The sequence below is a fragment of the Pseudomonas protegens genome, assembly GCF_003363755.1.
GTDB lineage: Bacteria > Pseudomonadota > Gammaproteobacteria > Pseudomonadales > Pseudomonadaceae > Aquipseudomonas > Aquipseudomonas danubii.
Genome location: NZ_CP031396.1, coordinates 6,593,992 through 6,651,662, shown reverse-complemented (window position 1 = coordinate 6,651,662; position 57,671 = coordinate 6,593,992). Strand labels below are relative to the sequence as shown.

General features: G+C 63.1%; 44 protein-coding genes (2 of these 44 only partly in view). 25 read left to right on the top strand and 19 right to left on the bottom strand.

Features of this window, described 5'->3' with window-relative positions:
- On the bottom strand, positions 1–1,038 hold the beginning of the coding sequence (locus DWF74_RS30210) for a TonB-dependent siderophore receptor (RefSeq protein ID WP_115582384.1). Its footprint begins 1,089 nt before the window's first position; the window shows 1,038 of its 2,127 coding nt (coding positions 1–1,038); the start codon lies at positions 1,036–1,038; the stop codon falls past the left edge of the window.
- A 302-nt stretch (positions 1,039–1,340) separates the two neighbouring features.
- On the opposite strand from DWF74_RS30210, the gene DWF74_RS30205 reads away from it, so the two are divergent.
- From DWF74_RS30205 to DWF74_RS30195, 3 genes are all read left to right on the top strand, one after another.
- Complete coding sequence (locus DWF74_RS30205) at positions 1,341–2,231, top strand: amidohydrolase family protein (protein ID WP_115582383.1); 891 nt, start codon at positions 1,341–1,343, stop codon at positions 2,229–2,231.
- Positions 2,232–2,278: 47 nt separating this feature from the next.
- Positions 2,279–3,508, top strand: a complete 1,230-nt coding sequence (locus tag DWF74_RS30200) for an MFS transporter (protein WP_047304692.1) — start codon at positions 2,279–2,281, stop codon at positions 3,506–3,508.
- A 98-nt stretch (positions 3,509–3,606) separates the two neighbouring features.
- Positions 3,607–5,217 (top strand): amidohydrolase family protein, encoded by a 1,611-nt coding sequence (locus DWF74_RS30195; RefSeq protein ID WP_115582382.1) that lies wholly within the window; start codon positions 3,607–3,609, stop codon positions 5,215–5,217.
- 103 nt (positions 5,218–5,320) lie between these two features.
- Here the strand turns inward: DWF74_RS30195 and ydiJ are convergent, their stop codons facing one another.
- On the bottom strand, positions 5,321–8,380 hold the full coding sequence (gene ydiJ, locus DWF74_RS30190; RefSeq protein ID WP_115582381.1) for a D-2-hydroxyglutarate dehydrogenase YdiJ: 3,060 nt from the start codon (positions 8,378–8,380) through the stop codon (positions 5,321–5,323).
- 159 nt (positions 8,381–8,539) lie between these two features.
- Here ydiJ and DWF74_RS30185 point away from each other — a divergent pair, with 159 nt between their 5' ends.
- Positions 8,540–9,433 carry a LysR substrate-binding domain-containing protein gene (locus DWF74_RS30185; RefSeq protein WP_115582380.1) on the top strand — a complete coding sequence of 298 codons (894 nt, stop codon included), beginning with the start codon at positions 8,540–8,542 and terminating at the stop codon, positions 9,431–9,433.
- Positions 9,434–9,636: 203 nt separating this feature from the next.
- On the opposite strand, the gene DWF74_RS30180 is transcribed toward DWF74_RS30185, so the two are convergent.
- The 4 genes from DWF74_RS30180 to DWF74_RS30165 all read right to left on the bottom strand — a co-directional run bounded on the left by DWF74_RS30180 (position 9,637) and on the right by DWF74_RS30165 (position 14,103).
- Positions 9,637–9,906, bottom strand: a complete 270-nt coding sequence (locus DWF74_RS30180; protein WP_205413471.1) for a DUF4156 domain-containing protein — start codon at positions 9,904–9,906, stop codon at positions 9,637–9,639.
- A 318-nt stretch (positions 9,907–10,224) separates the two neighbouring features.
- Positions 10,225–11,223, bottom strand: coding sequence for a LacI family DNA-binding transcriptional regulator (locus tag DWF74_RS30175; protein WP_115582378.1), 999 nt, complete (start codon positions 11,221–11,223; stop codon positions 10,225–10,227).
- A gap of 101 nt (positions 11,224–11,324) precedes the next feature.
- Positions 11,325–12,800 carry a glycoside hydrolase family 32 protein gene (locus DWF74_RS30170; RefSeq protein WP_115582377.1) on the bottom strand — a complete coding sequence of 492 codons (1,476 nt, stop codon included), beginning with the start codon at positions 12,798–12,800 and terminating at the stop codon, positions 11,325–11,327.
- A gap of 13 nt (positions 12,801–12,813) precedes the next feature.
- On the bottom strand, positions 12,814–14,103 hold the full coding sequence (locus DWF74_RS30165) for an MFS transporter (protein WP_102865176.1): 1,290 nt from the start codon (positions 14,101–14,103) through the stop codon (positions 12,814–12,816).
- 428 nt (positions 14,104–14,531) lie between these two features.
- Here DWF74_RS30165 and mexE point away from each other — a divergent pair, with 428 nt between their 5' ends.
- The 7 genes from mexE (at position 14,532) to DWF74_RS30125 (ending at position 26,538) form a co-directional block, all read left to right on the top strand.
- Positions 14,532–15,779 (top strand): multidrug efflux RND transporter periplasmic adaptor subunit MexE, encoded by a 1,248-nt coding sequence (gene mexE / locus DWF74_RS30160; RefSeq protein ID WP_115582376.1) that lies wholly within the window; start codon positions 14,532–14,534, stop codon positions 15,777–15,779.
- A gap of 15 nt (positions 15,780–15,794) precedes the next feature.
- Positions 15,795–18,974 (top strand): efflux RND transporter permease subunit, encoded by a 3,180-nt coding sequence (locus DWF74_RS30155; protein ID WP_102865178.1) that lies wholly within the window; start codon positions 15,795–15,797, stop codon positions 18,972–18,974.
- Positions 18,971–20,392, top strand: coding sequence for an efflux transporter outer membrane subunit (locus DWF74_RS30150; RefSeq protein WP_102865179.1), 1,422 nt, complete (start codon positions 18,971–18,973; stop codon positions 20,390–20,392). The genes DWF74_RS30155 and DWF74_RS30150 overlap by 4 nt, the downstream gene beginning before the upstream one ends.
- Positions 20,393–20,748: 356 nt before the next feature.
- Complete coding sequence (locus tag DWF74_RS30145) at positions 20,749–21,648, top strand: bestrophin family protein (protein ID WP_102865180.1); 900 nt, start codon at positions 20,749–20,751, stop codon at positions 21,646–21,648.
- 74 nt (positions 21,649–21,722) lie between these two features.
- Positions 21,723–22,778: a HEAT repeat domain-containing protein gene (locus DWF74_RS30140; protein ID WP_102865181.1), complete on the top strand. Its 1,056-nt coding sequence runs from the start codon at positions 21,723–21,725 to the stop codon at positions 22,776–22,778.
- 590 nt (positions 22,779–23,368) lie between these two features.
- Positions 23,369–24,871 (top strand): ATPase domain-containing protein, encoded by a 1,503-nt coding sequence (locus tag DWF74_RS30130; RefSeq protein ID WP_115582375.1) that lies wholly within the window; start codon positions 23,369–23,371, stop codon positions 24,869–24,871.
- On the top strand, positions 24,868–26,538 hold the full coding sequence (locus DWF74_RS30125; RefSeq protein WP_115582374.1) for a response regulator: 1,671 nt from the start codon (positions 24,868–24,870) through the stop codon (positions 26,536–26,538). The genes DWF74_RS30130 and DWF74_RS30125 overlap by 4 nt, the downstream gene beginning before the upstream one ends.
- Before the next feature lie 8 nt (positions 26,539–26,546).
- Here the strand turns inward: DWF74_RS30125 and DWF74_RS30120 are convergent, their stop codons facing one another.
- The 5 genes from DWF74_RS30120 to DWF74_RS30100 all read right to left on the bottom strand — a co-directional run bounded on the left by DWF74_RS30120 (position 26,547) and on the right by DWF74_RS30100 (position 33,104).
- On the bottom strand, positions 26,547–26,924 hold the full coding sequence (locus tag DWF74_RS30120) for a response regulator (protein ID WP_011061530.1): 378 nt from the start codon (positions 26,922–26,924) through the stop codon (positions 26,547–26,549).
- Between the two features lie 78 nt (positions 26,925–27,002).
- Positions 27,003–28,199: a hybrid sensor histidine kinase/response regulator gene (locus DWF74_RS30115; protein ID WP_102865184.1), complete on the bottom strand. Its 1,197-nt coding sequence runs from the start codon at positions 28,197–28,199 to the stop codon at positions 27,003–27,005.
- A complete protein-coding gene (locus DWF74_RS30110) occupies positions 28,193–28,798 on the bottom strand; it encodes a chemotaxis protein CheB (protein WP_115582373.1) in 606 nt (201 codons plus the stop codon). Before DWF74_RS30110 ends, DWF74_RS30115 begins: the two co-directional genes overlap by 7 nt.
- Positions 28,795–29,610, bottom strand: coding sequence for a CheR family methyltransferase (locus DWF74_RS30105; RefSeq protein ID WP_016964143.1), 816 nt, complete (start codon positions 29,608–29,610; stop codon positions 28,795–28,797). Before DWF74_RS30105 ends, DWF74_RS30110 begins: the two co-directional genes overlap by 4 nt.
- On the bottom strand, positions 29,610–33,104 hold the full coding sequence (locus DWF74_RS30100) for a response regulator (RefSeq protein ID WP_102865253.1): 3,495 nt from the start codon (positions 33,102–33,104) through the stop codon (positions 29,610–29,612). Before DWF74_RS30100 ends, DWF74_RS30105 begins: the two co-directional genes overlap by 1 nt.
- Positions 33,105–33,357: 253 nt before the next feature.
- On the opposite strand from DWF74_RS30100, the gene DWF74_RS30095 reads away from it, so the two are divergent.
- The 8 genes from DWF74_RS30095 to DWF74_RS30060 all read left to right on the top strand — a co-directional run bounded on the left by DWF74_RS30095 (position 33,358) and on the right by DWF74_RS30060 (position 42,087).
- Positions 33,358–33,717 carry a response regulator gene (locus DWF74_RS30095; protein WP_102865187.1) on the top strand — a complete coding sequence of 120 codons (360 nt, stop codon included), beginning with the start codon at positions 33,358–33,360 and terminating at the stop codon, positions 33,715–33,717.
- 85 nt (positions 33,718–33,802) lie between these two features.
- Complete coding sequence (locus tag DWF74_RS30090) at positions 33,803–35,101, top strand: glycosyltransferase (RefSeq protein ID WP_115582372.1); 1,299 nt, start codon at positions 33,803–33,805, stop codon at positions 35,099–35,101.
- 177 nt (positions 35,102–35,278) lie between these two features.
- The gene (locus tag DWF74_RS30085; protein ID WP_102865190.1) at positions 35,279–36,184 is read left to right on the top strand and encodes an AraC family transcriptional regulator; all 906 of its coding nucleotides are present in this window, start codon (positions 35,279–35,281) and stop codon (positions 36,182–36,184) included.
- A gap of 220 nt (positions 36,185–36,404) precedes the next feature.
- On the top strand, positions 36,405–37,253 hold the full coding sequence (gene efeU, locus DWF74_RS30080) for an iron uptake transporter permease EfeU (protein WP_115582371.1): 849 nt from the start codon (positions 36,405–36,407) through the stop codon (positions 37,251–37,253).
- A 10-nt stretch (positions 37,254–37,263) separates the two neighbouring features.
- Positions 37,264–38,463: an iron uptake system protein EfeO gene (gene efeO / locus DWF74_RS30075; RefSeq protein ID WP_115582370.1), complete on the top strand. Its 1,200-nt coding sequence runs from the start codon at positions 37,264–37,266 to the stop codon at positions 38,461–38,463.
- A 15-nt stretch (positions 38,464–38,478) separates the two neighbouring features.
- Positions 38,479–39,792, top strand: a complete 1,314-nt coding sequence (efeB, locus tag DWF74_RS30070) for an iron uptake transporter deferrochelatase/peroxidase subunit (protein WP_115582369.1) — start codon at positions 38,479–38,481, stop codon at positions 39,790–39,792.
- 35 nt (positions 39,793–39,827) lie between these two features.
- Positions 39,828–40,652 (top strand): iron uptake system protein EfeO, encoded by an 825-nt coding sequence (gene efeO, locus DWF74_RS30065; protein ID WP_102865194.1) that lies wholly within the window; start codon positions 39,828–39,830, stop codon positions 40,650–40,652.
- Positions 40,653–40,887: 235 nt separating this feature from the next.
- On the top strand, positions 40,888–42,087 hold the full coding sequence (locus tag DWF74_RS30060; RefSeq protein ID WP_102865195.1) for an MFS transporter: 1,200 nt from the start codon (positions 40,888–40,890) through the stop codon (positions 42,085–42,087).
- Positions 42,088–42,321: 234 nt separating this feature from the next.
- On the opposite strand, the gene pssA is transcribed toward DWF74_RS30060, so the two are convergent.
- Positions 42,322–43,665: a CDP-diacylglycerol--serine O-phosphatidyltransferase gene (gene pssA / locus DWF74_RS30055; protein WP_102865196.1), complete on the bottom strand. Its 1,344-nt coding sequence runs from the start codon at positions 43,663–43,665 to the stop codon at positions 42,322–42,324.
- A gap of 235 nt (positions 43,666–43,900) precedes the next feature.
- Here pssA and DWF74_RS30050 point away from each other — a divergent pair, with 235 nt between their 5' ends.
- Both DWF74_RS30050 and DWF74_RS30045 read left to right on the top strand, forming a co-directional pair.
- Positions 43,901–44,464, top strand: coding sequence for a TetR/AcrR family transcriptional regulator (locus DWF74_RS30050; protein ID WP_102865197.1), 564 nt, complete (start codon positions 43,901–43,903; stop codon positions 44,462–44,464).
- A 58-nt stretch (positions 44,465–44,522) separates the two neighbouring features.
- Entirely contained in the window at positions 44,523–45,002 is a 480-nt protein-coding gene (locus DWF74_RS30045) for a DUF1348 family protein (RefSeq protein ID WP_016965720.1), read from the top strand.
- Between the two features lie 96 nt (positions 45,003–45,098).
- On the opposite strand, the gene sfnG is transcribed toward DWF74_RS30045, so the two are convergent.
- Positions 45,099–46,193: a dimethylsulfone monooxygenase SfnG gene (sfnG, locus tag DWF74_RS30040; RefSeq protein ID WP_102865199.1), complete on the bottom strand. Its 1,095-nt coding sequence runs from the start codon at positions 46,191–46,193 to the stop codon at positions 45,099–45,101.
- Between the two features lie 377 nt (positions 46,194–46,570).
- On the opposite strand from sfnG, the gene DWF74_RS30035 reads away from it, so the two are divergent.
- Positions 46,571–47,806 (top strand): acyl-CoA dehydrogenase family protein, encoded by a 1,236-nt coding sequence (locus DWF74_RS30035; RefSeq protein ID WP_115582368.1) that lies wholly within the window; start codon positions 46,571–46,573, stop codon positions 47,804–47,806.
- A gap of 321 nt (positions 47,807–48,127) precedes the next feature.
- A complete protein-coding gene (locus tag DWF74_RS30030; RefSeq protein WP_011061548.1) occupies positions 48,128–48,907 on the top strand; it encodes a TSUP family transporter in 780 nt (259 codons plus the stop codon).
- Here DWF74_RS30030 and nudC read toward each other — a convergent pair.
- The 4 genes from nudC to DWF74_RS30010 form a co-directional block, all read right to left on the bottom strand.
- Entirely contained in the window at positions 48,875–49,705 is an 831-nt protein-coding gene (gene nudC / locus DWF74_RS30025; RefSeq protein ID WP_102865201.1) for an NAD(+) diphosphatase, read from the bottom strand. The genes DWF74_RS30030 and nudC overlap by 33 nt on opposite strands.
- A gap of 6 nt (positions 49,706–49,711) precedes the next feature.
- Positions 49,712–50,524 (bottom strand): crotonase/enoyl-CoA hydratase family protein, encoded by an 813-nt coding sequence (locus DWF74_RS30020; protein WP_102865202.1) that lies wholly within the window; start codon positions 50,522–50,524, stop codon positions 49,712–49,714.
- Between the two features lie 254 nt (positions 50,525–50,778).
- Positions 50,779–52,083, bottom strand: a complete 1,305-nt coding sequence (locus tag DWF74_RS30015; protein ID WP_102865203.1) for an ATP-binding protein — start codon at positions 52,081–52,083, stop codon at positions 50,779–50,781.
- A gap of 4 nt (positions 52,084–52,087) precedes the next feature.
- Positions 52,088–52,789 (bottom strand): response regulator transcription factor, encoded by a 702-nt coding sequence (locus DWF74_RS30010; protein WP_102865204.1) that lies wholly within the window; start codon positions 52,787–52,789, stop codon positions 52,088–52,090.
- Positions 52,790–52,991: 202 nt separating this feature from the next.
- On the opposite strand from DWF74_RS30010, the gene DWF74_RS30005 reads away from it, so the two are divergent.
- Complete coding sequence (locus tag DWF74_RS30005; RefSeq protein WP_102865205.1) at positions 52,992–54,146, top strand: efflux RND transporter periplasmic adaptor subunit; 1,155 nt, start codon at positions 52,992–52,994, stop codon at positions 54,144–54,146.
- A gap of 10 nt (positions 54,147–54,156) precedes the next feature.
- Positions 54,157–57,255, top strand: a complete 3,099-nt coding sequence (locus tag DWF74_RS30000) for an efflux RND transporter permease subunit (protein ID WP_102865206.1) — start codon at positions 54,157–54,159, stop codon at positions 57,253–57,255.
- Positions 57,256–57,327: 72 nt separating this feature from the next.
- On the opposite strand, the gene DWF74_RS30845 is transcribed toward DWF74_RS30000, so the two are convergent.
- Both DWF74_RS30845 and DWF74_RS29995 read right to left on the bottom strand, forming a co-directional pair.
- Complete coding sequence (locus DWF74_RS30845) at positions 57,328–57,453, bottom strand: hypothetical protein (RefSeq protein WP_016965043.1); 126 nt, start codon at positions 57,451–57,453, stop codon at positions 57,328–57,330.
- Between the two features lie 58 nt (positions 57,454–57,511).
- Positions 57,512–57,671: the 3' portion of a LysR family transcriptional regulator gene (locus tag DWF74_RS29995; RefSeq protein ID WP_102865207.1), read on the bottom strand. 791 nt of this gene lie beyond the right edge of the window; the window shows 160 of its 951 coding nt (coding positions 792–951); its start codon lies off the right edge, out of view — the gene reads right to left on this strand; its stop codon occupies positions 57,512–57,514.

Sequence of the window (57,671 nt, the reverse complement as noted above, 5' to 3'; positions counted from 1 at the left end):
CTTGCGATAGTTGAAATTGCGCCCCAAGGTGCGGCCGTCAGCAGCAATACCGTTGGCCTCGACCGCGTTGCCCTTGAGCGAACCATCGAGCCACTGCACACCACCCCCCAGGGTCCAGTCGTCGTTGAGCAGGTGTTCGAAGCGCAGTTGCGCCATGTTGTTGTCGTTGTGCAGTTTGCCAACGTCTTTTTCACCGAAAAAACTGTCGCGAGAAGCGCTGCCAACCTGCTTCGCGTAACGGGTCATGCCTCGATCCAGAGGCGCGTTGTTACGCATGAAATCGCCTTCGAAAATCAGCCTGGTCGCATCGCTGACCTGCCAGCTGAGCACCGGCGTGACACCGTAGCGCTCGGTCTCGACATGATCGCGGAAGGTGTCGCCACCCTCGCCCACCACGTTCAGTCGATAGGCCAGGCGCCCGTCTTCGTCGAGCGGCCCGGAAGCGTCCAACGTGCCGCGCCTCATGCCCTGGTCGTTCAGTTGACTGCCCAGGGTGACCGTGCGCTCGGGCAACGGCTGTTTGGAAACCACGTTGAAAGTACCGCCGGGATCACCCCGGCCATAAAGCATGGTTGCCGGGCCGCGCAGCACTTCAAGACGTTCAATGGTGTTGGCATCCGGCATGTTCGGATAGCCGCGATTGATGGGAAAACCGTTGCGGTAAAACTCGCCGGTGGTGAAGCCACGGACGGTAAACGTGGTCAGCCCCTGCCCACCAAAATTGTTCGCCCGCCCCACGCCCCCGGCGTAGTCCAGCGCGTCCTGCAAACGCGTGGCTCCAAGATCCTCCACCGCATCCTTGGCGACCACACTGATCGACTGCGGGGTTTCATGGATCGAGGTATCGGTCCGCGTGGCGCTGGCCGAGCGCGTTGCGCGATAACCCTGCACCGGACCATCTGCCCTTTCGTAAGTCGCGGTGCCGATGACATCGGCCGTGCCCAGCTCAAGGGTTGAGGGCTTTACCTGCGCTTGTTCAGCCCATGAGGTAGACGACAACGCTTGCAGCACGCAAATGGAAAGCAGGGTTCGGCGCATGGAGAGAAAAAACCTTTACGAATAGGCCAATACAAGGGGTGAAACCGCCAAAAAAACTCCGGCGCATGCTATACAAAACCATTCGCAATTAATACATATTCCCATTAGCACCCAAAGCCGCTATTCCCCCGCCGTAGCCATCACCGAAGCGCGTCGCGCGAAATCCCCACTGGCATCCATTGACAAGGCCAGGGCAAAAATTCAACATGCCAGCACTTGTTGGACAACCTACAACCAACAACCAACAAGTACCGCTCTGCAAGCGCCAAGGCGTGCGAAGAGCTGTCGAGGAGATGAAATCCATGCCTCACCCCAAATCCGCCACAGCGTGGCCGCCCTCCTGCGCCGCCCCGAGAGAAACGATCCAAGCCCCGAGCTTCGTGCTGCCGCCAGGTGCATGCGACACCCATGCGCATGTGATCTGTGCTGATTTTGAGCACTATCCCCTGGTACCCGAGCGCAGTTACACCCCGCCTCCCGCACCTGAGGCGCTGTATCTGGACATGTTGCGGGCCACGGGGATGCAGCGCGGGGTTCTGGTGCAGCCGAGCGTCTACGGCACCGATAACCGCTACATGCTCGAGGTGTTGCAACGTCATCACGATCGACTGAGGGGCGTCGCGGTAGTCGATGAACGAATCAGCGATGACGAACTGGCGCACATGCACGCCTTGGGTGTGCGTGGAGTTCGCATCAACGTGCTGTTTCGCGGCGGCGTGAATCTGGACTTGATGGAGCGTCTTGCCAATCGAGTTGCCGACCTTGGCTGGCATCTGCAGTTTTTGATTGATGTCCGGCTGTTAAGCGAGCTGCAGGCACGGATAGCCAGGCTGCCCTGCCCCGTGGTGATCGATCACTTCGGACACTTCCCGGCCCGCCTGGGCGTCAAGGAGCCAGGGTTCGAGTTGCTGCTGAGAAACGTGGCGGAACACGGTTGGTGGGTCAAGTTGTCGGGCGCTTATCGCCTGAGTGAGCGGCATCCGGACTATGCCGATACGGATGCGTTGGCCCATGCCTTGCTGGGCGCCGCCCCCGAACGAATGGTTTGGGGCAGCGACTGGCCCCACGTAGCGCTCGAAAGCACGCCCGACACCGGTTCATTACTGGATCGCTTGTACTCATGGGCGCCCGATGAACGCCAGCGACAGAGCATCCTGGTCGATAACCCCGCCGTTCTGTACGACTTCAAATAACAAAAACAATAACCCAGCGGCACTAAGGTGCTGCACGGAGAACAATAATGAGCTGGTTTAGCGAACTTAATACCGTTGAAAAACGCACCTTCTACTCCGCATTGGGTGGCTGGGCGCTGGACGCCCTGGACTTCATGGTGTTCACCTTCGTCATCGCCTCCTTGATGACCCTCTGGCACATCGATAAGGGATCAGTAGGACTACTGAGCACCGTGACCTTGCTGTTTTCGTCCATTGGCGGATGGGGAGCGGGGATCCTGGCTGACCGCTACGGTCGGGTGCGGCTGCTGCAGATCAGCATTCTGTGGTTCTCGATCTGCACCGTACTGATCGGCTTCGCGCAAAACTTCGAACAGCTGTTTGTGCTTCGTGCGCTGCAGGGCCTCGGGTTCGGCGGCGAGTGGGCGGTGGGCTCGGTGCTGATCGGCGAAATGGTCCGAGCGGAACATCGCGGCAAGGCCGTGGGTATCGTGCAGAGCGGATGGGCCATTGGCTGGGGCGCGGCCGCGCTGCTCTACACAGTGGCCTTCAGCTACCTTCCCGAAGACCTTGCCTGGCGCTCGCTGTTCTGGATCGGCATCGCACCTGCACTCCTGGTGCTCTACATTCGTAAATACGTGCCAGAACCCGAGGTGTTCCTGCAGAGCAAAAAACACCAGAGCGAAACAGGCAACAGGGTGGCTTTCTGGCACATCTTCTCCCCCTCGCTGCTGCGTACCACCCTGTTGTCCGCGCTGCTGTGCATGGGAGTACAAGGTGGCTACTACGCGATCACCACATGGTTGCCGGCCTATCTGAAGCTGGAGAAGGGCCTGTCAGTCTTCGGCACCGGCAGCTACCTGCTGGTGGTCATCCTGGGGTCATTCTTCGGCTATGTCTGCGGCGCCTACCTGTCTGACCGGCTGGGGCGCCGCGCCAACTTCATCCTCTTCGCCGTCCTGTCGGCCATCAGCGTGATCTGCTACATGCAACTGAACCTGACCAATACCCAGATGCTGATTCTCGGTTTTCCCTTGGGGTTCGCCGCATCCGGTATCTACAGCGGCATGGGGGCCTTTCTGACAGAACTTTATCCTTCGGCAGTGAGGGCCAACGGCCAGGCGTTCTCCTATAACTTCGGGCGCGCGGTGGGCGCACTGTTCCCGGGACTCGTCGGTTTCATCAGTGCCCAATACAGCCTGGGCACCGCGATTGCGATGTTCGCCGGAGGTGCCTACTGCCTGGTCCTGGTGGTGACCTGCTTCCTCCCGGAAACCAGGGGCAAGCAATTGCACTGAACCAGACATCATTTGTTAGAGTAACGCCCGCGTATCGTTCCTTACGCGGGCGTTCTACGTTTCAAGCTTTTGAAACCGACATTCGATGACTGAGAAAAATGACTATAAAAGCAATTGGCCGACGTGATCACTTCTCGGTTGAGATCTTTCGTTATCTGGAAAGTGAAATACGTGAAGGTCGACTCCGTCCCGGTGATCGCATCCCCACCGAAAGCCGCTTAGCCGAAGCCTTCGCCGTTAGCCGAAATGTCGTGCGTGAAGCCGTGGCGCGGCTCAATTCGGCTGGCCTCGTCATCAGTCGCCAAGGGCTTGGGGTGTTTGTTGCCACCGAAGCCAACCAGAGCAGCTTCCGCATCACTCAAGAGGAACTGACCGACAGCACCAAGCTGCGCCAGCTCTACGAACTGCGCCTGGACCTCGAAGTCGCCGCAGCCGCCATGGCCGCCCGACGTCGCTCACTCAATCAGTTGAACAAGATCGCGGCGGCGCTGGACACCCTGCGCGACGGCCTGCAAAACCCTCAGGACATGCTGGAGCACAGCCTGCAGTTCAAGCGGGCCATTGCCGACGCCACAGGCAATGACTACTTTCGCAACTTCATCATCTTTCTCTGCAGCCACGTCTACGAAGCGGCCTTGCTGGAGAACCGCCTGGTGCGTTCGAGCGACCTCGGCGAAACCCTGCTGGCCGAACATCAGGCGATCTTTGACGCCATCAAGCTCGGCGACCCCGACCTCGCCAGACGCGCCACCTGGCAGCAGATCATCAACTCCGCCGAACGCAATGGGTTGCGGGGATTGCAAGGCTGGGAAATCACTCGCATGAGTTCGCTGGGCGAAACCTACGCCCCGCAATGCGCAGGCCCGGATCCCGAGCCGCGCAAACTGCAACGCACCTTGCCGGACGGGGCATGCGACTGCCACTTCCACGTCTTTGGTGACGAGCATGGGCAACCGTTCTCCCCTCACCGTTCCTACACGCCGCCCCCCGCTCCCCTGGAGGCCTTTGAGCACGTCCAGAAAACCCTGGGGTTGAGTCGCGCAGTCATCGTCCAACCCAGTGTCTACGGGGCGGACAACAGCACCACCCTGGCGGCGCTGAAGCAAGGGGGCAGCGCATTGCGCGGGGTTGTGGTGATCGATACCGACACCGATAGCCAAACCCTGCAGGCGATGCATCGCCTCGGGGTTCGCGGCGTGCGCGTCAACCTGATCTTTAAAAGTGGCGTCGAGGTATCGGATGTTGCGGCCCTGGCGGAAAAAGTCGCCCCCCTTGGCTGGCACCTTCAGTTGCTGATCGATATCACCGAATTTGCCGACTTGTACGAAACCGTGGCCAGCCTGCCCGTGCCAGTCGTCATCGACCACATGGGGCACATGCCCACCAGTTGCGGGCTGAACCACCCGGGATTCACCGACCTGCTGCGCCTGCTGCAAGAAGGCCGGGTATGGGTCAAGCTTTCCGGCGCCTATCGCTTTACCGCGTCGAAGGACTTTCCTTACGACGACGTAACGCCCTACGCCCGGGCGTTGATCGAAGCCAATCCGAACCGGCTGCTGTGGGCAAGCGATTGGCCACATCCGTGCATACCGGTGCCGATGCCCAACGACGCCAGCCTGCTGGAGATGCTGTTCGACTGGGTAGAAAACGATGACGCGCTGATCAAGCAGATCCTGGTGGACAACCCGGCCCAGCTCTACGGCTTCTGAAGACGCCCAGCGAGCTGGTCGCACCAGTGCTCAACGAAAACATAAGCACCAGTCCACGCCGATACCCAGCCGCGGCGGTCAAACCGCACCATGCCCGCGCCGCTCAAGCGCCTGAGGTCTGGTCGGCGCCGCGCAGCAACTTCAGCAAGGCCTGGAGCGGGTGCTGGACGGTCTGTCCGTCCTTGCGCTTGACCTGGCTGCGGCACGAGTAGCCGTCCGCCAGCAGGCGCCCGGCCCCATTGAGACGGGCCACCAAGGGGCCCCAGGACTGACGGTAAATGACCTCCGAGGTCCCGGCGTTCTGCGTTTCGTGACCATAGGTTCCGGACATCCCACAGCAGCCGCTGGCTTGCACCTGCAACTTCAGGCCGACTCGGGCGAAGATCGTCTGCCACAGCGCCACGCTGCCCGGCTCGTTGGTTTTCTCGGTGCAGTGCGGCACAAAGTGGTAAGTCTCCTGGTCCGCGCCCAGCGCTGACGGCGCCAGTACCTGCGCCAGCCATTCCTGCGGCAGCAGCACGCTCGGAGCCTGATCCTGCCCCAGGGTCTTGGCGTACTCCTGCCGATAAACCAGGGTCATCGCCGGATCAAGACCCACCAATGGAATCTGATAGCGGTACAGCTGGCGCAGCGTTCGGCCGTTGTAATGCGCAGCCTTTTCGAAAGCTTTCAAAAAGCCCTGGACCTGCAGCGGCTTGCCATTGGCCGCGAACGGCGCGATGTACACCTCAAACCCCAGCCTGGAAATCAGTTCGATCCAATCGGCCAGCAGCGGTGTTTCGAAGTAACGGGTAAAGGCGTCCTGCACGAGAATCACGCTGCGAGCCCGTTGCGCCTCGTCCATCCCCTCAAGCAGCGCAGGCGACGCCACGCGCACGTTCCACCGCCGGCAAACCTCATCAAAATCCAGCAGGCTCAGCAGCGGGCTGTCGATCATTCCGGCCACCCGCCGCAGAAACGCCCCCACCATCCGCGAGCCGATGATGCCGTTGTACAAACGCGGCACGCGGGCGAAGTGGGGAATGGTGTACTCAAGGGAACCGATGAGGTAATCCTTCAACGGGCGCAGATAGCGACTGTGATACAGCTGCAAAAACCGCGAGCGAAAGTCCGGCACATTGACTTTCACCGGGCACTGCCCCGCACAGGACTTGCAGGCGAGGCACCCGGCCATCGCCTCGTAGACCTCATGGGAAAAGTCTTTCTGGCCCAGCTTCCGTGCAAGCGTATTGACCGCACGCCTGGGCAGGCCGAGCAGCTCGGACCTGGACGAGAGAGCCACTTCCAGCACATCGACACCTTGCTGGCCCTGCAAGCGCAGCCACTCACGCACCAGCGACGCGCGCCCCTTGGGCGAGTGCAGTCTATTGCGGGTGCCTTTCCAGGACGGACACATGGCGTCACCGGGGTCGAAGTTGTAGCAGGCGCCGTTGCCATTGCAATGCACCGCGGCGTCGTAGTGCGACCAGACCCGCTCATCGATGGTGCGATCAAGCTCGCCCCGCAACCGGACCTCGTCCACCCGGGTCAACCGGGCGCCGGGCAGCGTCTTGGGCGTGGCGATCTTGCCAGGGTTGAGTTGGTTGTTCGGATCAAAAGCCGCCTTGAGTTCCTGCAGGGCCGGATAGAGTTCGCCGAAGTAGTCGGGCACGTATTGCGACCGCAACCCTTTACCGTGCTCGCCCCAGAGCAAGCCGCCGTGCTTGTGCGTGAGCTCGGCGACGGCGTCGGAAATGGGCCGGATCAGGGCCGCCTGAGCGGGGTCTTTCATGTCCAGGATCGGCCGCACATGCAGGACCCCGGCGTCCACGTGACCGAACATGCCATATTCCAGGCCATGGCCATCAAGCAACTCGCGGAACTGCGCAATGAAATCAGCCAGGTGCTCGGGAGGAACGGCGGTATCTTCCACGAACGGCTGGGGCCGGGCGGAGCCTTTGACGTTGCCCAGCAGCCCCACGGCCCGCTTGCGCATCGCGTAGACCCGCTGCACTGCCTGGGCGCCGACGGCCAGGGTGTGCCCCAATCGCACCACGCGGGTGTCACGCTGCAGGTGCAGGACAAATTCATCCACGCGTTGCAGCAAGACCGCCTCGTCGTCGCCGCTGAATTCAACCAGGTTGATGCCCAGGGTCGCCACATCGGGGTCTTGGGGAAAGTATTCGGCGACGCCGTGCCAGACGATGTCGTTCATCGCCAGCCCGAGGACCTTGGAGTCCACCGTCTCGATGGACAGCGGCTTGAGCTGCATCAACGCCTTGGCGTCGCGCAGTGCGTCCATGAAGCCGGCATACCGCACATTGACCAGGATCGAATACTGGGGAATGGGCAGCACATTCAGCGTGGCTTCCACGATGAAACCCAGCGAGCCTTCGGAGCCGCACAGGACACTGTTCAGATTGAGTCGCTCGTTGGGCTCCTGCAGATGCGCCAGGTCGTACCCCGTCAGGCAACGGTTCAGCTTGGGAAAGGTGTGTTCGATCAGCTCGGCATATTGCTCCACGATCTGCGATGCACAGCGATGGATCGCGCCAACCTTGTCTTCGCGACGGGCCTGTGCCTGCCACTGGTCAGGGTCCAGGGGCACACTGTCGAGCCGCTCGCCACCAATGAGAATGGTCGACAGCGCCAGGACATGATCACGGGTCTTGCCATAGGTGCAGCTTCCCTGGCCACTTGCATCGGTGTTGATCATGCCGCCGATGGTGGCCCGGTTCGACGTCGACAGCTCGGGCGCAAAAAACAGTCCATGGGGTTTCAACGCCGCGTTGAGCTGGTCTTTGACCACGCCGCTTTGCACCCGCACCCAGCGCTCCTCGACGTTGATCTCAAGGATGCCGTTCATGTGGCGCGACAAGTCGACCACGATCCCGCTGGTCAACGATTGGCCATTGGTGCCGGTTCCTCCGCCCCGCGGCGTGAGTACCACCGAGCTGAATGGCGCCAGCGCCACGAGGCGGGCCAACAGCTGAACATCTTGCACATTGCGCGGAAACACCGCGGCTTGCGGCAGGCGCTGATAGATCGAGTTGTCGGTCGCCAGCACGGTCCTGAGCCCATGATCGCGAGCGATTTCTCCCTGGAAACCCTCCTGTTCCAGGCGAGCCAGGAACAACTCACAGGCTGGGTTTTTGACTTCATGGGGAGACAACCGGGCAATCATGCTGGAATTCCTACTGGCGATACCGCTAATCTGAGCATTCTCGTTATGTATGCTTACCCCCCGACAGCTGCTGCATGGCAAGGGGCGCACCCACGATTTTGTGGGGCCAAGACGTTTCACACAAACGTAAAACCTGCAGCTTTTGCATGAGCTTTATGAATGAACCCACGCCGACTGACCCCTTCAATGTCCCTGCTGGTCGCTTTCGAGGCCGCCGCCCGCCATTGCAGCTTCACCAAAGCTGCGGACGAACTGGCCCTGACCCAAAGCGCGGTCAGCCGGCAAGTGCAGGCCCTGGAATCGCAGCTGGAGATCTCGCTGTTCAAGCGCGAGGGCAGAAAAATCGAACTCACCGCCGCCGGCGCTCTGTACCAGCATGAACTCAGCGCCGCATTGGGGCGCATTCGCAGCGCCACCCTGCAGACCATTGCCTTCAAGGAAGAAGATGGCCCGTTGAACCTGGCGGTGCTTCCGACGTTCGGCTCAAAATGGCTGCTGCCGAAAATGCATGAGTTCTATGCCCGTCATCCCAGGAACCTGGTGCATATCCATTCAAGGATCATTCACGCCGACAACCCCTCCAGCGTGGGCGACATGCAGGCCATCATCTGTGCGGGAAAAGGGGACTGGCCGGGCTACGTGTCGCACCTGCTGCTGCGAGAAAAACTGATCGTCATCGCCAGCCCCAAGGCCCTGGCAGGCAACCCCGAGCTATCGCTGGACGAGCTCCCCCATCATTTGCTGCTGAACGTGGTGTCTCGCCCCAACGGCTGGTCTGATTGGTTCGACTTCAACAACCTGGATCACCAGAAAATGCGCACGGGCCCCAGCTTCGAGCTCACCGCCCACCTGATCCAGGCGGTGGCCGCAGGCATAGGTATCGGGCTGGTTCCCGATATCCTGGTGCAGGAGGAAATCGAGTCTGGAGCCGTGGTCAAGCTGTTCGGCCCCATGGACAGCGGTCGCAACTATTACCTGACCTGCGCCGCGCGCTACCAGCACTTTCCGGCGTTCAAGACATTCAGCGCCTGGTTGCTGTCCCTCCCCTCCTGAAGCGCCCGCTGCAAGCATCATCCTGCTGCGGGCTCGGCAGCAAAAATGGCCGAGCGCTCCGTTCAACACATCACCAGCGCTTGACCATCGGCAGCAGCGGACGCAAATCCCGGCGCTGACCGCTCCCGAACCAATGCCGACATTCATAGCGCTGACAGCTCTGCCATTGGCGGGGCAAAGCTGTTCAGCGCTCAGCGGCAGACTCAGGACTCGGGGCAGCGATAGACATTGCCCGAAAGCGTCACGTTGGTTTGCTCCAGGCGATTATCCGAACCGGTCTGCCCTGCGCGTTGAGTGAGCAGGTAAACCCGGTCGCCCCCCAGCGCCGCGGCCTTGTTTTTCAGGTCGTTGCGGGCGCCGGTTTCGAGATTGGCGTTCCCCGTGATACTGCCCAATAAAAAGTCGCCCTGACTGCCGGTGACATCACCAAGAAACTGGCATTCACGTCCCGGTTCGTTGTGGGTGATGCGCACATTGTTGGCCCCGGGTCCGGCTATTGAAGTGGGCGCGCAACCTGCCAGGACAAACAACGCGGCACACAGACCGATCCCCGTGAGCCTATGAGAGAGATACATCCGGATGATTCCTTTCGTGCATTTGGAGCGATACCCCGAGCGGAGCATCCTTCGGGGCGGTAGAGCGCGCAGTATCAAACTTTGCTGAAGCCGGAGTTGTATTAATCAGTGAATCTACAGTCAAAAAATGTAAAGACCGGTCGACGATTCGCCAGCTCCAGCGCCAGGATCATGAGCACCCGCCGGGTGTGCGCATGCTCCTGTCAGCCATGCCGTTCAGCAGGATTCGCGTTCTACCAGCGGGCACGCAACCCTGTGAATCGTCGGCTGTTCCCAGCGCTCGATGAGGTATTGCGCAGAACGCCGCCCCATTTCGTAATACGGCAACTGCACGGTACTGAGCGGCGGATAGAACAGCTCGGCAACACCGATCATGTTGTCGTACCCCAGAACCGCCACGTCCTGCGGAATACGCAGACCGCGACTTAGCAAGTACTGGTAAGCCACCAAAGCGATGCGGTCGTTACCACAGATAAGAAGATCGAACGCTGGCGCTCCTTGCGACGCTTGCAATTGCGCCTCCAGCGCGGCGATCGTTTCCTGATAGGCGTCATCCTGGGACAGGCTGTATTGCGGAACATCGGCCACGGATATTCCAGCCTCAGTGAGGGCTCGACACAATCCAAGCTGGCGCTGCTCCCAGGCCAGGCTGGCTTGTGGCAGGTTGATGCACAACGGACTGCGGTAGCCACGCTTGAGCGCATGCCGCACAGCCTGATACTGGCCGTCGGCATCGTCAGGCACATAACAGGCCACCCCGGACTCCAGGCTCATGCAATTGCTCAGCACCAGCGGCAGGCTGCGCAACGCCGGGGGGATCTCGATGGTCCGCAGCTGCATGGCGCTGAAGATGATTCCGTCAGGCTGGTGGGACAGCATCAGGTCGATGGTCTGCTGGCTCGGCGGCACTTCGAACACGTTGAGGATGAAGACATTCCAGCCGTGTTCCCGGGCGGTGCGCTCCATGGACAGGAGCATTTCCACGGCGAAGGGCGTGGTGGCGGTATCCAGCGCGAAGACGCCAATGGTTTTGCTACGGGAAGCGCCGCCGCGGATCTGTCGGGCAGAAAGACTGGGGACATAACCCAGGGTCTCAACCGCTTGCAGAACCTTCGCCAGGGTTTCCTGATTGACTTTTTCCGGGGTATTGAGCGCCCTGGACACCGTCATCAAGGAAACCCCTGCGAGGTGCGCGACATCTTTAACTGAGGCCATTCGCAGGTGCCAATGCTTGTGTGGCCGGGCATCATGTCATGCTTGGCAAAAGCATGACAACACATCGCCAGACGTCGCGCGCCCATGGCCGATCAGCAGGGTCAGAGGCGCAGATCGGCCAGGTGCCAGACCGACGCATCGCCAAACCCAGCGCTGCCATTGACCGCAAACGCCATGACCGCCTGACTGTCCGGACGAGGATAGATCCGGCTGCTCAAGCTATAAGCGCCGTCATCGACAAACACCTCGATAGACGAACGATCAAGGAAAATCCGCAAGTCTATCCGCGTTTGTCCCTTGGCTATCGGCACGCTGCGCGCACCGCTCACCCCCACTCCCGAGTGTTGCCTGTCCAGCACCAGGCGGCGCGCCATCGCATCGAAATACACCAGGGTCCGCTCTTGCTGATCCTCACTGCAACGCAGCGCCAGCCCAAAGCGCTCAGCAGTGCTGCCTGCCAGGTCCAGGGACAGTTCGAACTCCAGTAACGTCCCTCGCTCATCGAGCAGGCAATTGCCGGATTCGACCACGCCGATCGCCAGTGTCCGTTGCGACTGGCGTAGCGCCTTCAGCTCGCGGGCCGGCCGCATGCGCAGCCGTTCGCCATTACGGCTCAGTTCACGAGGCAGCGACAGCGCACCACACCAGTGCTGCGCCTGACTCGGCATCGGGCTCTCCCACATGTCCATCCAGGCCCACAACAGGCGGCGTCCGTCCGGCGCCAGCAGGGTCTGCGCCGCATAAAAATCGTGACCATGATCCAGTTCACGCGGCTCACCGCACTCGCTGAAGTATCCACGGTCGTCCAGCAGGCCCATCCGATAGCTGTTCTGGAACTTGTTCCAGTTGTCATAACCGCTGGGCTTCAGGCCTTGAGGCGAATAGAGAAACACATCGTTGCCATCGAGTTCGAACAGGTCCGGACACTCCCACATGTAGCCGTCCGACTCGCGTCGCCCCTGCAGCGCGCACCTGAGGTACTTCCAGTGATGCAGATCGTCGGAGCAATAGAGCAGGAGCAGCGGGTCGTCGCCTTGGCGAGCGCCCAAGGCCATCCACCACTGCCCTGCTCGCCACCACACCTTGGGATCGCGAAAATGCATGATGCTCGGCTCAGGCGCCGTATCGATCACCGCCCCGTGCTTGCTGAACGAAACGCCATCGATGCTGCTGGCCAGGCACTGGACCTGACGAATGTGCCGCTCATCACCCGGCGCACCCAGCCAGGTATGCCCGGTGTAGATCAGGTACAGCCTGTCGTCCGCGACCACCGCAGATCCTGAAAAGCAGCCATCGCGGTCATAGGCGTCGCCAGGCGCCAGCGCGATGGGCAGATGCTCCCAGTGCACCAGGTCGCGGCTCTTGGCATGCCCCCAGTGCATCGGCCCCCACTTGGCCGAATAGGGATGATGTTGGTAGAACACATGGTATTCACCGCGAAAAAACACCAGGCCGTTCGGGTCATTCATCCATCCTGCCGGCGGCGCCAGGTGATAGGCCAGGCGATAGTCATCCTCCCGCTCGGGCAGTTTTTTTTCGATAGCGCGATGCGCTTGCTCTAACAGTGCAGCGTGCATGGCCGGTTCCTGTCTAGGGTTCATAACGAAGGGCAGATTGAGCGATGGCAGGCAGCTCCGGCGAATCGCCAGGCCGGTCTTGAGCGGCGCCGCGCACGGGGTCCTTACGCAACAAGGTCCATGACAGCAACAGGCAAACGCCGACCAGGCCTGCCATCAGCACGTAGACGCTGGAGAAACCGAGATGGTCGTAGCCGTAGCCCACCAGCGGCGATAGCAGCATGGCGGTCAATTGCTGGGCGAACTGGAATCCCACCAGGTAGATCGAGGCGGACAGCCGAGAGTCGAAGTTCAGCGAAATGTATTTGAATATCGAGACCAGCAAGATGGGCACTTCCAAGGCGTGCAACATCTTGCAGGCAGCGATAGCCCAGGCCTGCGTTGCCATCCCGGAGCCAAGGATGCGCACAAACATGATGCTGCCGGCCAGGATCAGCCCGTATTTGGCGCCTGTGCGGCTGACCACCCAGGGTGCAAACAGCATCAAGACCGCCTCGACCAGCACCTGAGACGAGTTCAGGTAGCCATAGGCGCGGGTGCCCTCCTCCGGGGTCGGGAAAAACGAGGAGAAATACACCGGAAACTGTTGCTCGTAGATCATGTAGATCCCGCACACCCCTGTCAGGTACAGGCTGAAAGCCCAGAATCGCGGGAGTGTCAGCAACTTCCAGAGATCGTTCAGGCGCACGGGGTGGGCAACGCTGCCCGCCTGCGCAGCCGGCGGGTTCAAACGGTCAAGGTCCAGGCGGGACAGGATCAGCAGGAACACGACGCCGGCGGCGCTGCTCATGTAAAACGCAATGTCAGGATCAATGTTGAACACCACGCCGACCACGCCGGTCGCGCTGGCCCAGCCCAACGACCCCCACATTCGGGTGGTTCCAAACTCGAACCCCGCATGACGTGACAAACGCTCGGTGTAGGACTCGATTACCCCCACGCCTGCCAGCATCGCCAGCGCCAGAAACGCCGCACCGACCAAGGCGCCGAGCACCACGTTCTGCGCCAACAGGCCGGCGTAGACATAAATGGCAAACGGGGCCGCGGCGCAGAGCAAGATGCCAATCCATACCAACAGTTTTTTGGACAGCCCGAGGCGGTCTTGAAGAGCGCCGTAGAAGGGCTGAACCAGCAACGCCGCAATGGCGTTGGCGGCGAAAATGAACCCGGTTTCCGTGCCATTCAAGCCAATGACTCGATGCAGCCAGATAGAGAACAGCGAATAGCTGGATGACCACGAAAAGAAGAAGAAAAACAATAAACCACTGATAAGCCAGTACTCGCGTTTGGCGGCAAGCTGCATGTGACGACCCTCTTGTTCTTATCTAGGTTAACGTTAACATTGCGACATATTACGCGTCTTCAAAGCCTTCGCTGTCAAGTGGAGTCATCTGCAAAAAGCGCTCAACACGCCCCGCATGACCTGCAGAAGGTCCCTGCGCGACAGGCGCCTGCGAGCCGTTCAAACAATCTCTGCAATGCCCGAATACAAAGACAGGAGGGCCTGTTCGCCGACAGCTGCCCCCTGCCCCGGCGGGCAATGTTGCGTATGCGACAACAATCAATTGCATACCAGGGGATTGATAGCACCCTAACGAAAGGTGCAGGCTAGAGGGCTCGCTTGGGGCTTATATCATTCCGAATGATAGTTACCTTCGCTTCATTCGATTCGTGAGATACCACCCTGCCGAGCATCATCCGCCCATCTCAAATTACCTTGGCGGATGAACCATGGACCAGTCAGTCAAACTCTTGCGTTACCCCTTAGCCGCCCTCGCCGTTCTGGTCATGAGTGCCTGCGGCAAAGCCCCGGAAACCGCCTCCGCCCCGCCCGCTGCCAAGGTCAGTGTGGCCAAGGTGCTGGAGCAGCCAGTCAACGAATGGGATGAGTTCACCGGACGCCTGGAAGCCCCGGAAACCGTGGAAATCCGGCCACGGGTCTCGGGCCAGATCGATCAGGTGGCGTTCACCGAAGGCGCCCTGGTGAAGAAAGGCGACCTGCTGTTCCAGATCGACCCGCGCCCCTTCCAGGCTGAAGTCCGCCGCCTCGAAGCCCAGCTGCAACAAGCCCGGGCCACCGCCACCCGCAGCGCCAACGAAGCCCAGCGCGGCCAGCGCCTGCTGACCAGCAACGCAATTTCCGCCGAGCTGGCCGACACCCGCAGCAGCGCCGCCCAGGAAGCCCGGGCCGGCGTCGATGCGATCCAGGCTCAACTGGACCTGGCCAAGCTCAACCTGAGCTTTACCCGGGTGGTGGCCCCCATCAGCGGTCGCGTCAGCCGCGCACAGATCACCGCCGGCAACCTGGTGACCGCCGATGTCACCGCGCTCACCAGCCTGGTGTCCACCGACAAGGTCTACGCCTACTTCGACGCCGACGAGCGCGTGTACCTCAAGTACACCCAACTCGCCCGCCAGGGTCAGCGCGGCCAGACCACCCCGGTGTACCTGGGCCTGTCCAATGAAGAAGGCCACCCGCACCTGGGCCAGATGAACTTCGTCGACAACCAGGTCAACCCCAAGACCGGCACCATCCGCGGCCGCGCCGTGTTCGACAACCGTGACGGCAGCTACACCCCGGGCCTGTATGCGCGCCTGAAACTGGTGGGCAGCGGCACCTACTCGGCGATGCTGATCAACGACGAAGCCGTGGGCACCGACCTGGGCAAGAAGTTCGTGCTGGTGATGGACGCCGACAACAAGCCGGCCTACCGCGCCGTGGAGCTGGGGCCGAAGATCGAGGGCCTGCGCATCGTGCGCAACGGGCTGAGCAAGGACGACACCATCATCGTCAAGGGCTTGCAGCGGGCACGTCCCGGTGCCCCGGTCACGCCTGAAGTGATCCCCATGGCCAGCCAGGAAACCCTCGCCGCCCTGGCCCAACAACGCCAAGCACTGGAAGCCAGCAACCTGCCGCAGGTCACCCCTGCCAAGGCGGCTCCGGCTGTGAAACTCGCCGCTGCGACACCGCGCGGTTAAGGGACGACTCTCAAGATGAATTTTTCCCAGTTCTTCATTTCAAGGCCGATCTTCGCCGCGGTGCTGTCGCTGCTGATCCTGATCGCCGGCGCCATCTCGCTGTTCCAACTGCCCATCAGCGAATACCCGGAAGTGGTGCCACCCACCGTGGTGGTACGCGCCAACTTCCCGGGGGCCAACCCGAAAGTCATCGGTGAAACCGTGGCCGCGCCGCTGGAACAGGCGATCACCGGGGTCGAGAACATGCTCTACATGTCCTCGCAATCCACCGCCGACGGCAAGATCACCCTGACCATCACCTTCGCCCTAGGCACCGACCTGGACAACGCCCAGGTGCAGGTGCAGAACCGCGTGACCCGCACCCAGCCCAAGCTGCCGGAAGAAGTGACGCGCATCGGCATCACCGTGGACAAGGCCTCTCCGGACCTGACCATGGTGGTCCACCTGACCTCGCCGGACCAACGCTACGACATGCTCTACCTGTCCAACTACGCCCTGCTCAACATCAAGGATGAGCTGGCGCGCCTGGGCGGCGTGGGTGATGTACAGCTGTTCGGCATGGGCGACTACTCGCTGCGGGTCTGGCTCGATCCGAACAAGACCGCTTCGCGCAACCTGACCGCCACCGACGTGGTCACCGCGATCCGCGAACAGAACCGCCAGGTCGCCGCCGGTGCCCTGGGCGCTCCGCCTGCGCCCAGCGCCACCAGCTTCCAGCTGTCGGTCAACACCCAGGGCCGACTGGTCACCGAGGAAGAGTTCGAGAACATCATCATTCGCTCAGGCGAAGACGGTGAGATCACTCGCCTGAAAGACATCGCCCGCATCGAACTGGGCTCGAGCCAGTACGCCCTGCGCTCCCTGCTCAACAACCAGCCGGCAGTGGCGATCCCGATCTTCCAGCGCCCGGGCTCCAACGCCATCGAGATCTCCAACGAAGTGCGGGCCAAGATGGCCGAACTCAAGCAGAACTTCCCGCAGGGCATGGACTTCAGCATCGTCTACGACCCGACCATCTTCGTCCGCGGCTCCATCGAAGCGGTGGTGCACACCCTGTTCGAAGCGCTGATCCTGGTGGTGCTGGTGGTGATCCTGTTCCTGCAGACCTGGCGCGCCTCGATCATCCCGCTGGTGGCCGTACCGGTGTCGCTGATCGGCACCTTCGCGGTCATGCACCTGTTCGGCTTCTCCCTCAATGCCCTGTCGCTGTTCGGCCTGGTGCTGGCCATCGGTATCGTGGTGGACGACGCCATCGTGGTGGTGGAGAACGTCGAACGGAACATCGGCCTGGGGCTGAACCCGGTGGAGGCCACCCAGCGCGCCATGCGTGAAGTGACCGGCCCGATCATCGCCACCGCCCTGGTGCTGTGCGCGGTGTTCGTACCGGCGGCCTTCATCAGCGGCCTGACCGGGCAGTTCTACAAGCAGTTCGCCCTGACCATCGCGATTTCCACGGTGATCTCGGCCTTCAACTCCCTGACCCTGTCGCCGGCCCTGGCCGCGGTACTGCTCAAGGAACACCATGCGCCCAAGGACCGCTTCTCGAAGATCCTCGACAAGCTGCTGGGGGGCTGGCTGTTCAAACCGTTCAACCGCTTCTTCGACCGGGCCAGCCATGGCTACGTCGGCACCGTACGCCGAGTCATCCGCGGCAGCGGCATCGCCCTGTTCCTCTATGCCGGCCTGATGGTGCTGACCTGGTTCGGCTTCGCCCACACCCCGACCGGTTTCGTGCCGGCCCAGGACAAGCAATACCTGGTGGCCTTCGCCCAACTGCCGGACGCGGCGAGCCTGGACCGCACCGAAGACGTGATCAAGCGCATGTCCGACATCGCCCTCAAGCAACCCGGTGTGGAAAGCGCGGTGGCCTTCCCCGGCCTGTCGATCAACGGCTTCACCAACAGCCCGAACAACGGCATCGTCTTCGTCACCTTGAAGCCCTTCGATGAGCGCAAGGACCCGAGCATGTCAGCCGGTGCCATCGCCGGTGCCCTGAACGGCAAATACGCCGATATCCAGGACGCCTACATGGCGATCTTCCCACCGCCGCCGGTACAGGGCCTGGGGACCATTGGCGGCTTCCGCCTGCAAGTGGAAGACCGCAGCGGGCTGGGTTACGACGAACTGTATAAAGAAGTGCAGAACGTCATCACCAAGAGCCGCAGCGTGCCGGAACTGGCCGGGCTGTTCACCAGCTACCAGGTCAACGTGCCTCAGGTGGACGCGGCCATCGACCGGGAAAAGGCCAAGACCCACGGCGTGGCGATTTCCGACATCTTCGACACCCTGCAGATCTACCTGGGTTCGCTGTATGCCAACGACTTCAACCGCTTTGGCCGCACCTATCAGGTCAACGTCCAGGCCGAGCAGCAGTTCCGTCTCGAGCCCGAACAGATCGGCCAGCTGAAAGTGCGCAACAACAAGGGCGAGATGATTCCCCTGGCGACCTTTATCAAGGTCAGCGACACCGCCGGTCCCGACCGTGTGATGCACTACAACGGCTTCGTCACCGCGGAAATCAACGGTGCGGCCGCCCCGGGCTACAGCTCCGGGCAGGCAGAAGCGGCGATTGAGAAACTGCTCAAGGAAGAACTGCCCAATGGCATGACTTACGAATGGACCGAGCTGACCTACCAGCAGATCCTCGCCGGTAACACCGCCCTGTTCGTCTTCCCGCTCTGCGTGCTGCTGGCCTTCCTGGTACTGGCCGCGCAATACGAGAGCTGGAGCCTGCCGCTGGCGGTGATCCTGATCGTGCCGATGACCCTGCTGTCGGCGATTACCGGGGTGATCATCTCCGGTGGCGACAACAACATCTTCACCCAGATCGGCCTGATCGTACTGGTGGGCCTGGCCTGCAAGAACGCGATCCTGATCGTCGAGTTCGCCAAGGACAAACAAGAGGAAGGCCTCGACCCGCTGGCGGCGGTACTGGAAGCCTGCCGCCTGCGTCTGCGGCCGATCCTGATGACCTCCTTCGCCTTCATCATGGGCGTGGTGCCCCTGGTGATCTCCAGCGGTGCCGGCGCGGAAATGCGTCATGCCATGGGCGTCGCGGTGTTCTCCGGGATGCTCGGGGTGACCTTCTTCGGCCTGCTGCTGACCCCAGTGTTCTATGTCCTGATCCGCAATTATGTGGAGCGCAGCGAGGCCCGCAAAGCCGCCCGCGCCCTGCAACTGGAGACGCAACAATGAGTGCCAAAGTCTTCCTGCCGAGCCTGCTGGTGCTGGCCCTGAGTGCCTGCGCCGTCGGTCCGGACTACCAGAGCCCAACCACCGAGGCGGCGCACATCAGCGCCGCCACCGATGGCGCTGCGGGCCAGAAGAACTTCGACCGCGCACGCTTCGAAGGCATCTGGTGGCAACAGTTCGATGACCCGACCCTCAACCAGCTGGTGAGTAAATCGCTGCAGGGCAACCGTGAACTGCGGGTGGCCTTCGCCCGCCTGCGGGCCGCCCGGGCAATTCGCGATGACGCCAGCAATGACGCCATGCCCACCATCACCAGCCGCGCCAGCAGCGACCAAGCCAAGGGGCAGATTCCGGGGCAGACCACCAAGCGGGTCAAGAGCGAGCGCTACGACCTGGGCCTGGACATGGCCTGGGAGCTGGACCTGTTCGGCCGCATCCAGCGCAACCTGGAAGCCACCGACGCCGACCAGCAAGCCGCCGAGGCCGACCTGTATCAGTTGCAAGTGACCATGATCGCCGAGCTGGTGGACGCCTACGGCCAGTTGCGCGGCGCGCAACTGCGGGAAAAGATCGCCCTGGCCAACCTGGACAACCAGCAGGCCTCGCGCAAGATCACCGAAAGCCTGCGCGACGCAGGCGTCGGCGACCAGCTCGACGTGGTGCGTGCCGACGCCCGCCTAGCTTCGGTGGAAGCCAGCGTGCCGCAGTTGCAGGCCGAGCAGACCCGTCAGCGCAACCGCATCGCCACCCTGCTGGGTGAGCGTCCGGACCAGCTCAGCGTCGACCTCTCGCCGGCGCAACTACCGGCGATTGCCAAGGCCCTTCCGATTGGCGACCCGGGCGAGCTGCTGCAACGCCGGCCGGACATTCTCAGCGCCGAACGCCAGCTGGCGGCGGCCACCGCACGGATTGGCGTGGCCAAGGCCGACCTGTTTCCACGGGTCAGCCTCAGCGGCTTCCTCGGCTTCACCGCCGGACGCGGTTCACAGATCGGCTCCTCGGCGGCCAGTGCCTGGGCCCTGGGTCCGAGCATCACCTGGGCGGCCTTTGACCTGGGCAGCGTGCGGGCCCGCCTGCGGGGTGCCGACGCCAATGCCGACGGCGCCCTGGCCAGCTACGAGCAGCAAGTACTGCTGGCCCTGGAAGAATCGGAAAACGCCTTCAGCGATTACGGCAAGCGCCAGCAACGGCTGATCTCGCTGATTCGCCAGAGCGAGTCCAGCCGTGCCGCCGCGGACCTGGCCGAGATCCGCTACCGCGAAGGCACCGTGGACTTCCTGGTGCTGCTGGACGCCCAGCGTGAACGGCTGGCGGCCGAAGATGCCCAGGCCCAGGCCGAAGTCGACCTGTACCGCGGTATTGTCGCCATCTACAAGGCCCTGGGCGGTGGCTGGCAACCGGAGACGCTGGCCAGCCAGTAAGGATTTGCAACGAGCTCCTTTGGTTGGCCGCAACCAACCAATGTTTAGCCCCGTGGATCATTCGGTCGCGGGGCTTTTTTTTGCCACGACATCGCCAAGCAAGGTCCTGCGGACCTTCGCGCAGCCTCGCCGCAGGCTCGACAGCGGCTACAGCCCTGTAGCCGCTGCCGCAGGCTGCGAACGGCCCGAAGGGACGCCAGGATCGCAAAGCTGCTCAAGACTCCGCGGGCAATCGTCAGGCAAGGGTCGTTGGCCGATAGAGGCAATCGATCATTCGGTCGATCGTTGCGATTGGACAGCCCTGCAGCGCACTCCTACTCTTCACTCGCCGCGTAATCGCCCTGGCCTCAGCCCTCATGATCGTCCGCCCCAAGCCCAACCTGATCAGCATCCTCTTTGCCCTCAAGGGCTCGATCGCCAAGCGCATTGCCTTGCGCTGCGTGCTGATCACCCTGCTGGCGTCGGTCATCGTCCTGGTGGAAACCCTGCAGCCCACCTATTTCTCCAAGGTCAATGCCACGCCCTTCACCCTGCTGGGCCTGTCGCTGTCGATCTTCATGAGTTTTCGCAACAACGCCTGCTACGACCGCTGGTGGGAAGGCCGCAAGCAGTTGGGGCAGTTGATCATCGAGGTCCGTTCGCTGATCCGCGAAAGCCTGATCATCGACGCTCATCCCCAACGCGAGGGCCTGCTGCGCGACCTCTGCGGCTTCGCCCACAGCCTGATTGCCCGCCTGCGCCATGAAGACGAAGCCCGCGCCCTGCAACCCTGGGCCCAGGCCGACATCGACCCGCAGCACCCCAACCTCACCGATGCCCAGTTGCAACGCATCGGCCAGCGCTGCTCGCAGTGGGCGCAGCAGGGGCTGATCAGTGAATGGCGCTACACCCAGATGGAAACCCGCCTGGTCAGCCTGAGCCAGGTCCAGGCCGCCTGCGAACGCATCCAGAACACCCCGCTGCCCTTCCCCTACACCTTGCTGCTGCACCGCACCATCTACCTGTTCTGCATCCTCCTGCCATTTGCCATGGCCGAGCCCCTGGGCTGGCTGACGCCGATCTTCACCGCCATCGTCAGCTACACCTTCCTGGGCCTCGACGAAATCGGCAATGACCTCGAAGACCCCTTTGGCTACGACGACAACGATCTGCCGTGCAACGCTCTATTGCGCGGTTTGGAGCGTGAAGTCCTGGCCGCGCTGGGGCACCGGGACCTGCCGCCGCCACTGCAACCCCAGGAATACGTACTGACCTGATCCCGGGTTTGACTCAGGCCCATTCCTGACCGAAGCTTGCGCCTTCCAAAAGTCGCCAGCTTCCGGATTCCTGCATGCCCCTGCCCCGTCGCTATCTGCTGATCAGCCTGTTGCTCGTTATCGCCCTGGCCCTGGCCTGGACCTTTCTGCGCAGCAGCCCGCCAGCGGTTCCCGAGGCGATCAAGCATGGCTACGGCCCGGCCCTGGAGAAAGCCCGCAACGGCCAGCCGGGCGCAGCACGGGTGCTGTACCAGCAACTGGCGCGCCCCGACCTCAATGACCAGCAGCGCACCCGCCTGCTGGCGGTATTGCCCAACTACCCCAGCCCCCAGGCCCTGAAGCTGGCGGACGCCGACCTCTATCATCCCTCGCCCGAGGTGCGCAAAGCCGCGATCGAGAGCGTGCTGGGCCTGGTTCCCAGTGGCCAGCGCAGCTTGCTGCTCGGCCCCTTGCTCGACGATCACGAGCAAAGCGTGCGCTTTGCCGCGGTAGACGCCCTGCTCGGCCTGAGCCCGGATGACCAGGGCCTGTACTTCGGCCCACTGCAGCAGGTGATCGACGAATACACCCAGGTGCTCAAGACCCGGGGTGATGACGTCGAGGCCCAATACCAACTGGCCCGCCTGTACCTGCACAACGCCAACCTGAGCAAGGCCCAGCAGACCCTGGAACAAGCCCTGCGCCTGGCACCGGACAACCTGCAAGCGGTGGTGCTGCAGATCGAAGTGCTGGACAAGCAAGGCCAGAGCGACGCCGCCCGCCAGTTGCTGGCCAAGCAACTGCAGGCCCAGCAAGACTCCGCCTACCTGCAACATGCCCTGGGGCTCTGGCTGCTGCACCACGGCCAGGGCGAATTTGCCCTACTGGGCCTGTCACGGGCGGTGGAACTGGAACCCAACAACGCCGCCTACCGCTACGACCTGGCCACCACCCTGCACAGCCAGCAGGAGCTGGAGGCGGCGCAGAAGCAACTGGAGGAAATCGTCCAGCGCCAGCCTTACAACCGCAAGGCGCGGGTGCTGCTGATCAACTATTGGAAAGAGAGCGGCCAGTTGCAGAACGTCCAGGTGTTGCTGGCCCAGCTGGAACAGCAGAACCCCGACGACCCGGCCCTGCAGCAGGGCCTGTAGCCGCTGCCGAGCCCGCGAGGCTGCGAAAAGGCCCGCAGGGCCTTGCCTGGCGATCCCCAACCAAACCTTTACCGCCCTCAAGATCCCCGCGTCTGCTGCGTCGGAATGCCGCCCAAGCCGTTCGCAGCTTGCGGCAGCGGCTACAAGAGCCCGCACAAAACCTGTAGCCGCTGCCGAGCCCGCGAGGCTGCGAAAAGGCCCGCAGGGCCTTGCCTGGCGATCCCCAGCCAAACCTTTACCGCCCTCAAGATCCCCGCGCCTGCTGCGTCGGAATGCCGCCCAAGCCGTTCGCAGCCTGCGGCAGCGGCTACAAGAGCCCGCACAAAACCTGTAGCCGCTGCCGAGCCCGCGAGGCTGCGAAAAGGCCCGCAGGGCCTTGCCTGGCGATCCCCGGCCAAACCTTTGCCGCCCTCAAGATCCCCGCGCCTGCTGCGTCGGAATACCGCCCAAGCCGTTCGCAGCCTGCGGCAGCGGCTACACAACAAAAGGTTGAACCGTGGCAACGGCAGACGGTCAAGTGATTTATCAGCGATATCAAGGCGTTCGTCGCCATCGCCGATCACCTGGACCCATATGTGCGAGGGCATTGTTTGTCGACCTCATCTGCGTTGCTCAGCGAAAAAGCCGCCACTGGCGTCGAAGGCCTGGACGATATTCTCTCTGGAGGATTATCACGCAGCCATGTATTCCTGCTGGAAGGCGAACCCGGCACCGGCAAGACCACCGTGGCCTTGCATTTTCTGCGTGCCGGCGCCCTGGCCGGTGAGCGCTGCCTGTACATCACCCTCTCGGAAACCGAGCGCGAACTGCGCCAGGGCGCCCAGTCCCACGGCTGGCAGCTGGACCACAACATCCACATCTTCGAGCTGACCCCACCGGAAAGCCTGCTCAACGCCGAGCACCAGCAAAGCCTGCTGTATTCCTCGGACCTGGAGCTGGGGGAAGCCACCCGGCAGATCTTCGACGTGGTGGAACGGGTCAAGCCGACGCGGGTGGTGCTCGACAGCCTCTCGGAAATCCGCCTGCTGGCCCAGAGTTCCCTGCGCTACCGGCGACAGATCCTGGCGATCAAGCACTACTTCGTGCGCTATGACGCCACCGTGCTGCTACTGGACGACCTGACCACCGAATCCCTGGACAAGACCGTGCACAGCGTGGCCCACGGGGTGATCCGCCTGGAAGAGCTGACCCCCAGTTACGGCGCCGAGCGCCGGCGCGTCCGGGTGGTGAAATACCGTGGCCAGAAGTACCGCGGCGGCTTCCATGATTTCACCATCATGGGCGACGGGGTCCATGTCTTCCCAAGGCTGGTGGCTGCCGAACACCGCGGCCGCAACGAGCGCCTGCCCCTGACAAGCGGCATTGCGGAAATGGACGCGCTCCTGGGAGGCGGCATCGAAAGCGGCTCCAGTACCCTGATCCTCGGCCCCGCCGGTACCGGCAAATCGCTTATTTCGATGATCTTCGCCGCGGCAGCAGTAGCCCGGGGCGAGAAAGCCGCGCTGTTCATCTTCGACGAAGAGCTGGGGCTGCTGTTGGAACGCATGCGCAACATGGGCATCGACCTGGAGGCCCTGCAAGCCACCGGCAACCTGGTGATCGAGCAAGTGGACGCCGCAGAACTGTCCCCGGGGGAACTGTCCTACCGGGTCCGGCGCTGTGTCGACCAGCAACGGATCAAGACCGTGGTGATCGACAGCATCAACGGCTACCAGGCGGCCATGCCCGAGGAAAACGCCCTGGTGCTGCACATGCACGAACTGCTGCTGTACCTCAACCGCCAGGGCGCCGCGACCTTCATGACCGTGGCCCAGCATGGCCTGGTGGGCGACATGCAGGCCCCGGTGGACATCACCTACCTGGCGGACACCGTGGTCCTGCTGCGCTACTTCGAGGCCCTGGGCAAGGTGCGTCGGGCCATCTCCATCATCAAGAAACGCACTGGCAGCCACGAGTCCACCATCCGTGAGTACCGCATCGGCGCTCGCGGCTTGACCATCGGCGAACCCCTGGAAGCCTTCCAGGGCGTACTGCGAGGCGTGCCCACCTACCTGGGCGAAAGCAAACCGCTGCTGCGGGACGAGGGGCGATGACCCAGGACCTGGCATTTTCCGAACGCGCCCTGGTGCTCACACCCCACGGCCGTGACAGCCAGCTGGCGCAGATGATGCTCAACGAGGCGGGATTTCGCAGTCTGATCTGCCCGGACCTGCCGGCCCTGTGCACAGAGCTGGAGCACGGCGCCGGGCTGGTGATCATCGCCGCCGAGGCTTTGCGCGGGGTCGACCTGGCCCCCCTGCTGCGCCATCTGCAACAACAACCGGCCTGGTCCGACCTGCCCATCGTGCTGCTGACCCAGCACGGCGGTCCGGAGCAGAACCCGGCCTCAGGCTTCAGCGTGCCCCTGGGCAACGTCAGTTTCCTCGAACGGCCCTTCCATCCGGCCACCCTGATCAGCCTGGTCAGCGCCGCCCTGCGCGGACGCCGTCGCCAATACGAAGCCCGGGACCGGCTGATCGACCTGAGCCAGAGCGAACTGCGCCTGCAATGCACCCTGGAAACCCTGGAACAGCAGGTGCAGGAGCGCACCGCGCAACTGCGGCACAACGAGGAAGCCCTGCGCCAGTCGCAAAAGATGGAAGCCGTGGGCCAGCTCACTGGCGGCATCGCCCATGACTTCAACAACATGCTCACCGGCATCATCGGCAGCCTGGAGCTGCTGCGCCGGCGCCTGGCCCGTGGCCGCACCGAAGACCTGGACCGACTGATCGACCTGGGGGTCACCTCGGCCAATCGCGCCGCCGGCCTGACCCATCGCCTGCTGGCCTTCTCCCGGCGCCAGTCGCTGGACTCCAAGCCAGTGGAAATGAATGCCCTGGTGACGTCCATGGGCGAACTGCTGCAACGCAGCCTCAGCGAAAGCATCCAGCTGGACATGCAACTGTGCCCGCAACTGTGGGTCGCCGAGGCCGACCCCAACCAGTTGGAAAGCGCCCTGCTCAATCTGGTCCTCAACGCCCGGGATGCCATGCCCAATGGCGGCCGGCTGCTGGTGGAAACCCTCAATCAGCACCTGGGCCCGGACTTCACCCAGGCCCACGACAACCTCGAACCCGGCGACTACGTGCTACTGAGAGTCAGCGACAACGGCTGCGGCATGCCCGACGCCATCATCCATCGGGTGTTCGACCCCTTCTTCACCACCAAGCCCATCGGCCAGGGCACCGGGCTCGGGCTGTCGATGATCTATGGCTTCAGCAAGCAGTCCCACGGCCACGTGTCCCTCAACAGCACCCTGGGCCGGGGCACCGAGGTCAGCCTGTACCTGCCGCGTTATCGGGGCAGTGCGCAGCTGGATGAACAGCCGCTTGAGCAACAGTCGGGCACCGCGCAGAACGGCGAGACGGTGCTGATCGTCGAGGATGATCCGGCGGTCCGGCTGCTGGTCAGCGCGGTACTCGGCGAGCTGGGCTACGCCTTTGTCGAAGCCGGCGACGCCCGCAGCGCCATGCCGATCCTCGATTCGGGGCAACGCATCGACCTATTGATCAGCGATGTGGGCTTGCCGGGCATGAACGGCCGGCAACTGGCGGAGATCGGGCGGCAGATCCGCCCGCAACTGAAAGTCCTGTTCATCACCGGCTACGCCGAGCACGCCGCCGCCCGGGGCGGCTTCCTCGACCCCGGCATGCAACTGATCACCAAGCCCTTCACCTTCGACCTGCTGACCGCCAAGGTGCAGGAGATGATCCGCGACTGAGGAGCGGCTCAAGCCAGCAGTTGCTGGATCTGCTCCTGCAGGCTGTTGAGGTCGAAGGGCTTGGCCAGGATCGGTGCCTTGCGGGTGATGGGGCTGCCGCATTCGAGGATTTCGTTGGGATAGCCGCTGATGAAAATCACCTTGAGGTCCGGACGCAGCTTCACCGCCGGTTCAGCGATCATTACCCCGGTAATGCCGCCAGGCAGCCGGTAGTCAGTGATCATCACATCCAGGTGCGGCTTGCTGGCCAGGATCTCGAACGCCTGCTCGCCATTTTCCGCTTGGAGTACCCGGTAGCCCAGGCCCGACAGATAGTCGGCCAGCAGCATCAGGATGACGGGTTCATCTTCGACGATCAGTACGACGTCTTGTGCATCTTCACTCATGGAAAACCTTTGCTCGATCAATTGCTGCCCCTTCGACCATTGGGTCACGCAGAGGTTGCGTGAGCATTACGCTTTTAGTCATTCGTCGGTCGCCGACAAGGGCAGGCTCACGCGAAACAGCGCGCCCTCGCCGATCCGGCTTTCAACACTGATGGTGCCGCCATGGGCAGTGACGATCTGCTCGGAAATAAACAGCCCAAGCCCAAGGCCCGCCGCCACGTGGCTGGCACTGACCCGCTCGAACTGCTGGAAAATTCGCTTCTGGTTCTCTTCGCTGATCCCAATCCCATGATCGCGCACCTCGACCCGGGCCTCGCCGTCCTGGGCATAGACCCGGACTTGGATGGGGCTCTTGGCGCCGTAGCGCAAGGCATTGGTCAGCAGATTGGAAATCACCTGTTCGATGCGGAATTCGTCCCAGTGGCCTTGCAACGGCTGCTCGGCTTCCAGACTCAGGGACGATTGCGCAGCTTCCACCTGGGGCGCGAAGTTCTCCACCAATCCGCGTACCAACTGCGCCAGGTCAAACCGGGACGGGCGGATCGATAGCTTGCCAGTGCGAATCCGCGAGATGTCCAGCATGTCTTCGATCAGGCGGATCAGGCTTTTGATCTGGCGCTCGTCGCGATCCACCATGGCGTGCATCTTGTCCAGGCTGAAGGCGGCAGCGTTCTCCCGGGCCAGGTGCATCTTGCGCAGCTGGGTTTCCAGGATCAGGCCGTTGAGGGGCGTGCGCACTTCATGGGCGACGATGGACATGAAGTCATCGCGCATGCGCACCGCCTGCTCCAGCTCGTTCTGGGTGGCCTGAAGCTTGTTGAGCAACACCTCCTGCTCACGCCGGCTCTGCTCCAGGGCCTCGACCTGCTGCTTCATGGCCTTGCTCTGGCGGTACAGGTCGACGAACACATTGACCTTGCTCTTGACCGCGTGGATGTCCAGGGGCTTGTGCAGGAAGTCCACCGCCCCGCTCTCGTAGCCCTTGAAGGCGTAGTTGAGCTCGCGTCCGGCGGCACTGACGAAAACGATGGGAATGTGCTTGGTCTTCTCGGTGCCGCGCATCAACTCGGCCAGCTCGAAGCCATTCATGCCCGGCATCTGTACATCGAGGATGGCCATGGCGAACTCATGCTGGAGCAGCAGCGACAAGGCCTCGTCGGCCGACAGCGCCTTGTACACCAGGCGGTCCTCGCGCTTGATCAGCGCTTCCAGGGCCAGCAGGTTCTCCGGCAGATCGTCGACGATCAGCAGCTTGGCTTGAATAGTACTTAACATGCGATTCGTTCCAGCTCGGCAAGCAGACGGCTGATGCCGCGCAAAGGGAGAATGTAATCCGGTTGCTGCAGGGCCAGGGCTGCTTCCGGCATGGTGGGGACACTGGCTTCGCCGGGGTCCTGGACGATGGTCAGCCCGCCCTGGCGCTTGACCTCGACCAGGCCCTGGGCGCCGTCCTGATTGGCCCCGGTCAGCAGCACCGCCACGAGGTGCTCCCCGTAGGCATCAGCGGCGGACTCAAACAGGTAATCGATGGCCGGCCGCGAGTGATGCAAGCGCTCCTCCTGGCTCAGGGACAAGGTGCGGTCCTGCTCCACCGACAGGTGATAACCGGGTGCCGCGACGTACAAGGTGCCCGCAATGATCGCTTCCTTGTCGTCGGCCTCCTTCACCCTCAGCGCCAGGCGCCGGTCGAAGACGTCGGCCAATTGGCTGCGACGCTCGTCGGGCAGGTGCAGGACCACGATCACCGGCAGGCTGAAACTGGCGCTGAACTCATTGAACAGGCTCAACAAGGCCTCGACGCCCCCCGCGGAGGCGCCTACTACGACAGCCTCGATCCGAGGCCGGCGATGCGGCGCGACACTTTCCTGGCTCATGTCTTGCGGTAGATCCGTTCTTGTTTGACCAAGGGTTCGAAATGCTTGCCATAGGCGGAAAATTCCAGGGTTTCCTTGCTGCCCAGCACCAGGAAACCACGGTGGCAGAGCGACTCATGGAACAGCCCAAAGGCCCGATCCTGCAACTTTTTATTGAAGTAAATCAATACGTTACGACACGAAATTAATTGAGTTTCCGAGAATACACTGTCGGTCGCCAGGCTGTGATCGGCAAAGGTCACGTTCTCGCGCAGGGTCTTGTCGAAGATCGCGTAGTCGTAGGCGGCGGTGTAGTAGTCGGCAAAGGAACGCTGGCCACCGGCCTGCTGGTAGTTGTGGGTGTAGGCCCGCACGTTCTCCAGGGAGAAGATGCCCTGCTTGGCCTTCTCCAGGGAGCTGGGGTTGATGTCGGTGGCGTAGATGATGGTGCGTTCCAGCAGCCCCTCTTCGCGCAGCAGGATGGCCATGGAGTAGACCTCTTCCCCGGTGCTGCAGCCAGCGATCCAGATCTTGATCGACGGGTAGGTCTTGAGCAGCGGCACCACCTCCTGGCGGATCGCCAGGAAGTGCGACGGGTCGCGAAACATCTCGCTCACCGGAATGGTCAGGAACTGCAGCAATTGCATGAACGCCGTCGGGTCGTGCAACACCCGCTCCTGCAGCGCGGAAATGGTCTTGCACTCGAACTGACGCAAAGCGTGGTTGACCCGGCGCTTGATCGAAGCACCGGAGTAGTCGCGGAAGTCGTAGCTGTATTTGAGATAAATAGCTTCGATCAGCAAACGCAGTTCGATCTCGGTATTGCGCTCCACTAAATTCTTTCCATCTTCGGTAGCCACACGCGGATAAGGGAAAACAGCCGGTCAAGGTCGATGGGCTTGGCCAGGTAGTCGTTGGAACCGGCCTGCAGGCAGCGCTCCTGGTCGTCCTTCATGGCCTTGGCGGTCACGGCGATGATCGGCAGCTTGCGCCAGCGCGGGTCCTTGCGGATCTGCACCGTGGCTTCGAAACCGTCCATCTCCGGCATCATCACGTCCATCAGCACCAGGTCGATATCTTCGACTTCATTGAGTCTGGCAATGGCCTCATGGCCGTTACGGCCGATCACCACCACCGCGCCCTTGTGTTCCAGGGCGCTGGTCAAGGCAAAGATGTTGCGCACGTCATCGTCCACCAGGAGGATCTTGCGCCCCTCGAAGACCTTGTCACGGCTGCGGGCGGTCTTGAGCATCTTCTGCCGCTCATGGGACAACTGGGATTCGACTTTGTGCAGAAACAACGTCACTTCATCCAGCAGGCGCTCCGGCGAGCGGGCGCCCTTGATGATGATCGAACGGGAATACTTGCGCAGCTCGGTCTCTTCATCCCGGGTCAGGTTGCGCCCGGTATAGACGATCACCGGCGGGAAGGAGCAGATGTCCTCGGTGGACATGCGCTTGAGCAGGTCGTTGCCGAGCATGTCCGGCAGCTTGAGGTCGATGACCATGCAGTCGTAGACATTCTCGCGCAGCAGGTCCAGGGCATCCTGGGCCAGGCCCACGGCGGTGATCTCGATATCGTCGTCGCCGATCAGCCGGGCAATGCTGTCGCGTTGCAGGTCGTCGTCCTCCACCAGCAGCACGCGCTTGACCTTCTGCGTCAGCTTGGCTTCCAGGCGGGCGAAGACATCCTTGAGTTCCTCGCGGGTGGTGGGTTTCACCGCATAGCCCACGGCGCCCATGTGCATGGCCGCTTCCACCCGGTCTTCCACCGAGATCACGTGCACCGGGATGTGCCGGGTCTGGGCATGTTCCTTGAGGCGTTGGAGCACAGTCAGGCCGGAATGGTCGGGCAGGCGCATGTCCAGCAGGATGGCGTCCGGGATGTACTGCTCGGCCAGGCTGTAGCCCTCGTCGGCGCCATGGGCCACCAGGCAGTGGTAACCCAGTTCGTGGGCCAGATCGAAGAGGATATGCGCAAAATTCGGCTCATCTTCCACCACCAGGATGCAACGGCTGCTGAATGGTGCCTTGTCCCGGTCATCGGCAAAGCGCGGGATCTCACTGCCAGGCCCTTCAGCCACCGGCAACGGCGCACTGGGTGCAACAGGCGCCGCCACCGGCATCATTGCAGGCGCTGGCGCCAGCACCGGCTCGGCCGCCTCGCTGTACTGCTCTGGCAGCACCAGCGTGAAAATGCTGCCCTGCCCCGGCTCACTGCTGACGCTGATGGAGCCCCCCAGCAAGGTCGCCAGATCCCGAGAGATCGACAGCCCCAGGCCAGTGCCGCCATAACGCCGGTTGGTGGTGCCGTCGGCCTGGCGGAAGGCTTCGAAAATGCTTTCCTGCTGGTCCTGGGCGATGCCGATCCCCGAATCCTGCACGACAAAGGCGATACCGCCACCCGGCTGAGCACCAACGCTCAGGCTGACCTGGCCCCTTTCGGTGAACTTGACCGCGTTGGACAGCAGGTTCTTGAGTATCTGTTCGACCCGCTGGCGATCCGTGAACAGCCTCTGTGGCGCCCCCGGTTGCAGCTCCACCTTGAAGGCCAGGCCCTTGTCCGCGGTCAACGGCTGGAACAGGCTGCGCAGGCCGTCCACCAGGCGCGGCACGCTGGCATTTTCCGGACGCACTTCGAGCTTGCCCGCCTCGACCTTGGAGATATCCAGGATGTCATTGATCAGGTTCAGCAGGTCGTTGCCGGCGGAATAGATCGACTCGGCGAACTTGACCTGCTCGGCAGTGAGGTTCTCCTGGGGGTTTTCCGCCAGCAACTTGGCCAGGATCAGCGAACTGTTGAGCGGTGTGCGCAGTTCGTGGGACATGTTGGCGAGGAATTCGGACTTGTACTTGCTGGAGCGCTGCAGTTCTTCGGCGCGCTCTTCAAGCTGGGTCTGCGCCTCGTTCAGCTCGCTGTTCTTGCGGTCCATGGCGTCGCGCTGCTCGGCGAGGATCTGCGCCTGCTCGGCCAACTGTTCGTTGGTCTGTTCCAGTTCCACCTGCTGCGTCTCCAGGTGCACCTGGGACTCCTTGAGAATCCGCGACTGCTCCTCCAACTCCTCGTTGGCGGTCTTCAATTCTTCCTGCTGCACCTGCAACTCTTCGTTGAGCTGCTGGGTTTCGGCCAGCACTTCCTGAAGGCGCTGGCGGTAGCGCGCAGCTTCGATGGAGGTGCCGATATTGCCGGCAATCAGCTCCAGCAACTCCACATCGCGATCGCTCAGCGCCCGCAGGAAGCCCAGCTCGATCACGCCATTGACCCGGTTGTCATCACGGGTCGGCACCACCAGCACGCTGCGCGGCGCGCCCTCACCCAGGCCGGAGCTGACCTTGAAGTAATCCGCCGGCACATCGTCCAGGCGGATCAGGCGCTTGTGCTGCGCGGCCTGGCCCACCAGGCCCTCATCGCCATACAGCGACTGCTCTTGCTGCTCCAGCTCCCGGGAAAATCCATAAGAAGCCACACGCTTGAGGCCGCCGTGATCTTCACGGACATACAGCGCCGCCACCGGTGTCCCCAGGTAATGGGCGCAGAACTGGAGGATATTGCGCCCCAGCAGGTTAAGGGTCAGTTGGCCGAGCATCTGTTCGGCCAGTTCGGTCTGGCCGTTGCGCAGCCAGGCCTGCTGTTCCAGGCGCCGGGCGCTGTTTTCCTGGGCCTCGAGGTTGTCGCTGTAGCTTTTGGACAGCGCCAGCAGATCCCGACGCCCGACATAGGCCAGCAAGCCGCTGATGCCCACCACGAACAACAGATACAGGATCACGCTGAAAATGGTCGTGCGGCTGACGCTCTCATTGCGTTCCAGGCGCAACTGCTGCTCCATGACCACCGCATCCTCGTATTCCTTGCGGATCTCGTCGGTCAGGCGCTTGCCCCGCCCGGCCTGCACCGCGCCACGGTAGTCGCCGTTCTGCCGACGCAGCTCGATCATGCTCTGGGAGAAGTTGTTCCACTCCAGCTGCAGGGCTTCCAGGCGCTTGAGGCGGTCGACCTGCTGCGGGTTGTCGGCGACCAGATCACGCAGCCCATTGAGCTCGCTGAGGATGCGTGGCTTGGCCACTTCATAAGGGTCGAGGAAATGCTCATCGCCGGTGATCAGGAAACCGCGCATGCCGGTTTCCAGGTCGATGGTCAGGCGCGCCGCCTCATTGAGATTGTTGATCACCCGGTCAGTGTGCTGCACCCACTGGATGACCGAGAGCAGATAGGTGATCAGGGACACGAAAAAAACCGCGCTGAGCACGCCTACACCGAGGGGCAGGCTGATGTTGCGGGTCAGCAGCTTGCGAAAACTCTGTTCATCAACCGATGACGGACGGATCATTTGATGGACCTTGGCGCAGGAAAAAAAACGAAGTTTGCCCCACATTCGGCCATCGCAGCTATTTTTTATAACCCACGGGTTCACAACTGCGATTGGACCTGCCCTGGGACAAGGGAAGCGGTTATTCTTGCCGGCGCTTGTACAACAGCCTTTTTCTGTACAGCTTCGGGAACTTGTGGCCAGTCGCCACTTACTGATGCACAGGGTCGCCTGTCGCAGCGCCCCGTACCACCCACTTCTTGAGAGAGTCCCTATGCCCGCCAGCGTCTCCACCATCCTAGTCGTCGAAGACGATGCCATCGTGCGCATGCTGATTGTCGATGTTCTCGAAGAGCTCGAATTCAGCGTCCTGGAGGCTGATGGCAGTGACGCCGCGCTGAGCCTGTTGGAAAACCCGCAACAGACCATCGACCTGCTGATGACCGATGTCGGCCTGCCCGGCATGAACGGCCGTGAACTGGCCGAACGCGCCCGGCAATTGCGTCCGCACCTGCCGGTGCTGTTTGCCAGCGGCTATGCCGAGTCCATCGACGTGCCTGCCGGCATGTCGGTGATCGGCAAGCCCTTCTCCATCGACCAGTTGCGGGACAAGGTGCGCAGCATCCTCGGTTGAGCCCGGCAGCGGCCTGATCCGCCGCTGGCGCGCTGTGGTTTAATGGCGGCCTTTTTTTGCCCTTGCCTGCCAGGAATCGCCCCTCATGAGTCCCACCGCCGCAACCAAAGTCCTGATCATTGGTTACGTCTGGCCCGAACCCCGCTCCTCCGCCGCCGGCGGGCACATGATGCAGATCCTCCAGAGTTTCCTCGACCAGGGCTGGGAGCTGACCTTCAGCAGCCCGGCCAAGGAGGGCGAACACAAGGAGGACCTCGCGGCCCTGGGTATCCGCGAATGCCCGATCGAGCTCAACAACAGCAGTTTTGACCGCTTTGTCGCCGAACTGGCCCCGGACATCGTGCTGTTCGACCAGTTCATGATGGAGGAACAGTTCGGCTGGCGGGTCGAGCAACACTGCCCGAATGCCCTGCGGGTCCTGGAAACCTCGGATTTGCAATGCCTGCGCCATGCCCGGCACCAGCGCCTCAAGGATCAGCTCAAGGCCTGCGCCGACGAAGATGACTTCAGCGCTCTGTTCACCCAGGCCGCGGCGCAAGAGTTCCAGCACATGGCCGACACCGACCTGGCCAAGCGCGAGATCGCCGCCATCTACCGCTGCGACCTGAGCCTGATGATCTCCGAGGTGGAGATCGAACTGCTGGTGCAGCAGTTCCGCCTGCCACCGGCGCTGCTGCACTGGTGCCCGTTGATGCTGGAACAACTGCCGCAGGACTTCCCGCCCTTCGAACAGCGGGCGCACTTCCTCAGCATCGGCAATTTCCGCCACGCGCCAAACTGGGACGCCGTGCTCTGGATGAAAAACCGCGTGTGGCCATTGATCCGCCAACAACTGCCCGGCGCCCAGTTGCACCTGTACGGCGCCTACACACCGCCCAAGGCGGCAGCCCTGCACAACCCGGCCCAGGGTTTTTACATCATGAACTGGGCGCAAGACGCGCTGCAGGTGATGAGTGCCGCGCGGATCTGCCTGGCCCCCCTGCGTTTTGGCGCCGGGATCAAGGGCAAGCTGCTGGACGCCATGCTCTGCGGCACGCCCAGCGTCACCACGCCGGTGGGCAGTGAATCCATGTCCCAGGATGGCCTGCCCTGGCCTGGCGCGGTGGCCGAATCGGCCAGCGCCCTGGCGGCCGCGGCCGTGCGCCTGTACCAGGACCAACAGTTGTGGGAACAGGCCCAGACCGATGGCCGGCGGTTGCTTGAGGCGCGCTACCGCCAGCAAGTCCACGGCCCGGCCCTGATCCAGCGCCTGCAAGACTGCCGCCAGCACCTGGAACAATTGCGCCGGGACAACTTCACCGGCGCCATGCTGCGACACCACCATCACAAGAGCACCCAATACATGGCGCAATGGATCGAAGCCAAGAACCGCCCTGCCCCATGACCTCCTCCTACGGGCGAGACACGAAAACTCCATGCAGGAGCCGGCTTGCCGGCGAAGAGGCCCACAAGCCCTGCATCGCCCTCTAGGACGCCTTCGCTGGCAAGCCAGCTCCTACTGGTGCGCGGGCGGGGCACAAGGCATTATCAGCGCGGCCAACAACAAGAACAGTCCCGCGCCATGAGTCGAACCGGCAAGATCAGCGACCCCTCCTACGAGTTGATGGACGACCATAACGGCCTGTCGATCATCTATCGCCAGCACGGCTTCCCCTGCCCCCTGGTGCGCTGGCACTTCCACAAGGAATACGAACTGCACCTGATCGTCGCCAGCTCCGGCAAGGTGTTCATCGGCGACTACATTGGCAACTTCTATCCGCAGACGCTGTTCCTGACCGGCCCCAACCTGCCCCACAACTGGATCAGCCAGGTGGCCGAGGACGAGGTCGTGGCCAAGCGCGACATGCTGGTGAACTTCACCGACGAACTGTTCGACAGCGGCAGCCAGGTGTTCACCGAACTGAAGAACCTCAGCCCACTGCTGGAGCGGGCGCAATACGGTATCGAGTTCCGCTGCAAGCACACCATCGCCCAGGCCCTGCCCCTGATGCAGCGCATTGCCGATTCCAGCGGCATCACCCGCCTCGGCCACTTTTTCATCCTCATGGAACTGCTGGCGGCCTGCGACGACTATCAACTGCTGTCCGGCGCCACCCGTGTGCAACTGGCGGACGAACACAGTGTCGATCGCACCAACCGTGCCGTGGACTACATCTTTGCCCACTACGCCCGAGAGCTGCCCCTGGAGGAAGTGGCCCAGTACCTGGGGATGAAGCCCACCTACTTCTCCCGGGTGTTCAAACAGGCCACGGGGCGCTGCTTCATCGAGTTCGTCAATCGCCTGCGGATCAGCAAATCCTGCGAACTGCTGGCCGATGGCGACAAGCCGGTGACCGATGTGTGCTTCGAATCGGGATTCAACAACATCTCCAACTTCAATCGCCGCTTCCAGCAACTCAAGGGCATGACCCCTTCCCACTACCGCCGCCTGGCGGTGCAACGCCTGACCGAGCAGAACCTGGGCTGATCGCCCCGCCCCGTAGCAGTTGGCTTGCCAGCGAAGGCGGTCCAACGTCCTGCACAAGGCTCAGGGGCCTCTTCGCCGGCAAGCCGGCTCCTACAGAGCGCGAACACTGGTAAATAAATCTCGTTCAGCCTTCGTTCAGCAGTTGTCAATAATCTTCATTTGGCAATGAGTATCATTATGTTACAAGTTAGCTCCCTACCCATTGCCCCGCCGGTGCTGAATGCTTGTTCCATTTCTGATCATGCTGCGCGAAGGGATTGAAGCCGCGCTTATCGTTGGCATCATCGCCAGCTACCTGAAGCAGACCGGCCGTGGCCAGTGGATGCCCGCGGTGTGGATCGGAGTGTTTCTCGCCGCAGCCCTGGCCCTGCTGGTGGGCGGCGGCCTGGAGCTGATGAGCGCCGAATTCCCGCAAAAGCAGCAGGAACTCTTCGAGGGCATCGTCGGCCTGGTGGCCGTAGGCATCCTCAGTTCCATGGTGTTCTGGATGCGCAAGGTGGCGCGCTCGATCAAGCACTCCCTGCAAGCGTCCCTGGACCAGGCCCTGGCTGGCTCCCGGCATCAGCTCATCGCGCTGATCGCCATGGTGTTCTTCGCCGTCGCCCGGGAAGGCCTGGAAACCGTGTTCTTCCTGTTGGCGGTGTTCCAGCAGAGCGAAGGCCCGGGCGCGCCGCTCGGCGCCCTGCTGGGGCTGATCATGGCGATCATCGTCGGTTTCCTGATCTATACCGGCAGCATGCGCCTGAACCTCGCCGCCTTCTTCCGCTGGACCGGGCTGTTCATCCTGGTGGTGGCCGCCGGCATCCTCGCCAACTCGGTGCAGGCCCTGCATGAAGCCGGAGTCTGGAACCACCTGCAGAGCGTGCTCTTCGATGTCAGCGCCAGCCTGCCCATGGATGGCCCTTTGGGCTCGGTGCTGGCCGGCATGTTCGGCTACCAGGACGCGCCCACCCTCAGCACCTTAGGCGCCTATGTGCTGTACCTGGGCGTGACCCTGGTGCTGTTCTTCCTGCCCGGCGGCGCCCCGGCCAAGGCGCCCGGCTCAGCATCTTCCGTTTCCAGTCAGTAAGGCTCCCTCAATGACTCAGCAAGCCTCTCCCCAGGCCTCGCCGCCCCGCGCCTTGCGCTGGGCGGTTGCCGGCTCGGTGATCGTCATGATCGCCGCCGGCGGGCTGTTCTATTACGCCTCGCAACGGGCCGCCAACAAGCGCCAGGCACACCAGGGCGAAATCACCGTGACCCTCCATCCCCATAGCTGTGAGCCCAACGCGCTGACGGTGCCGGCAGGTCACGCCAGCTTTCGCATCGTCAACCGCTCGGACCGCGCCGTGGAATGGGAAATCCTTGATGGCGTGCTGGTGGTCGAGGAGCGGGAGAACATCGCTCCGGGCCTGAGCCAGGTGATCAACGCCACCCTGCAACCGGGTGATTACGCCATCACGTGCGGGCTGCTGAGCAACCCGCGCGGCACCCTGCACGTGACCCCGACCGCGCAGTCCGAGGCCCAGGCCAAGGCCCGGCCTTCGATGTTGGCCTTTATCGGCCCACTGGCGGAATTCCGGGTTTACCTGAGCACCCAGGGCGGTGCCCTGATCAAGGCGGTGAAGGCTCTGCAACAGGCCATCGATGCCGGTGACCTGAAGCAGGCCCAAGCCCTGTACCTGCCGGCCCGCGCCGCCTACCAGCAACTGGCCCCGGCCGCCCAGCGCCTGGCCGAGCTGGACAACGCCATCAACGCCCGCGCCGACTATTTCGAACAGCGGGAACAGGACCCGGGCTTCAGCGGCTTCCACCGCCTGGAATACGGCCTGTTCCAGAAACGCGACCTGGCCGGCCTGGCTCCGGTCGCGAAGCAGCTGTCCAGCGACGTCTCGCGCCTCAAGGAGCAACTGCTGGCCCAAACCCTGCCGCCCGAACAACTGGTGAGCATCGTCGCACGCAACCTGCGCAGCCTTGCCGACCTGCGGGCCAGCAGCGGCGAGGAAGAACGCTACAGCCACAGCGACCTCAACGGCTTTGCCGCCAACCTGGCGACCACCCGCAAGGTCATCGACCTGCTGCGCCCCTTGCTGGCCAAGTCCGCTGCCCGGTTGTTGCCCCAGGTCGACAACGCCGCGAACGCCCTGGACACCCGTCTCGCCAGCCTGCGCGACGGCTTCGGCTACCTGGACTACGACAAGGTCAGCGCCGCACAACGCAAAGAGATCGCCGACAAGGCCAAGGCCCTGGCCGACACTCTCGACGCCATCGATCCCGCACTCGGCCTCTCCGGCCTGTAACCAGACGAGTTTTCAATGAACGATTCCGATCCATCCAACCCGTGCTTTTGCGCCCAGCGCCGGCGTGTGCTGCTGGGCATGGGCGCCGCCGGCATGGCCCTGGCCGGCAGCAGCCTGAGTGGCCCGGCCATGGCCGCCGGCGCCGCAGCCCAGGTCACCCAGGCCCCCAGCAGCGACAGGACCCAGGACCGCCACGACTACCACGGCCAGCACCAGAGCGGCATCGTCACCCCGCGCCCGACCTCGGGCATGCTGGTGTCCTTCGATGTGCTGGCCAGCGACCGCGACGACCTGGAGCGACTGTTCCGTACCCTCGACGAGCGCATCGCCTTTCTCATGAGCGGCGGGCCGGTGGCCCAGGTCGACCCGAAACTGCCGCCCCTGGATTCCGGCATCCTCGGCCCGGTGGTGCCCCCGGACAACCTGACCATCACCGTGTCGGTGGGCGAATCGTTGTTCGACGAACGTTTTGGCCTGGCCGCCGCCAAACCCAAGCGCCTGATCCGCATGGTGGGTTTTCCCAACGATGCCCTGGAGCCGGCCTGCTGTCATGGCGACCTGAGCCTGCAGTTCTGCTCCAACACCGCCGACACCAATATCCACGCCCTGCGCGACATCGTGAAGAACCTCCCCGACCTGCTGCTGGTGCGCTGGAAGCAGGAAGGCAGCGTGCCGCCCCAGGCGCCGGCCAAGCCCGGGGAGCCGGCGCAAAGCGCGCGCAACTTCCTGGGCTTTCGCGACGGCTCGGCCAACCCCGACTCCAATGACCAGCAAGCCATGCAACAGATCGTCTGGGTCCAGCCCGGCAGCGACGAACCGGCCTGGGCAACCCACGGCAGCTACCAGGCGGTACGGATCATCCGCAATTTTGTCGAGCGCTGGGACCGCACCCCGCTGCAGGAGCAGGAAAGCATCATCGGCCGGATCAAGACCACGGGCGCGCCCATGGATGGCCAGAAGGAAACCCAGGTCCCCGACTACGCCCGTGACCCCCACGGCAAGCTGACCAAGCTCGATGCCCACATCCGCCTGGCCAACCCGCGCACCCCACAGACCCGGCAGAACCTGATCCTGCGCCGGCCGTTCAACTACTCCAATGGGGTCAACAAGAACGGTCAGCTGGACATGGGCCTGCTGTTCATCTGCTACCAGGCGGACCTGGAAAAAGGCTTTATCGCGGTCCAGACCCGCCTCAACGGCGAGCCTCTGGAGGAGTACCTCAAGCCTACCGGCGGCGGCTATTTCTTCAGCTTGCCAGGGGTCACCGGCGCCGGCGATTTCATCGGTCGCTCGTTGCTCGAAGCCACCCGACCGAACACCACCGCCTGAACCCCATGACACTTCAACCCCCACGGAAAAGTCCCATGAAAAAGTCGCCTCTCGCTGTGTTGCTGACCCTTGGCTTGCTCCACGCTCCACTGTCGGCGTTCGCCGCCGCTGCGCCCCTGGAGCTGGTGGGGCCGATCTCCGATTACAAGATCTACGTCACCGAGCAGCTCGATGAACTGGCCAGCCACACCCAGCAATTCACCGATGCGGTGAAACAGGGCGACCTGGCCAGCGCCAGGAAGCTCTACGCACCGACCCGGGTGTACTACGAGTCGATCGAGCCCATCGCCGAACTCTTCAGCGACCTGGACGCCGCCATCGACTCCCGGGTCGACGACCACGAGCAAGGCGTCAAGGCCGAAGACTTCACCGGCTTCCACCGCCTGGAATATTCGCTGTTCTCGGAAAACAGCACCGAAGGCCTGGGCGAGCTGGCCGACGGCCTGAACAAGAACGTCAAGGACCTGCAAACCCGCGTCGCCGGCCTGACCTTCCCACCGGAAAAGGTCGTGGGGGGTGCCGCCGCGCTGCTGGAGGAAGTGGCCGCGACCAAGATCTCCGGAGAAGAAGACCGCTACAGCCACACCGACCTCTACGACTTCCAGGGCAACATCGACGGCGCAAAGAAAATCGTCGACCTGTTCCGTGGGCAGATCGCGAAACAGGACCCGGCCTTTGTCGCCAAGGTGGACAAGAACTTCGCCACGGTGAACAAGATCCTCGCCAAGTACAACACCCCGGACGGCGGCTTCATGACCTACGACAAGGTCAAGGAAAACGACCGCAAGGCCCTGATCGGTCCGGTCAACACCCTGGCCGAAGACCTCTCCACCCTGCGCGGCAAACTGGGCCTGAACTGAGCCCACCCTCACTTGAGCCAGCTCATGCAGGAGTTGGCGGGTGCAGGCATTGGCTGGCCAGCCAAAGCGACGCCCAGAACAACACAGGCCCCAATGGCTTCTTCGTCCTGGTCGCCCGCTTCGCCGACCAGCCGGCGCCTCAAGGGTGCTGCCATCACCGACGCAGATAAGGCTGGGCGGTTGCCGGTTATCCCGATAACGTTCACGGCCCAACGGCTTTCATGGAAGACCCACTATGTCTCGCTCCACAGCAGCGGCCACGCCGCTGGCTGCCAAACCCTTCTCGCTGCTGCCGCTGATGGCCGCCTACATGGCCTGCACCATGTCGATGATGGCCTTCGTCTCGCTGATCGGCCCGATCTCCCGGGCCCTGCATCTGGAAACCTGGCATGCGGGCGCCGCCGTGACCGTTTCCGGGGTGATCTGGATGCTCCTGGCACGCCCCTGGGGCCAGGCCAGTGACCGCTTCGGCCGGCGTCGGGTGCTGCTGCTGGGCACGGCCGGCTTCACCCTCGCCTACTGGGCCCTGTGCCTGTTCATCGACCTGTCGCTGCAGTCGCTGCCCAGCGTCGCCATGGCCTTTCTCGGCCTGATGCTGGGCCGCGGGCTGATCGGCGCCTTTTATGCGGCGATCCCGGTGGGCGGCTTCGCCCTGATCGCCGATAACGTCGAACCCCAGCACCGCGCCCGCGCCATGGCCACCCTGGGCGCCGCCAACGCCGTGGGCTTGGTGGTGGGTCCTGCGGTGGCCGCCTTGCTGGCCCGCTACAGCCTCAGCCTGCCGTTCTACGCCATGGCGCTGCTGCCGTTGCTGGCCTTTGTGGTGCTGCGCTACCAGTTGCCACGCCAGGAACTGCACCTGGCCCAGGCCCCGACGCGGGTGCGCCTGGGCGACCCACGGCTGCGCCGGCCGATGGTGGTGGCCTTTGTCGCCATGCTCTGTGTGTCGATTGCCCAGATCACCGTCAGCTTCTACGCCCTGGACCGGCTGCGCATGAGCCCCGCCGATGCCGCCCAGACGGCCGGGGTGGCCCTGGCCATGGTCGGCGTAGCGCTGATCTGCGCGCAATTGGTGGTGCGCAAGCTGGAGTGGCCGCCGCTGCGGATGATCCGCTACGGCGCCCTGCTGTCGGCGCTGGGCTATGCCGGCAGCATGCTGGTGGACAGCGCCTGGGGCCTGTGGCTGGCGTTCTTTGTCTCGGCGGCGGGCATGGGTGGGGTGTTTCCATCGTTCTCGGCACTGGCGGCCAATGCCGTAGAGGCCTCGGAACAGGGCGCGACTGCTGGCAGCATCGGCGCGGCCCAGGGCCTGGGCGTGGTCATCGGCCCCATGGCCGGCAGCCTGATCTACGCCATCGAACCGCGCCTGCCCTACCTGCTGGCGGCGGTGTTGCTGGTACTGATCGCCATCTGGCCAACCCCCCGATCCCTGTAGCCGCTGCCGCAGGCTGCGAACGGCTCTGCAAGAGGCGTCGTTCTTCGGAGCGCTGAAGGTCCTGCGGACCTTTGCGCAGCCTCGCAGGCTCGGCAGCGGCTACAGGTGTTATCGCACAGCTTTTGTAGCCGCTGCCGCAGGCTGCGAACAGCTCTGCTGGAGGCGTCGTTCTTCGGAGCGCTGAAGGTCCTGCGGACCTTTGCGCAGCCTCGCAAGCTCGGCAGCGGCGACAGGCTACAGCATGCGGTAGAGCAGGCGTTCGATGCGCACCCGGCTGACCCGACGCAGGAACTTGCCCACCGCCTCGGGGTAGTCCACCAGGCTGTCCAGGTACTGGAAGTGCTCGATGCGCCGGGTATGGCGGTAGATCTCGGCCTGTTCGGCACGACGCGCCTCCAGCAACTCGCCCTTGGGATCGTCCAGCAACAGGGCGTTCTCCAGGTCCAGGCGGAAGGCCCGGGGATTGAGGTTGTTACCGGTGAGCAAGGTGTAGCGCTCATCCACCCACAGGCCCTTGAGGTGGTAGGTGTTGTCGCCGTCACGCCACAGGTGCAGGTTGAGCAGGCCGCTGTCGATGACTTTCTGGTGGCGCTTGGCAAAGCGTCGCAGGCTGATCTCGTACAGGTAAGGCAGAGCCGCGATGACCTTGAACGGCTCGCTGGGCGGGATGTAGAAGTCGTTGGCGGTCTTGTCGCCGACAATGATGTCGATCTTTACCCCGCGCTCCAGGGCCCGATTGATTTCCCGGGTCACCACCAAGGGCAGGTTGAAATACGGGGTGCAGATGGTCAGTTGCTGGCGGGCCCCGGCGATCAGTTCGCAGATGATCCGGTTCAGCGGGTTGCCCTTGCCGACACCGAGCAACGGACTGACCGACAGCCCGCTCTTGTCCAGGCCACCAGCGGTGGTGTCGTAGGTGGCGTGCTTGAGTCGACTGCGCAGGTCGCCGATGTCGTTACGCAGACTGCGAGTGGTCGGCAGGTTCGGCAGGTCCAGGCGATGTACCGCCCGCGACGCCACCAGCCCGTGCTGCACCAGATGGTGCATGGAGTCGGCCAGGGCGCGGTTGTGCAGCAGGTGGTAACGGTCGAAGCGGTACTTGTCGAACTTGTGCAGGTACACGTTGTTCAGGCTGGCGCCGCTGTAGAGCACGCAATCGTCGATCACGAAGCCCTTGAGGTGCAGGACCCCGAACAGCTCCCGGGTCTGCACCGGCACGCCGTAGATCGGCACTTCGGTAGCGTGGGTACGGGTCATTTCCTGATACCAGGCCGAGTTGCCCGGCTGCTTGCCGGCGCCGATCAGGCCGCGCTGGGCCCGCAGCCAGTCCACCACCACAAGCACCTCGAGTTCCGGGCGCGCGGCCTTGGCGGCATGCAGGGCATCGAGGATTTCCTGACCGGCCTCATCCTGCTGCAGGTACAGCGCGACGATATAGATACGCCGCCGGGCCTGGGCAATTTGCTCGAGCAGAGTGCGACGAAATTGCGCAGCGCCAGTCAGAGTGGTGAAGGCTTCGGCAGCCAGGGGGAAGCTGCGCAGTTTGGGCAGCAAGGAACGTTTGAAAAGCGACGGCATAGGGCTCGCAGTGGCTCAAATCCAAAGAGCGCAAGAGCTTACACCATGGAACAGGCTGAGTCCCCTGCCAGCCCGTTCTGAAGTAACCGGCTTGCCGGCGCAAAGCATCTTGAGTCTTGCACAGCCCAGGAAATTACCTTGGCCAGCAAGCCAGCACCTGTGAGAAAGACCGCTGAATATAAAAGTTTGAACAACAGGATTGACCAAGGAGAACGATCGTTCTACTCTTTGCCCCATGAACGAAATCACTCCCTCTGAAACACGCGACATCATCCTCGACGTCACCGAGAAGCTGATCTACAAGAGCGGCATTGCCGCCACTGGCATGGATCTGTTGGTGAAGACCGCCGGGGTCTCGAGAAAGAGCGTCTATCGCTATTTCAGCAACAAGGACGAACTGGTGGTGGCCGCCCTGGAACGTCGTGACCAGCGCTGGATGCACTGGTACAGGACTGAAGTGGGCAAGGCCGAAGGCTCTGCACAGCGGCTGCTGGCGCTGTTCAGCGTACTCAGGGACTGGTTCGGGTCCGAAGGTTTCCGCGGCTGCGCCTTTATCAACACCAGTGGCGAGACCGGCGATCCCCAGGACCCGGTGCGCCAGGTGGCCAAACAACATAAACAGAAACTGCTCGATTACGTGACCGAGCTTTGCCAGGAACATGGCGTGCAACATCCCAAGGAACTGGCAGCGCAACTGCTGATCCTGATCGATGGCGCCATTACCGTTGCCCTTGTCATGGGCGATCACAGTGCTGCTGATAATGCGCAATGCATGGCGCGAAAGTTATTGGACCTCTGATTGTTTTAAACAAGAGCAACTGCTTTGTTTGAACAGCAACTTTTATTGGAGACAAGTCATGTCGTCTAACGCTCAAGTGCGCCCGCCCCTTCCACCTTTCACTCGCGAGTCGGCGATTGAAAAGATCCGTCTGGCCGAAGATGGCTGGAACTCCCGGGACCCGGAACGGGTATCCCTGGCGTATACCCTGGACACCCAATGGCGCAACCGCGCCGAGTTTGCCCACAACCGCGAAGAGGCCAAGGCCTTCCTCGCCCGCAAATGGGCCAAGGAACTGGATTACCGCCTGATCAAGGAACTCTGGGCCTTTACCGACAACCGCATCGCCGTGCGCTACGCCTATGAATGGCATGACGATTCGGGCAACTGGTTCCGCTCCTACGGCAACGAGAACTGGGAGTTCGACGAACAAGGGCTGATGGCCCGGCGTTTTGCCTGCGTCAACGACATGCCGATCAAGGCAACCGAGCGCAAATTCCACTGGCCCCTGGGCCGGCGCCCGGATGACCATCCAGGCCTCAGCGACCTGGGCCTGTAACCCCTCCCACACCACCTGGGAACTGGCTTGCCAGTGAAGAAGTCTCCAGCCTTGCATCAGGCTGGTGAACCTCTTCGCCGGCAAGCAACGCGGGGTTCACGCCGCGGCTTCTTGCTCCTTGAGCAGGGCCTGGGCTTCCAGCTCGCGCACCAACGGCAGTACGCGCTGGCCGAAATACTCAACTTCCTCCTGAAAATGCAGGAAGCCCGCCAGGACCAGATCCACCCCCACCGCCTTCAAGGCGACAATCCGCTGGGCAATCTGCTGCGGGGTGCCGATCAGGTTGGTCTTGAAGCCGTCGTTGTATTGCACCAGGTCCTCGAAGCTGGACTTGGCCCAGTTGCCCTCACCCTCCGGTGAGGCCTTGCCGGCCTGCTTGGCTGCATCGCCAAAGGCATTCACCGCCTCCGGATCGGCCTTGTCGATAATCTCCGCCAGCACCGCCCGGGCTTCTTCCTCGGTGTCCCGGGCGATCACAAAGGCATTCACCCCGACTTTCACCGAATGCTGGTTGGCGGCGGCCTTGGCGCGAATATCGTCAACCTGGGCCTTGATGCCCTCCACGCTGTTGCCATTGGTGAAGTACCAGTCCGACACCCTCGCGGCCATGTCCCGGGCCGCCCGCGAACTGCCGCCCTGGAAGATTTCCGGTTGCCCCAGGGGCTTGGGTTTGAGGCTGTAATTGTCGAAGCGATAGAAGTCCCCCTTGAAGGTGAAGTGGTCCTGGCTCCAGATCCCGCGCAGGGAACGGATGAACTCCTCGGAGCGGCGATAACGCTCATCGTGTTCGAGCCAGTGCTCGCCGATGGCCTGGAACTCGCCCTTGAACCAGCCGCTGACAATGTTTACCGCGATGCGGCCGTTGGTCAGTTGATCGATGGTCGCCAGTTGCTTGGCCGCCAGGGCCGGTTGCCAGGGCCCGGGCAGGATCGCCGCGATCACCTTGAGCTTGTCGGTTGCCGCCAACAGCGCATGGCTGAAGGCCACCGACTCATGCTGATATTCGGCGCCGTAGCCGGCGGTGAAACGGATCTGCGTCAGGGCATATTCAAAGCCCGCCGCTTCGGCGATCTGCGCCAGCTTGCGGTTGTAGTCGATGCCCCAGTGGGTGCGCTGTTCGATCTTGCTCACCACCAGCCCGCCACTGACATTAGGCACCCAATAAGCAAATTTGACGGCTTGCTGACTCATGGTTCGGTCCTCGGGACTGATTAAGGTGCAAGGACCAGAGCAGCAAGCGTGCCAGCGCCCGACAGCGCCGGCGCAAGCCTTGTTCCGGAGCCCGGGCAAGGCACAGCCCCGCGGCGCAGGGCCAGGCCCGCAGCGGCTTGCCAGGGTTGCAGGGGCGACTTCGTTGCCCCCTGCAAGTACCACTTGCAACAGCTGCGACAGGCCATCCAAAAAACCCGCAATCAACCGATTTGTTGATCAACTGTTGCCCGGACAACAGTTGCCGGATGCTCGTGCCCGCCCGCGCCCAGGCAAACCGGCACTGGGGATTCCGGCATGCTGTGTGCAATCAGCTTCGACACCTACCGTTTTTTACTGCCTGCCCCAGGAGCCACACCATGACCGAACATCAGGTAATCAATCCGCTGTCCGTAGGCGTCGACTACGAAGCCCTGGCCGAGCGCTTCCGGCCAATCTTCCAGAAGATCGCCGCCGGTGCCGTGGAGCGCGAGCACAGCCGTACCTTGCCTTATGAACCTATCCAATGGCTCAAGGAGGCCGGCTTCGGCGCGCTACGGGTGCCGGTGGAATACGGTGGCGGCGGCGCCTCCCTGCCCCAGCTGTTTCAACTGCTGATCGAGCTGGCCGAGGCCGATGCCAATGTGCCCCAAGCCCTGCGCGGCCACTTCGCCTTTGCCGAGGATCGTCTCAATGCGCCCCCTGGCCCGGCCCGGGACCTGTGGTTCAAGCGTTTTGTCGAGGGCGATATCGTCGGCTGCGCCTGGACTGAAATCGGCGCGGTGGAGATTGGCCAGGTGATCACCAAGGTGACGCCGGACGGCGACAAATGGCGCCTCAATGGCGAAAAGTTCTACAGCACCGGCAGCATTTTCTCCGACTGGATCGATGTCTACGCCCAGCGCAGCGATACCGGCGGCGATGTGATTGCCGCCGTAAGGACTCGCCAGAGCGGCATCCAGCAGAGCGATGACTGGGACGGTTTCGGCCAGCGCACCACCGGCAGTGGCACCTCGCGCTTTACCGACGCCGAAGTGGAGGCCGAGAACCTCATCGACTTCACCACCCGCTTCAAATACCAGACCGCCTTCTATCAACTGGTGCTGCTGGCGACCCTGTCCGGGATCGGCCGCGCTGCACTGCGCGATGTGGCTCACGAAGTGCGGGTGCGCAAGCGCATCTACAGCCATGGCAACGCACCGCAGGTCAGCGCCGACGCCCAGGTGCAGCAGGTGGTGGGCGAGATTGCAGCCCTGGTGTATGCCGCCGAGGCGGCGACAGTCCGGGCAGCGGCACCGGCGCAACGAGCGTACCTGGCGCGCTTTGCCGGGGATCAGGTGAAGGAACGTGAAGCCAATGTGGCCGCGGAAATCGAATCGGCCACGGCCCAGGTGGTGGTGAGCGAGCTGATCCAGCGCGCCACCAGCGAACTGTTCAATGCCCTGGGGGCTTCGGACATTCGCCAGGGCAAGGCCCTGGATCGGCATTGGCGCAATGCGCGGACCGTGTCGTCCCATAACCCGGTGATCTACAAGGCACGGATTGTCGGTGATTGGCGTATCAACGGCAGCGAACCGCCCTTTGTCTGGCAGATCGGCAACGGCCCGCAACGCTGACCCTTCCCTGCGCCGTCCGTAGGAACTGGCTTGCCAGCGAAGGCGCCCTCCGGTCGTGCACAAGGCTCAAGGGCTCATTCGCCGGCAAGCCGGCTCCTACGCTTTGCGGGCCCTGCGCCGTCCGTAGGAGCTGGCTTGCCAGTGAGGGCGCCCTCCGATCGTGCGCAAGACTCAAGGGCTCACTCGCCGGCAAGCCGGCGCCTGGGATAGGGGTACCAGACCAAGGTCGAGGCGGTCGCGCAGCGGGCAGGGTTGCAGGTAAGATGGCGACCTTTCGCGCAGCCCCCTTTTGCGCTTCCCGCCGAACAATAAGCCGAATCCATGCCCTTCGAACTCAGCGTAGACCTGACCACCCTCGCCATTCTCGCCCTCGTAGCGTTCATCGCCGGTTTCATCGACGCCATCGCTGGCGGCGGCGGGCTGCTCACCACGCCGGCCCTGCTGACGGCCGGGCTGCCGCCGCACTTGGTCCTGGGTACCAACAAGCTCAGTTCGACCTTCGGTTCCGCCACCGCCAGCTTCACCTTCTATCGCCGCAAGCTGTTCCACCCCCGGCAATGGACCCACGCTATTGTTGGTACCTTGGTGGGGGCGCTGACCGGGGCCATCGTCGCCCATTACCTGCCGGCCGAGTGGCTGAACAAGATGCTGCCGGTGATCGTCTTCGCCTGTGGCCTGTACCTGCTGTTCGGCGGCACGCCCAAGGCGCCGCTGGACAGCGACGCACCCATCAAGAAGAAGTGGCAATCGAGCCAGGGCTTCAGCCTGGGCTTCTATGACGGCGTGGCTGGGCCCGGCACCGGGGCGTTCTGGACCGTGAGCAGCCTGCTGCTCTACCCCATCGACCTGGTCAAGGCCAGCGGCGTGGCCCGCAGCATGAACTTCGTCAGCAACATCGCAGCGCTGTCGGTGTTCGTGTTCTCCGGGCAGGTGGACTGGATCATCGGCCTGTGCATGGGCCTGTCGGTGATGGTCGGGGCGTTTTTCGGCGCACGCACCGCCATCAGCGGTGGTGCCAAGTTCATTCGCCCGGTGTTCATCACCGTGGTCCTGGGGTTGACCGTGCGCCTAGCCTGGCAGCACTGGTTCAGCGTGGCCTAGACGGCGCGCCACATAGAGGTCGATCAGGTAGCGGGCAATCGAGCGCGAGGCCGGCAACGGCGGCAGCGCGTGCACGTTGAACCACTGGGCATCCTCGATCTCGTCTTCCTGGGGGATGATCTCGCCAGCGGCGTATTCGGCATGGAAGCCCAGCATCATCGAATGCGGGAACGGCCAGCACTGACTGCCCACGTACTGGATGTTCCTGACCTCGATGCTCACCTCTTCGCGCACTTCGCGGATCAGGCAATCCTCCGCCGACTCACCGGGCTCGGCAAAGCCGGCCAGGGTGCTGTAGACACCCGTAACGAAACGCGGAGAACGGGCCAGAAGAATCTCGTCGCCCCGGGTGATCAGCACGATCATGCTCGGTGAAATGCGCGGATAGGCTCGCAGATCGCAGGGCTCGCAATACATTGCCCGCTCCCCCGGCACTTGCCGCGTGGCCCGGCCGCAACTGCCGCAAAAGCGATGTTCCCGGGCCCAGGTGCCGATCTGTGCGGCGTAGCCCAGGACCTTGTACAGGGTGTGATCGCCCTCCAGCATGAAGGCTCGCAGGCTTTTCCAGCGACAGCCCGGCACCTCGGCGCGGCCACTGAGTTCCAGCAGGTACACCGGCTCGCCATCGAGGTGGCCGATGCCGTGTTCCGCCAGCAGCGGCAGGTCCTGGCCCTTGAGCCAGTGCCGCGGAAACAGCGCGCCGTTGTCGTCATGGAGAAAGCCTTCCGGGCCGCGGGCCACGGCCCAGCCGCCAGGAAGGTCGGTGTCGAGTACTGCGGTGGTCCAGCGTGCAATCATCGTCAATCAATCCAGAAATTCGGGTTTCTGTTTGCTCATGTGGGCGGCAATGGCCACACGCAAGTCGTTGGACTGCAACATGGCGGCGTTCCAGGTGGCGACATATTCCAGGCCGTCATCGATCCGGTGGTCACGCATGTAGCTGAGCATTTCCTTGGTGCCGCTGACCGCGATCGGCGATTTGGCGGCAATCTCCCGGGCAATCTCCATGACCCCGTCCAGCAGGCTGGCGGCATCGCTGTAGGTGCGGTTGACCAGGCCGATGCTGCGCGCTTCCTCGGCACCGAAGGTGCGCCCAGTGTAGGCCAGCTCGCGCAGCATGCCGTCGCCGATGATGCGTGGCAAACGTTGCAATGTGCCGACATCCGCCGCCATGCCGATATCGATTTCCTTGATGGAGAACTGGGCATCGTCAGCGGCATAGCGCATGTCGCAGGCGCTGATCAGGTCGATGGCGCCCCCCAGGCAATAGCCCTGGATGGCCGCCAGCACTGGCTTGCGGCAGTTGTCCACGGCGGTGAAGGAGGATTGCAACTGGAGAATCTTGCGCCTTAGCAGACGGGCGTTGCGGCCCACGTCCTTGCCCAGTTCGTTGGCCACGCCGGCCAGCAGCATCAGGTCTATACCTGAGGAAAAATGCTTGCCGGCGCCACTGAGCACCACCACCCGCACCGCATCGGTGTCATCGATCCAGCGGAAGATCTCGACGATCTCGCTCCAGAACGCGGCGTTCATGGCATTGATCTTTTCCGGCCGATTGATCTGCACATGGGCGATGTTGTCAGCGAGTTCGACGCGAAAGGCTTGGTATTCGGACATGGCAGTGATCCTTTACTGGGCGGAAAATGAGGGCCGAACTATAGCAAGTGGTGGCAGCGCCCCGTAAGGCAGCGCATTGGCCAAAAACGGGACTGGCCGCAGGCTGGCGCGCGTCCTTGAAGGCACGCCGGTTTGTGTAGCCGCTGCCGCAGGCTGCGAACGGGCCCTGAGGGCACGCTGGAGCAGACGCCGCGTTGCTCCAGCTGCGTCGCCGATCGCAGGTTCGGCAGCGGCTAAAAGGCCGGGGGCGCCGTTCAGCGGGTGGTCGGGGGCGGCAGGCTCAGGCGAAAACGCGCGCCACCCAGGGGCGAGGCTTCCACGGTCAGGGTGCCGTCCTGGGCTTCCAGGGCCCGGCGGCTGATGGCCAGGCCCAGGCCGAATCCGCCGGTGGCGCGGTCGCGGCTGCGGTCCAGGCGGTAGAAGGGTTCGAATACCCGCTCGCGCTCGTCGTCAGGAATGCCGATGCCGTCGTCGTCGACCCAGATTTCACACCCCTCGTCGCTGACCAGCACGCCCACCTGAATGCGTTTCTCACAGTAACGGGTGGCATTGCGCAGCAGGTTCTGCAGGGCCCGGGCAGTCAGCCGCGGGTCCAGGGTGAAACGCTCCAGGGTGCCGTGCAACAGGACATCGATGACGATGTCCGATTCCAGTTCATCGTCGACGCTGCCGAGGATGCTGTCGATGAACTCGTCCAGCGACACCTCGACCTGCTCCGGCAGGCAGGCCGGATTCTGCAGGCGGCTGTAGGACAGCAGCTCCAGCACCAGTTCATCCAGTTCACGAATATGCGCCACCAGCCCTTGCAGACGCTCGCGGCTGGCGGCAGGCAGATCGTCGGAGAGCACCAGGGCCAGGCCGAAGTCCAGTCGGGTCAAAGGCGTGCGCAACTCGTGGGACACCGCATTGAGCAAGTCCCGCTGCTGGTTCAGGAGTTGCTCGATGTCCCCGGCCATGGTGTCGAAGACATGGGCCAGGCTGCCGATGTTGGAGCTGCCGGGCAGTTGCGTGCGTTCACTCAAGTGGCCCTTGCCGAAGCGCTCGGCGGTGCGCTTCAAGCGTTCCAGATCGCGCCAGTGGGGCCTGACCCAAAGCAGCAGGCAGGCCAGCAGCACCGCGACGATCAGCACATTGATGCTCCAGTACAGCAGGTTGACGTCCAGAGGGTCCGGCGGCACCACCAGCTTCACCGCCAGCTGGTCATCCAGCGGCGACACTGCCAGTGTGCGCCAGCCCCAGTCTCCCAGGCGCACGACCTTCTCGCCGCGTTCCAGGCGCTCACGCTCGTAAAGGCTGAAGTCCGGATCGTCGATGCGCACCAGAGCCACCTGCAGCGGGTGGAACTCTTCGTCCATTTCCTCGGCCAGGGTCGGCCACTGGGACGCAGGCAGGGCGCGAAACTGCTTGACGATCAAGCTCTGCAGCCCCCGGGACTGATCCAGGTTGTAGTCCAGGAAACGCTCGTGGAAGACCTTGATCACCAGGTCGGGAATCAGGTAGATCGCTGCGCTGAAGGCGACGATGGTGATCAGGTACAGCCGGATCAGGATGCGCAGCATGGACTCAGCATTCCCACTCGGAACGGCTGAACAGATAGCCCTTGCCCCAGACGGTCTTGATCTTGCGCGCCTCGCCGGCATGGTCGTCGAACTTGCGTCGCAGCTTGGAGATGGCCACGTCCACCGAGCGATCGGTGCCGTTGAACTCGATGCCCCGCAGGCGCTGGAGGATCTGGTCGCGACTGAGCACTTCACCGGCATGTCGGGCCAGCACCACCAGCAGGTTGTACTCACCGCTGGACAGTTCCACCAACTGCTCGCGCCAGGTCACGGTGCGCTCGGAGAGGTCGATGCACAGGTTGCCCATGAGGATCTGGTCGCTGGCGGTCTGGGGCTCACTCAGGCTGCTGCGGCGCAACAAGGTACGCACCCGTGCCAACAGCACTCGCGGTTCGCAAGGTTTTGTCACATAGTCGTCGGCGCCCATTTCCAGACCCAGGACCTGATCATGGCTATCATCGCGCGCGGTCAGCATCAGGATCGGCAAAGTCGCCGAGTCGGCGCGCAACAAACGGCAGACCTGCAAACCGTCCAGCCCCGGCAACATCAGGTCGAGGATCACCAGGTCCGGCGGATTGGTCTTGGCCCGCTCCCGCACCTGATCGCCACGACTGATCACACTGACTTGATAGCCATTGCGCTCCAGATAACTGGCAATCAGTTCCGAGAGGGCGGAGTCGTCTTCGACGAGAAGAATATTGGGCATGAGCTGAGGTCTTTATTGAAGAAATACAGAGTACCGGCGTTTCTTATAGAGCACCGGCTACAACCAGCGAGGCGCCAAGGATATACAACAGCGGCAGCCCGGGCGCGCCCGCTTCACACTTTTTCACACAGCACCTACACAGCTTCACAGCGGGCCTTGACCCATGCCCTTAGCATGCCGAGGTCATTATTGGGGTATCAGCATGTCGAATAAACTCTTCGCGCCACTCTGCCTGTTGGTTCTGGCAGGGGCGCTGAGCGCCTGCGGCCAAACCGAAGGCGAACAGACACCACCGACCGCCACGGTGCGGATCGAGACGATCCAGAGCCAGGCCCTGTCCATCACCAGCGAACTGAGCGGGCGCATTGCCGCACCGCGGATCGCCGAAGTCCGTGCCCGAGTGGCCGGGGTGGTGCTGCAACGGACCTTCCGCGAGGGTTCCGACGTCAAGCAGGGTGACGTGCTGTTTCGCATTGACCCGGCGCCCTTCCAGGCCGACCTGGACAGCGCCCGGGCCAACCTGCGCAAGGCCGAGGCCAGCGCCTTCCAGGCGCGCCTGCAGGAACAGCGCTTTGCCAAGCTGATCGCCGACCAGGCCATCAGCGGCCAGGAATACGACAACGCCCGGGCGACCCGGCGCCAGGCCGATGCCGAAGTCGCGGCCAATCAGGCCGCAGTCAAACGTGCCAGGCTCAATCTGGACTTCGCCACCGTTACCGCGCCGATTTCCGGTCGCGTCGGCCGCGCCCTGGTGACCGAAGGCGCCCTGGTGGGCCAGAACGAAACCACGCCTCTGGCGCTGATCCAGCAACTGGACCCGATCCACGCCGACCTGACCCAATCCACCCGTGAGCTCAATGATCTGCGCCGGGCCTTGCGGGCCGGGCACTTGCAACAGGTGGGCAAGGACCAGGCCAAGGCCACCCTGATCCAGGACGACGGCAGCCTCTATCCGTTGCCGGGCAAACTGCTGTTCGCCGACATCAGCGTCGACCCGAGCACCGGGCAGATCATCCTGCGTAGCGAGTTCCCCAACCCGGACCTCGATCTCTTGCCCGGCAGCTTCGTGCGCGTGCGCCTGGAGCAGGCCGTCAACCAGCAGGGCATCAGCGTGCCGCAACGGGCCATCCAGCGTGACAGCGCCGGCGTCGCCCAAGTGTTGCTGGTGAATGCCGAGAACCGTGTGGTGCAACACCCGGTGCAACTGGGCGGGGTACAGAAAGACCGCTGGATCGTCACTGAAGGGCTCAAGCCCGGTGACCGCATCATCGTCGAAGGCTTGCAGCACGCCCGTCCCGGCGAGCTGGTGCAGATCGACGACACGCCCCTTCCGCTCGCTCAGAATCCTGGCCAGTAGGTAGTACGACATGCCGCAATTCTTTATTGACCGCCCGGTATTCGCCTGGGTGGTCGCCTTCTTCATCCTGTTGGGTGGCGCCCTGGCGATTCCCCAACTGCCGGTGGCCCAGTACCCCAACGTGGCGCCGCCGCAGATCGAGATCTACGCGGTCTATCCCGGCGCCTCGGCACAGACCCTGGACGAATCGGTGGTCAGCCTGATCGAGCAGGAGCTCAATGGCGCCGATCACCTGCTGTACTTCTCCTCCCAGAGCAGCCTGGGCAGCGCCACCATCACCGCCACCTTCCAGCCCGGCACCAATCCGGAGCTGGCCCAGGTCGATGTGCAGAACCGCCTCAAGGCGGTGGAACCGCGCCTGCCCCAGGCCGTGACCCAGCAAGGCCTGCAGGTGGAGAAAGTCTCCGCCGGCTTCCTGTTGCTGATCACCCTGACCTCCAATGACGGGCGCCTCAACGATGTGGCCCTCAGCGACTACCTGGCGCGCAACGTGATGAACGAGATCCGTCGCGTGGACGGGGTTGGCAAGGCCCAGCTGTACGGCGCCGAACGGGCCATGCGCATCTGGGTCGACCCGCAGAAGCTGATCGGTTTCAACCTGACCCCGGCGGACGTCAATGCTGCGGTCGCGGCGCAGAACGCCCAGGTGCCGGCCGGCAGCATCGGCGACCTGCCCAACCCCTCCAGCCAGGAAATCACCGCGACCATTCTGGTCAAGGGCCAGTTGACCACCCCCGAGGAGTTCGCCGACATTGTCCTGCGGGCCAATCCCGACGGCTCTACGGTGCGCATCGGCGATGTCGCGCGGGTGGAAGTCGGCAGCCAGGAATACCAGTTCGGCACACGCCTGAACGGCAAGCCCTCCACCGCTGTTGGCGTGCAACTGTCCCCCGGGGCCAACGCGCTGAATACCGCGACCCTGATCCGCGCCAAGATGGACGAACTGTCGCGCTACTTCCCCACCGGGGTGGAATACAAGATCCCCTATGACACCTCGCCCTTCGTCAAGGTCTCGATCACCAAAGTGATCTACACCCTGATGGAAGCCATGGCCCTGGTGTTCCTGGTGATGTTCCTGTTCCTGCAGAACATCCGCTACACCCTGATCCCGACCCTGGTGGTGCCGGTGGCGCTGATGGGCACCTTCGCCACCATGCTGGCCCTGGGGTTCTCCATCAACGTGCTGACCATGTTCGGCATGGTGCTGGCCATCGGTATCCTGGTGGACGATGCCATCGTGGTGGTGGAGAACGTCGAGCGGATCATGGCCACCGAGGGCCTGTCGCCCAAGGAAGCCACGCGCAAGGCCATGAAGCAGATCACCGGGGCCATCATCGGCATCACCCTGGTGCTGGTGGCGGTGTTCATTCCCATGGCCTTCATGCCGGGTTCAGTGGGGGTGATCTACCAGCAGTTCTCCCTGTCCATGGCCACCTCGATCCTGTTCTCGGCCTTCCTTGCCCTGACCCTGACCCCGGCCCTGTGCGCCACCCTGCTCAAGCCCATCGCCGCCGGCGAGCACCATGAGCGCAAGGGCTTCTTCGGCTGGTTCAACCGGCGCTTCGAACGCCTGAGCAACCGCTACGAGGGCGGCGTGAGCTACGCCCTCAAGCGCACCGGCCGCTACCTGCTGATCTACGTCGCGCTGCTGGCGATCATGGCGCTGCTGTTCAGCCGCCTGCCCTCCTCGTTCCTCCCGGTGGAAGACCAGGGCTACACCATCACCGACATCCAGCTGCCGCCCGGGGCCAGCCAGAACCGCACGATCAAGGTGGTGGAACAGATCGAGGCGCATAACGCCGGCGAACCGGGGGTGGGCGACAGCACCATCATCCTCGGCTTCAGCTTCTCCGGTAGCGGACAGAACGCGGCCCTGGCCTTCACCACCCTCAAGGACTGGTCGCAACGGGGCAGCGACGACTCGGCCATGGCCATTGCCGACCGCGCCAACGGCGCCCTGAGTGCGATCAAGGACGCCGTGGTGTACGCCGTGCTGCCGCCGCCGATCGACGGCCTGGGCACCTCCAGTGGCTTCGAATTCCGTCTGCAGGACCGTGGCGGCGTCGGCCACGCCGCGCTGATGCAGGCCCGGACCGAGCTGCTGGCTGCCACGGAAAAGAGCCCGATCCTGGCCAACGTCCGCGAAAGCGCCCTGGCCGAAGCGCCCCAGGTGCAACTGGAAGTCGACCGCAAGCAGGCCAACGCCCTGGGCGTGTCCTTCGCCGATATCGGCAACCTGCTGTCCACGGCCCTGGGCTCGGCCTATATCAACGACTTCCCCAACCAGGGGCGCATGCAGCGGGTGGTGGTCCAGGCCGAAGGCGATCAACGCAGCCAGGTCGAGGACCTGCTGCGGATGAACGTGCGCAACAGCGCCGGCAAGATGGTGCCGCTGTCTGCTTTCGTCCGCGCCACCTGGACCCTGGGGCCGGCCCAGCTGACCCGCTACAACGGCTACCCGGCGATTGCCATTTCCGGCGAACCGGCTCCGGGCCACAGCACCGGTGAAGCCATGCAGGAAGTCGAGCGACTGGTGAGCCAGTTGCCCGCCGGCCTGGGCCTGGAGTGGACCGGTCTGTCGCTGCAGGAACGCCTCTCGGGCAGTCAGGCGCCGCTGTTGCTGGGCCTGTCGCTGCTGATCGTGTTCCTGTGCCTGGCGGCGCTCTACGAGAGCTGGTCGATTCCGACCTCGGTGCTGCTGGTGGTGCCCCTGGGGGTGCTGGGGGCGGTGCTGGCGGTGAGCTTGCGCGGGATGCCCAACGACGTGTTCTTCAAGGTCGGCCTGATCACCATCATTGGCCTGTCGGCGAAGAACGCGATCCTGATCATCGAGTTCGCCAAGAGCCTGTACGACGAAGGCCACGACCTGATCGACGCCACAGTGCAGGCAGCACGCCTGCGTCTGCGGCCGATCGTCATGACCTCCCTGGCCTTCATCCTCGGCGTGGTGCCCCTGGCCATTGCCACCGGCGCCAGTTCCGCCAGCCAGCAGGCCATCGGCACCGGGGTGATCGGCGGCATGATCACCGCGACCCTGGCGGTGATCTTCGTCCCGGTGTTCTTCGTGGTGGTCATGAAACTGGTAAAACGCGGTTCGTCCAAGGACTGAACCCAGACAAACGGGTCCCGATTCCGGGACCCGTTCCTTGCTTGATTGCCACGCTCAATCCAACCTCGAACGTCAGTCCTGCAACAGGCTGGTCAAACGCTCGCGAGAGGTCTCTGGCTCGCCTTCCACAGGCTGGGCAGAAGACAGGATGGGGGTGGAATAGAGCAACAGCAGAACCACAGCCAGACGCGTCAGCACGCTTTCGATCCTTGCTCGGGAAAGAGTCAATAATTCAGCGTCAAATTTAAACACATGGCTATGTGCCACTGCCAAGCATAATTTGTGCTGAGCCGCGTTTACATTCGAGGCTTTCACCTAAGTCGCGGATCATCTCCAGCAATGCCTTCACCCGCAGCGGCAAATTTCCGGCCGGGTACACCGCGTGCATCTGTGGGCTCTCACCGCTGCTGGAGGTG

Coding starts and splice junctions, on each gene's coding strand:
- DWF74_RS30205 (WP_115582383.1), top strand. CDS start 1,341: ATGCCTCACCCCAAATCCGCCACAGCGTGGCCGCCCTCCTGCGCCGCC.
- DWF74_RS30200 (WP_047304692.1), top strand. CDS start 2,279: ATGAGCTGGTTTAGCGAACTTAATACCGTTGAAAAACGCACCTTCTAC.
- DWF74_RS30195 (WP_115582382.1), top strand. CDS start 3,607: ATGACTATAAAAGCAATTGGCCGACGTGATCACTTCTCGGTTGAGATC.
- ydiJ (WP_115582381.1), bottom strand. CDS start 8,380: ATGATTGCCCGGTTGTCTCCCCATGAAGTCAAAAACCCAGCCTGTGAG.
- DWF74_RS30185 (WP_115582380.1), top strand. CDS start 8,540: ATGAACCCACGCCGACTGACCCCTTCAATGTCCCTGCTGGTCGCTTTC.
- DWF74_RS30175 (WP_115582378.1), bottom strand. CDS start 11,223: ATGGCCTCAGTTAAAGATGTCGCGCACCTCGCAGGGGTTTCCTTGATG.
- DWF74_RS30170 (WP_115582377.1), bottom strand. CDS start 12,800: ATGCACGCTGCACTGTTAGAGCAAGCGCATCGCGCTATCGAAAAAAAA.
- DWF74_RS30165 (WP_102865176.1), bottom strand. CDS start 14,103: ATGCAGCTTGCCGCCAAACGCGAGTACTGGCTTATCAGTGGTTTATTG.
- mexE (WP_115582376.1), top strand. CDS start 14,532: ATGGACCAGTCAGTCAAACTCTTGCGTTACCCCTTAGCCGCCCTCGCC.
- DWF74_RS30155 (WP_102865178.1), top strand. CDS start 15,795: ATGAATTTTTCCCAGTTCTTCATTTCAAGGCCGATCTTCGCCGCGGTG.
- DWF74_RS30150 (WP_102865179.1), top strand. CDS start 18,971: ATGAGTGCCAAAGTCTTCCTGCCGAGCCTGCTGGTGCTGGCCCTGAGT.
- DWF74_RS30145 (WP_102865180.1), top strand. CDS start 20,749: ATGATCGTCCGCCCCAAGCCCAACCTGATCAGCATCCTCTTTGCCCTC.
- DWF74_RS30140 (WP_102865181.1), top strand. CDS start 21,723: ATGCCCCTGCCCCGTCGCTATCTGCTGATCAGCCTGTTGCTCGTTATC.
- DWF74_RS30125 (WP_115582374.1), top strand. CDS start 24,868: ATGACCCAGGACCTGGCATTTTCCGAACGCGCCCTGGTGCTCACACCC.
- DWF74_RS30120 (WP_011061530.1), bottom strand. CDS start 26,924: ATGAGTGAAGATGCACAAGACGTCGTACTGATCGTCGAAGATGAACCC.
- DWF74_RS30115 (WP_102865184.1), bottom strand. CDS start 28,199: ATGTTAAGTACTATTCAAGCCAAGCTGCTGATCGTCGACGATCTGCCG.
- DWF74_RS30110 (WP_115582373.1), bottom strand. CDS start 28,798: ATGAGCCAGGAAAGTGTCGCGCCGCATCGCCGGCCTCGGATCGAGGCT.
- DWF74_RS30100 (WP_102865253.1), bottom strand. CDS start 33,104: ATGATCCGTCCGTCATCGGTTGATGAACAGAGTTTTCGCAAGCTGCTG.
- DWF74_RS30095 (WP_102865187.1), top strand. CDS start 33,358: ATGCCCGCCAGCGTCTCCACCATCCTAGTCGTCGAAGACGATGCCATC.
- DWF74_RS30090 (WP_115582372.1), top strand. CDS start 33,803: ATGAGTCCCACCGCCGCAACCAAAGTCCTGATCATTGGTTACGTCTGG.
- DWF74_RS30085 (WP_102865190.1), top strand. CDS start 35,279: ATGAGTCGAACCGGCAAGATCAGCGACCCCTCCTACGAGTTGATGGAC.
- efeU (WP_115582371.1), top strand. CDS start 36,405: ATGCTTGTTCCATTTCTGATCATGCTGCGCGAAGGGATTGAAGCCGCG.
- efeO (WP_115582370.1), top strand. CDS start 37,264: ATGACTCAGCAAGCCTCTCCCCAGGCCTCGCCGCCCCGCGCCTTGCGC.
- efeB (WP_115582369.1), top strand. CDS start 38,479: ATGAACGATTCCGATCCATCCAACCCGTGCTTTTGCGCCCAGCGCCGG.
- efeO (WP_102865194.1), top strand. CDS start 39,828: ATGAAAAAGTCGCCTCTCGCTGTGTTGCTGACCCTTGGCTTGCTCCAC.
- DWF74_RS30060 (WP_102865195.1), top strand. CDS start 40,888: ATGTCTCGCTCCACAGCAGCGGCCACGCCGCTGGCTGCCAAACCCTTC.
- pssA (WP_102865196.1), bottom strand. CDS start 43,665: ATGCCGTCGCTTTTCAAACGTTCCTTGCTGCCCAAACTGCGCAGCTTC.
- DWF74_RS30050 (WP_102865197.1), top strand. CDS start 43,901: ATGAACGAAATCACTCCCTCTGAAACACGCGACATCATCCTCGACGTC.
- DWF74_RS30045 (WP_016965720.1), top strand. CDS start 44,523: ATGTCGTCTAACGCTCAAGTGCGCCCGCCCCTTCCACCTTTCACTCGC.
- sfnG (WP_102865199.1), bottom strand. CDS start 46,193: ATGAGTCAGCAAGCCGTCAAATTTGCTTATTGGGTGCCTAATGTCAGT.
- DWF74_RS30035 (WP_115582368.1), top strand. CDS start 46,571: ATGACCGAACATCAGGTAATCAATCCGCTGTCCGTAGGCGTCGACTAC.
- DWF74_RS30030 (WP_011061548.1), top strand. CDS start 48,128: ATGCCCTTCGAACTCAGCGTAGACCTGACCACCCTCGCCATTCTCGCC.
- nudC (WP_102865201.1), bottom strand. CDS start 49,705: ATGATTGCACGCTGGACCACCGCAGTACTCGACACCGACCTTCCTGGC.
- DWF74_RS30020 (WP_102865202.1), bottom strand. CDS start 50,524: ATGTCCGAATACCAAGCCTTTCGCGTCGAACTCGCTGACAACATCGCC.
- DWF74_RS30015 (WP_102865203.1), bottom strand. CDS start 52,083: ATGCTGCGCATCCTGATCCGGCTGTACCTGATCACCATCGTCGCCTTC.
- DWF74_RS30010 (WP_102865204.1), bottom strand. CDS start 52,789: ATGCCCAATATTCTTCTCGTCGAAGACGACTCCGCCCTCTCGGAACTG.
- DWF74_RS30005 (WP_102865205.1), top strand. CDS start 52,992: ATGTCGAATAAACTCTTCGCGCCACTCTGCCTGTTGGTTCTGGCAGGG.
- DWF74_RS30000 (WP_102865206.1), top strand. CDS start 54,157: ATGCCGCAATTCTTTATTGACCGCCCGGTATTCGCCTGGGTGGTCGCC.